Here is a 56738-nt window from a genome sequence, read left to right as displayed (position 1 = left end):
CAGTGGTGCTGCCTTAGGCGTTGCGGTTGTCATCCTGCTTGCAGCGCTCTCGATCTTCCGTGCGCTGTGTTCAATCTCAGGCAAAGATGTGCAGGGACGAACCGTATCGAAGGGTCGCCGTGGTCTCATCACGGGGCGGGCTACCGCGCTGTCTGGCGCCGTCACCCTCGCGATCGGTGTCCTGTTCGCAATTCTCCCGAATGACCTACCCCGATGGGTCCTGGTGACGCTTCTTGCGGCGGGCGCCTCCACGTGGGCGTTCGCCTCCCTGGTTTTCCGCACCATTAAGGAGCCTGAAGAGGAACCCTCGGAGGCCTCCAGCAAGGGGTGGGCACGCCAAACGTGGGACCTGATTAAGGACGACAGGAACCTGCAGAAGTTCCTCATCGTTCGCTCCCTCATGCTGGTCACCGCCTTATCGACGCCATTTATTGTCGTGCTGGCCCAGCAACAGGGCACGAACCTTTCCTCACTCGGCGGCTTCATCCTGGCGTCGGGTGGCGCCGCACTCGTTGGTGGAAAGGTCTCCGGTATGTGGGCGGATAAGTCGTCGAAAAACGCGATGGCGTGGGCTGCTGGCACCGCATCCGTCGTGCTCGTGCTCTTGGTGATGTCTGGGCACTGGCTTGCTCCCGAGGTCAACCGCTGGATCATGCCAATCGGGTTTTTCCTGGTCAACTTGGCGCACACGACGGTGCGCGTGGGCCGAAAGACCTATCTCGTGGACATGGCGGAGGGTGATCGACGCACGATGATCACCGGCGCCGCGAACACAGCGATGGGGATCGTCCTGCTGATCGTCGGTGCGATTTCATCGGCGGTTTCGACCCTTGGACCTGAGGCAACGCTGCTGTTCCTGGCCGCAGTCGGCGCGGTGGGTGTGTGGCGCGCGGCAGGTTTGAAGGATGTGTCTGCAAACTCGCGCGCGTAGCGCGTTATGCTGTTGTGCAGTTGGTTTTATACCTCATTCACCGATGAATTAAGGAGTACCCGTTCAGTGGTAAATCATCCTGAATGCGCCGTCGTAGTCCTCGCCGCAGGTGCGGGCACGCGCATGAAGTCCAGCATCCAGAAAACACTGCACGAGATCGGCGGACGCAGTCTGCTCGCGCACTCGCTGCACGCAGCCAACGCGGTAGGCCCGCAGGAGCTCGTCGCGGTTGTCGGCCACCAGCGCGACCAGGTCTCCCCCGCCGTCGATGCCATCGCCGAGGAGATGGGGCGCAGCATCAAGCAGGCAGTGCAGGAGGAGCAAAACGGCACGGGCCACGCGGTGCAGTGCGGGCTTGAGGTCATCCCAGACTTCGAGGGCACTGTCGTTGTTACGAACGGTGATGTGCCGCTGTTGCAGCCATCAACTATCACCGAGCTTATCGACGCCCACAAGGCCACCAGCGCCGCCGTCACCGTGCTGTCGCTCGAGTTCGACAACCCAACTGGCTACGGCCGCATCATCCGCGACGCTTCCGGCAACGTGTTGGAAATCGTGGAGGAAAAGGACGCTAACGAGGAGCAAAAGAAGGTCCGTGAGGTCAACTCCGGCGTGTTCGCCTTCGATGCCGCGGTCCTGCGCGATGCGCTGACCCGCATCGACGCCAACAACGCGCAAGGTGAGCTCTACATCACCGACGTACTCGGCATCGCGCGCGGCGACGGCAAGGCCGTCAGCGCCTACGTGGCGAAGGACCCTCGCGAGTTGGCCGGCGTGAACGACCGCGTGCAGCTCGCCGAGGCCGGCAAGGAACTCAACCGTCGCCTGGTCGAGCGCGCCATGCGCGCCGGCGCCACTGTCGTCGACCCTGCTACGACATGGATCGGCGTGGATGTTGAGATCGGCCAGGACGTCATCATTCAGCCAAACACACAGCTGTGGGGCTCAACCGTGATTGGCAACGGCGCGACCATCGGCCCAGATACCACCTTGACGGACATGGAGGTCGGCGAGGGTGCACAGGTTGTCCGCACGCAGGGCTCCCTCTCCGTCATCGGCGCGAATGCGAACGTCGGCCCATTCACGTTCATCCGCCCAGGCACCGAACTTGGCGCGAATGGCAAGCTCGGCGGATTCGTCGAAGCCAAGAACGCAAAGATTGGTGAAGGCTCAAAGGTGCCACACCTGACCTACATTGGCGACGCCACCGTTGGCCGCGAGTCCAACATCGGCGCATCGTCTGTGTTCGCCAACTACGACGGCGTCCAGAAGCACCACACCACGATCGGTGACTACTGCCGAACTGGCTCGGACACGATGTTCGTAGCGCCAGTAACCGTAGGCGATGGCGCGTACACTGGCGCAGGTACGGTGGTAACAAAGGATGTGCCGGCGGGTGCGCTGGCCATCAAGGAAGGCCATCAGCGCAACATCGAAGGTTGGGTTGAGGCCAACCGCCCGGGTACGGACGCAGCGAATGCTGCAAAGAAAGCACGCGAGAACTAAAGGATCACCATGACTGGATATTCCACGGAAAGCCAAAAAGACCTCAAGCTATTTACTGGACGCGCCCACCCTGAGCTTGCGGAGGCCGTCGCAAAGTGTCTGAACATCGAGTTGGTACCGACCACCGCGCGCGATTTTGCGAATGGTGAAATCTTTGTCCGCTTCGAAGAGTCCGTGCGTGGCTCGGACTGCTTTGTGATGCAGTCGCACGCGCAGCCGCTGAATAAGTGGCTGATGGAGCAGCTCATCATGATTGATGCACTCAAGCGTGGTTCCGCAAAGCGCATCACCGCGATTCTGCCGTTCTACCCGTACGCCCGCCAGGACAAGAAGCACCGCGGCCGCGAGCCTATCTCCGCCCGCCTGGTTGCTGACCTGCTCACCGCTGCCGGCGCAGACCGCATCGTGTCCGTGGATCTGCACACGGATCAGATCCAGGGCTTCTTCGATGGCCCGGTCGACCACATGCACGCTCAGCCAATCCTGGTGGACTACATCAAGTCCAAGTACCCGATGGACAACCTCGTGGTGGTCTCCCCTGACGCTGGCCGCGTGAAGTCGGCTGAGAAGTGGGCCAATATGTTGGGTGATGCCCCGATGGCGTTCGTGCACAAGACTCGAGACATCGACGCCGCGAACAAGGTCGTCTCCAACCGCGTTGTCGGCGACGTCGACGGCAAAGACTGCATCCTGATGGACGACATGATTGATACCGGTGGCACCATCGCAGGTGCGGTCGGCGTGCTGAAGAAGGCCGGCGCGAAGTCGGTCGTCATCGCGTGTACCCACGGTGTCTTCTCTGACCCGGCACGTGAACGTCTGAGCGACTGTGGCGCGGAGGAAGTGATCACGACCGACACGCTTCCGCAGAGCACCGAAGGCTGGAAGAACCTCACCGTGCTTTCCATCGCTCCGCTGCTGGCAAAGACCATTCACGAGATTTTCGAAAATGGCTCGGTAACAACCCTCTTCGAGGGACAGGCATAGCCTTACGCCTCACTTTCGGGATCTCCCCCTTGCGCGCTTCCCCGCGAAGCGGCGTCAAGGGGGTTCTTTGTGCACACCCAACGGTTGTCTGACACACGCAATTGATTAATGTGTGAGGAAGCCTCCGGCTATCCGGCAATCTTTATCGCAAGGAGTACGCCAATGAGCGGCGATGAACAACACCAAGTCACCAGCGATGGTGGCCTGCAGCGCAAGGTGAAAAACCGCCAGCTGCAGATGATCGCATTCGGTTCCTGTATCGGAACTGGCCTGTTTCTTGGTTCTGCGGAATCCATTAGCTATGCGGGCCCAGCGGTCCTGCTCACATTTTTAATTGTCGGGTTCATCGTCTATCTGCTGATGCGCATGCTCGGCGAGATGGCAGTAGCGCATCCTGTCTCAGGCTCGTTCGCGGCCTATGCTCGTGAGTTTATCGGCCCGCGCGCCGGGTTTATCACGGGATGGAACTGGTGGTTTACCACCATCGTGGTGGGCATGATTGAGCTCACCGCGATGGGCACCTTCCTCGACTTCTGGTTCCCTGACATTCCACACTGGCTCACTGCGCTTGTCACGCTTGTCGTTGTGATGCTTGTGAACGCAGCACGCGTGAGCGTGTTCGCAGAGGCCGAGTACTGGCTCTCACTGTTTAAGGTCATTGCGCTGATCCTGATGATCATTCTGGGCGTTGTGCTGGTGCTTGGTCTTGGTCCGGAGCCAGCAGTCGGTTTTGGCAACCTCTTTGTCCACGGCGGATTCTTCCCGAATGGCGCATCTGGTGTGCTGTTCTCCCTGGTAGCGGTGACCTTTACATTCGGTGGCATCATGTCGATCGGTACCGCTGCTGGCGAGACGGAGCACCCGGAGAAGACGATCCCACGCGCAGTGAACTCTGTTATTTGGCGCATTCTGGTCTTCTACATCGGTGGCATGAGCGTCATCTTGCTGCTCGCGCCGTGGGACGAACAGGATATTTCCGCCAGCCCGTTCGTCAGGGTGCTCTCCTCCGTGGGAATCGACGGCGCCGCGCACTTGCTCAACCTTGTCATTTTGGTAGCGGTTGCGTCAGTGTGTAACACAATGACGTACTCAGGAAGCCGCATGCTGCGCGATCTCGCGCGCAATGGCCAGGCGTCTTCATTTTTCGCCGCAACGACCAAAAAGGGGTTGCCGCTTCGAGCTCTGCTGTTCAACGGTTCGCTGATGGGCATTGTGGTCTTCATGAACTACTTCTTTGAGGGTCGTGTGTTCGCCATCCTGCTTGCCATCATCGTCGGCTCCGAGCTGATTACTTGGGCTGCTGTGTGCTTCGCGCACCTGAACTTCCGGAAGACGCACCCCGATGTGTCGTTCCGCGCTCCGTGGTACCCAGTGGCAAACTGGATCTGTGCAGGGTTTTTCATCCTGGTCCTGGTCCTGATGGCGTTTCTGCCTGATTACCGCACCGGCCTGTTCGCTCTGATCGGCTGGGTGATCGCGCTTTCAATCATTTGGGCGTTGAAGCCGAAGTCGCGCGCCTAAAATTTTCTATTCTCTACTCAAGGAGCATCCGAGTTGATTCGCAAAGATCTCGATAGCCTTCCGTCCTACGTCCCCGGCCAGAGGAACGAGCGTGCGGTGAAGCTTTCCTCCAATGAGATTGCTGAAGGCCCACTGCCCGCAGTAGAGGAGGCGATGGCACAGTCACTGCGGTCGGTGAACCGCTACCCGGACATGGGTGCGATGCAACTGCGCGAGGCGATTGCTGCCTTGCTCGGCGTGCGGTCGGAGCAGGTCGCTGTCGGCACCGGGTCTTCAGCGCTGTGCCAGCAGCTGGTTACCATGACCTCGCAGCCGGGCAACGAGGTCGTCTTCCCATGGCGGTCGTTCGAGGCGTACCCGATTTTCGCTCAGATCGCGGGAGCTACGCCGGTTGCAGTGCCATTGACGGCTGACCACCGGATGGATTTGCCAGCGATGGCGGATGCAATTACCCCACGAACTTCCCTGGTGTTTGTGTGCAACCCGAATAACCCGACGGGCACCACGATCACGGAGCGCGAGTGGGCTGACTTCATGGCCCGCGTCCCTCAAGACGTTATCGTCGCGCTGGACGAGGCCTACTTCGAATACAACGCAGCTACCGACTCCCCGCGCGGTGTCGATGAAATTCAGGTGTATCCCAACGTTGTGTGCCTTAGGACCTTTTCCAAGGCGTATGGGCTGGCCGGAGCGCGCGTTGGCTACGCGTTCGGCCAGGAGGAGACGATCGATGCGCTGAATAAGGTCGCCGTTCCGTTTAGTGTGAGCTCGGTGGCACAGGTCGGTGCGCTTGCTTCCTTGTCTTCACAAGACGAGCTCCACGACCGCGTCGCCCGGACGCGCGCGCAGCGTGAGCGGCTGCAGGAGTTCTTCGCTGCATACGGTACTCCCCACTCCGAGGCGAATTTCGTGTGGGTTCCGGCAGAGAGTTTGAACGAATCACCACAGGATCTGGCGGCGCAGCTTGCTTCGCACGGGGTGCTTGTTCGCGCCTTTGATGAAGGCATCCGTATTACGGTGACAAACGAGGAAGAAACCAATGCGTGCACTGCCGCCTGGCGGGCGCTTGACAATGGTGGGCGTCGAAACCTAAGCTAGCTGGGTCTCGGCGAGGGCTGATTTTGGCCGTTATCGACGCGATATGTATCTCAGACTTTGGCCTGTGATCACTCGACGAGCAATTTGTCCGTTCAGTGGTCACAGGTTTTTTGTGGCCCAATTACAAAAGGAGTCACAAACATGGCTATTACCCCAGTTGTTGTCCCAGGTCAGAAGCGCGAAGAGTTCGGCAAGGGCGCTGCACGTCGCCTGCGTCGCGACGGCCGTATCCCGGGCGTTCTCTACGAAGCTGGCATCGACAACATCCACTTCTCTGTCGACCGCATCGAGATGACCTCCATCGTGCGCAACGAGGGCGTCAACGCCATTGTTGAGCTGGAGCTCGACGGTGAGAAGCTGCTCGCGATGGTCAAGCACATCGACCAGAACGTGATCACCCTCGATATCGACCACATCGACCTGCTCGGCATTAAGCGCGGCGAGAAAGTTGTCGTCGAGGTCCCTGTTGTCACTGTCGGCGAGGCTCACCCAGACGCAGTCGTCCTGGTCGAGTCCGACCTGATCGAGATCGAGATCGACGCTCTGAACATCCCGGACGAGATCGAGGTCAACATCGATGGCAAGGAGATCGGCGACCTCATCACCGCTGCCGACGTCACGCTGCCTGAGGGCGCTGAGCTGGTGTCCGCTCCGGATCACCTGCTGGTGAACTTCACCTACGAGCAGGTTGACGAGGATCTCGAGGCTGCAGCTGAGGAAGCTGAAGAGGGCGGCGCTGAAGCTGGCGCAGAGTCCACTGAGGAAGCTGAGTAATCCTCCCGCTGCGTTTCACAACGTTTCGACGCCCCGTTCCACATGCGAACGGGGCGTTTTGCTGTCTTTGCCTATGATGTGGGAATGACTGCTTCACCAATCATCGTCGTAGGCCTTGGAAACCCTGGCCCGAAATACGAAGGAACGCGCCATAACGTAGGCGTGTCTGTTATTGAGGAGCTCGCGGGCCGAGCGACGATATCGCGGGCGACACTGGCGCTGCACAAGCGCACCAACACCCAGGTGGCCGAGCTTACCGCGGGGAGACTCCTCCCCGACCGGCGGGTGGTCCTGGCACGCACGCAGAGCTACATGAACGTGTCCGGCGGCCCGGTCAAGGCGCTGCTTGACTACTTCGACGCCTCCCCCGCGGACCTGTACGTGGTCCACGACGAGCTTGACCTTCCGTTGGGAGAGGTGAAGCTGCGCACCGGCGGAGGCGACCACGGGCATAACGGGCTGAAGTCAGTGACCCAGTCGCTGTCGAAGCTGAAAAACGGCAAGAACTACAACAAGCTTGCGGTCGGGATTGGGCGCCCGCCGGGCAAGATGCCGCCGGCGGACTTTGTGCTGCGCCAGTTCGCGGCGAAAGAGCAGATCGATGTCGCGATTGCTGTTGCCGATGCGGCCGACGCGTTCATCGCCCACGCGCAGGGTTAACGGAGTTTGCCGGTACCTGCCATCCACGCTTCCACGGCCGCCGCGGGCCCCGTAGGCAAAGTGCCTCGCCGAGCGCCGACCAGGCAGTAGTCATTCTCCGAGGTCATGGGGCGCAGGTAGGGGTAGAGCGGCGGCAGATCGGGGTGCGCGTCTGTGAACGCGCTCTGGATACCCCTGGCGACCCGTCCGCTGAACGCCCTGCTAGCAATCGTCGACCGATCGCTTTGGAGCAGCTCGCGGTTACGCAGGCTCGTTCCGGCTTCGTCCGTCATGAGGAATACGCTGCCGCAGGATACCGCCGTAGCGCCTGCTTCAATGAGACGGTCGACGTCGTAGGGCGTGCGCGCTCCCCCGGCCGCGATGATTGGCACTCCGATGCTTGTGAGCACGCGGACGAGCTCCAGGGTGTCACGTGGGTCCGGCATCTCGTTCGGCGACCACGTAGCACGGTGGCCTCCTGCAGAAATTCCTTGCACCACGAGTGCGTCAACGCCACGCGCGACGGCAACCTTCGCTTCTTCTTCGTTGGTGACGGTCGCCCAGGCCTGCGCGCCGGCGTTGTGTGCGCGTTGAATTTCGCGCTCGGAAAAACACCCGAACGTCGAGGAGACCACTGCAGGGCCAGCCTCGAGCGCAATCGCAAACTTATCCTCGAAGCCACAGCTCAAGTCAACATCCGGCACCTCCACCCCAAGTTCCGCGGCCAGCGCGCGGACGTCACGCTGATCGGGCGCAATCCGCTGTGGCATGAAGAAGTTCACGCCAAAGTTGCCGGTGACCTCCGCAAGTTCTTCGCGGGCCTGCGAGACGCTGCAGGTCCCAAACGCGAGGAACCCAAACGTCACGGCGTTGACAAGGGCCGGCGTGGAGGGTCCTCCCGCCATCGGAGCCGCAATAATCTTCGGTAGCTGCATACCCATACGCTAGCGGCTCCCATCGTGAGAATCGAGAGGTTCTGCCTTACACTAGCCTCCGTGTTGAACTTCTTCCGCCGCTTCAAGCGCGCCAACCCCGCCCCTGAGAACATCGACTGGCTCGTGGTTGGGCTGGGCAATCCTGGTACCGAGTACGAGCGGACGCGACACAACGTCGGCTACCTCGTTGTGGATGCGCTCGCGAAATCGCTTCCGGTCATCGCAGGTCGCGATTACTCGTTCGCGGTGAAGGACGGTGTGGCCTACGCCCGCGCGCACACCTACATGAACGAGTCCGGCAAGGCCATCGCTCCGCTCGCCGCGCGCTACAACCTTCCCCCGGAGCGAATCGTGATCGTCCACGACGAGCTGGACCTGCCTCCGGGCAAGGTTCGTTTGAAGCAGGGCGGCAACGAGAACGGCCACAACGGGTTGAAGTCGCTCACGCAGGAGCTTGGGACGCGCGACTACGTGCGGGTGCGCGTCGGCATCGGCAGGCCGCCGAAAGCAAGCGGCATCGCTATCCCCGATTGGGTGCTTGCGGAATTCACAACCACCCCCACTGACGCAATCGCGTTAGCTGCCGATGCCGTCCACGCAATCACCAGCACCGGGCTGGCGCAAGCGCAAAACGAGATCCACCCGCGCAGCTAACCCGGCTCTCCTACTGGGAAGCGTGATGGTGACGCAAGAACTGTTCCAGCGCATTCAGCATCTTCGTCAGGTCTGTGTTTTTCTGCGGGCGCGGGGTGAGGGTGCCGTTGGTGGCGTCGTCGAAAAGTGAAAGGGCAACTTGGTTGCGCACGTCGAACATCGAAAAGTTTGCGACGATCTGCCGCCAGTGCTCCACCGCGCGAATCGCGCCGTCGGCACTGTATCCAACGAATGCGACGGGCTTCATGGCCCACTCGCCGCTGAGGCTGTCGTAGGCGTTCTTCATCGCGCCAGGCACGGAGTGATTGTGCTCAGGGGTAACGAAGATGTAGCCGTCGCAACTATCGACTGCGCGAGACCATGCGGTAACACGCTCATCGGCGTACTGTTTGTTCGCGCCTCCAGGTAGCATCGCTGTGTCGAGCAGTGGGACTTGAAACTCCTGGAGATCAAGGATCTCGTAGGTGACGTCGGGGCTGTTCGCAGCAGCGTCAGCAACCCAGTGGGCAACTTGCTCGCCAAAGCGGCCTTGGCGAATGGATCCGAGCACGATTCCGACTTTCATCACAAACCTCACAGTGTTGCGTTACGTTGACCTAATTCTTTCCCAACCGCGGCGACTATAGCACCGCCCTCCTCACCCTACCTGCCTCCGGTTGTCTATCTCCCCCGCCTTGCGACTACGCTTGAGCACTTATGAGCACGTCTACTGGTACCCGCGCAGAGGCCCACCGTCGCCGCACGTTCGCAGTCATTGCCCACCCCGATGCTGGTAAGTCAACGCTGACGGAAGCGCTTGCGTTGCACGCGCACGTCATTTCGGAGGCAGGTGCGGTGCACGGCAAGGGCAACCGCAAGTCGACGGTCTCCGACTGGATGGACATGGAGAAGGAACGCGGAATCTCCGTAGCGTCCTCGGCGCTCCAGTTCGAGTACCTCCCCGAAGGCTCGGAGGCGACGACGCCCTACATGATCAACCTGGTTGATACGCCTGGTCACGCCGATTTCTCCGAAGATACCTACCGCGTGCTGTCCGCAGTCGATGCCGCTGTCATGCTTATCGACGCCGCCAAGGGCCTTGAGCCACAAACCCTCAAGCTCTTCCGCGTCTGCAAGGCGCGCGGCTTGCCGATCGTCACGGTGGTCAACAAGTGGGACCGCATCGGCCGCGAGCCGCTCGAGCTGGTGGACGAGATTGTCCAGGAGATCGACCTGCAGCCGACGCCGTTGTACTGGCCTGTCGGCGAAGCTGGCGACTTCCGCGGCCTCGCCCACATCAACGCCGACGGCGAAGCAGACAACTACATCCACTTCATCCGTACCGCCGGCGGGTCCACTATCGCGCCGGAAGAACACTACTCCCCTGATGAGGCAGCTAACCGCGAGGGCGAGACCTGGGAGACCGCCGTCGAGGAAGCTGAGCTGCTTGCCGCCGACGGCGCTGTGCACGACCAGACGCTGTTTGAGCAGTGCGTGACCTCCCCCATCATCTTCGCCTCCGCGATGCTGAACTTCGGTGTCCATCAAATCCTGGACACGCTGTGCGCGATCGCGCCAGCTCCTCAGGGCCGTGACGCCGACCCCAAGGCCGTCGAGACTTCCACCACCGCGATGGATACTCACCGTGACCTCGACGACGACTTTTCCGGTGTGGTGTTCAAAGTGCAGGCAGGCATGGACAAACACCACCGCGACACACTGGCGTTCATGCGCGTCATCTCGGGCGAATTCGACCGCGGTATGCAGGTCACGCACGCCCAAAGTGGCCGTACGTTCTCCACCAAGTACGCGCTGACGGTCTTCGGGCGTAACCGCGACACCGTGGAAACCGCCTACCCGGGCGACATCATCGGTTTGGTCAACGCCGGTTCGCTCGCGCCGGGCGACACCATCTACGCAGGCAAGAAGGTGCAATACCCGCCGATGCCGCAGTTCGCACCGGAACACTTCCAGACGCTGCGCGCTAAGTCTTTGGGCAAGTATAAGCAGTTCCGTAAGGCCCTCGACCAGCTGGATGCGGAAGGCGTTGTCCAGATCCTGCGCAACGACCTGCGCGGCGACGCTGCTCCGGTCATGGCGGCCGTCGGCCCGATGCAGTTCGAGGTCATGCAGGCCCGCATGGAGCTGGAGTACAACGTGGAAACAGTCACGGAACCAATCCCGTACTCGGTGGCACGTCGCACCGATGCCGAATCCGCGGAGGCGCTTGGACGCCAGCGCGGCGTCGAGATCTTTACGCGCTCCGACGGCGAGCTGATCGCGCTGTTCGGCGATAAGTGGCGCCTGGCCTTCATCCAGAAGGAGCACCCGAACCTGACGATGGAACCGCTCGTCGCGGACTAGGCCTCCGGCCCCTCCTCGACGTCGTCGTCTTCCCCCTGCTCTTTGAGCGCGGAGGCACTGCGGTCGATCCAGTGCTGCACTTTCAGCCGGAAATCGACCGCTTTCGTGCTTCTCGGCGGGACCTGAATGATTGTTTTTGCGTCATAGCCGACCTGCAGCTGTTTCACGCGCAGCACTTCCGCGTCGATCTTGACGCCTTCAAGTAGCACGACGTTCATCACCCACACCAGAACAAGCACGGCACCTGCCGTACCGAACGCCCCGTACGCGCTCGAAATCCCGATCGTGCCGATGAACCACGAAAAGCCAAGCCAAATAATGAAAATCGCCGTCAACGCCATCGAAGATCCGAGGGTGAGCAGGCGAAACTTCTCCGGCCGTACGTTGGGCGAAACGTAGTAGAGCACGGAGATCAACGCGATCGCAGTCACGATGATGACTGGGAAGCGGGCGTAATCCCAGACAGGCAGGAAGATCTTTGTCAGGTAATCAACGGTATCTGTCATCCCTAGAGGTTCTGCGATCGGCTGCAGCAGACCGTTCACAATTGACTCGCGCAAAAACGTGCCGACGATGATCACGATCACCCCAAGCACCATTATCAGCGTGGTGACCCACATGGTGAACCACGTGCGGACCAGGTTGCGCCCCTCTATGCGGCCGTACATGACGTTCGCGTTCCGGGAGAAGGACCGCACGTACGCGGATGCGGAAAGAAGCGAGACCACGATCGATACCACCAGCGCAATCGTGCTCTGCGCCGGGGTGCCAATCACCGTCAGGAGGAAGCGCAGGGCCTCATCCTCCAATGCTTCGGGTACATAGAGTGCAATGAAGTCGTCAATGATGTCATTGACGGCGGCCTCGTCACGTGGCAGCAGCAGCGTCGCGATCGAGTAGACCGCCAAAATCATCGGAGCGATAGACAACACGGCGTAATAGGTCAGCGCAGCCGCGCGGTCAAGCATCGCGTCAACGGAGAAGTCTGCAATGACACGCTTGGCCACGTATACCCAGCCCTGCGGCGTCACTCGGTTATCTTTTGTGAACACGTCAGGCCTGTCGCTGTGCTGCGGCACGTGCACGAGTTCGCCGGGACCATAGGGCACGACGTAGTCTGTCGCCGGAGGCGATTCGCTGTGTTCCATGGCGTTTACCCTAGTACAGGGTATCGTGTGCACCATGAGCGTGTTGGGTCAGATCAAGAAATGGTTCGGGGCGGGCGCTGCTCCTGCACTCGCAGAGTACCCGACGGAGTATGAGCGTGTGGAGCTCCCGGTGCTCAAGGTCACGACTGCGGCGCTCTCTCCAGGTTCGGACGAACGATTGGTCGTCGTGACCTCTACACCGGCGGCACTCGCGGAGCTCCAGCGTATCGACGGCCCGCTCCAAATGATCTGCCCCGGCGCGCGCACCGTGACTTGGGTGCCCGTCAAAAAGCCCGCTGTTCCTGTACTCGACCCCAATGCTGGATGGGTCATCCCGCTGACCGCTGAGGCGCGTCAGGAAATCGCTTCGCTGCCGGCGACCGAAGGCGAGCTCGAGCTGCAGACCATGCACCTCGCGTTCATTCTCGAGTCTGTACAGTAAGCCCCATGGATTCCGTTTCCCAGCTCTCCACCAGTACGCAGGACTATCTCAAGTCACTCTGGGCGCTCACCGAATGGTCAGACACGAAGGTGACCACCAAGGTGCTGGCGGATTACATGGGGCTTCGGCTCTCGAGCGTGTCGGACGCCGTCAAGAAGCTTGCTCAGCAAGGGTACGTACACCATAAGCCTTACGCGCCCATTACGCTGACGGAGGAAGGCCGCGCGCACGCCGTCGCGATGATTCGCCGTCACCGCCTCATCGAAACATTCCTCGTGGAAACGCTCGGATACTCGTGGGACCAGGTGCATGACGACGCCGAGGTCCTCGAGCACGCCGTTTCGGAATTCATGCTGCAGCGCCTCGACGCCCACCTCAACTACCCTTCCCGCGACCCACACGGCGACCCCATCCCCGCCGCCGACGGCACCGTGCCGCAATTCCACGCTGAGCCGCTGAGCACGATCGCCCCAGACAACGACGTCGTGGTCCAACGTGTCTCCGACGGTGACCCGAGTCTGCTGCAGTTCTTCGACACCTCCGGTATCACGGTGGGTACGCACTTGCGTACCCAGCAGGCAGCCCCGTTCTCTGACACCGTCGAAGTGCTTATCGACGGCCAGCAACCTCCACTTGCGCTCGGGAAACGCGCAGCGGACGCCGTGTGGGTGACCGCTGAGCCCGCCGTGCCCAGAGGGCGCAGCTGAGGAACTCGAGCCCGTAGATGACAGTCATCGTGGCGGAGGTGGGGGCGTCGAGAAGGTAGGCGACGCCGAAGCCTGCGACTGCCCCAACCGCAGCGAGCAGAACCGTCAGGGTCATCATGCGCGGTACCGTCGTGGCCAACTGTTTGGCTGCTGCCGCGGGGATGACCACCAGTGCAATGACCAGGATCGCCCCGACTGCGTTGAACGCTGCTGTGACGGTCAAGGACACCAGGAACATAAACGCGACGGACAGCATGCTCACTGGCACGCCGATGCTGCGTGCGAACTGGCCATCAAACGTGGACGCGAGCAGTTGCGGATACACAAGACCAATCGCGACCACGTTGAGCGCTAGCACCGCGAGCATGATGTAGAGATACACCGGTCCCAGCTGCGCCCCGCCAACAGTAAGCTGATTCCACGCAGCCAGGTTCAAGTCGCCGACGAGCACCGCGTGTGTATCCAGGTGGACGTTCGAGAAGTGGGAGGTAATCAGGATGACGCCCACGCTGAACAGTGCCGGGAAGATGAGGCCCTGCGGGGCGTCTCCAGTCACGAGTCCCGAATCCCCGAGCCACTGTGCGCCGAGGACCACCGCCACACCGGCCAGCGCCGCGCACACGATCACCACCGGTGAGTTCAGGTTGTTCGTAAACAAGTACCCCAGGGCAATGCCCGGCAAGATCGCATGCCCGATAGCATCTATGAGCATGGAGTGCTTCCGCAGCACAACGAATGCTCCCGGCACTGCGCATGCGCACGCCGTGACCACCGCGAGCAAAAGTGTTCCGACGATGAAACTCACGACGCTACCTCCGCCGAAACTGTTGTTTCCAGCCGGGCACGCAGCGCTGCCGTCGCTCGCCGCTGCGAACGGGCCCGGGCGATGACGCTTCGCTTCGGGGCGAAGATGAACGACACCAGAAACACCGCGAACAGGACAAGCACGATAACGGGGCCGGTCGGCACGTTGCCAAGCGCGATGGACAAGTAGGATCCAGCACCACTGCCGACGGCTCCAAACACGCCCGCGAGCACGACCATCGCTGGCACCGTTTGCACCCACTGGCGCGCCGCGGCAGGCGGAGTTACGACGAATGCCACCATCAACACCAACCCGACAGATTTGACGCCGATCACCGTCGCAAGCGCGATCGTCATGAACATCACCGTGTCGATGACCCTCGGGCGAAACCCAAGCATCGTGGACTGCACGGGGTCGAAGGAGCGCAGCTCGAACTCCTTAAACAACACGCACATCACGCAGACCGCGAGCAACCCGACGATGATGCTGATTCGCAGGTCCGCCCTGGTAATCACGGATGCGTTGCCGAACAGGTAGTCCTGAATACCACCTTTGCCTGGGAACGGATTGCTCGTGATCACGTCCAGCAACAGCATCCCGAACCCGAAGAAGAACGACAAGCTGATCGCCATCGCCGCGTCAATCGACGTCCGCGTCCGGGCAGTAATCGTGTTCGCCACCATCACCGCGCACGTACCAGTGACTACGGCTCCAACCAGCAGCGCAACCATGTTACGGCCGTCGACTCCCAGCCCGACGCACAGCAAAAACGCCAGCAACGTGCCTGGTAGTGCGGAGTGCGAAATCACATCACTGGTCAGCGACTGCTTGCGCAGGTACGCGAACGTCCCAAGCATCCCTGCCACTGCGCCAATGATGGTGGTCCCCCAAAACACCATGGCATAGGTGTGGTTCGCAAAGAACGCACCAAGGCTTATCGACGTCCCCATCACAGCACACCCAACAATCTCATCGAGTCCGCGCCTAACCCGTACGCCTGCGCAATCGTTTCCGGCGTAAACGTGGAGGAGACTGGCCCCGATGCAATCACTGTCTTATCCAGCAGCGTCACCGCATCGCAGTACGTCGGCACTGTCGAAAGGTCGTGGTGCACCATCACGATTGTTGTGCCATTCTCGCGCATGGTGCGGAGCACGTCGATAATTGTCGCCTCACTTTTCGCGTCAATGCCTTGAAACGGCTCGTCGAGGAAGAACAAGTCCGGGTCCTGTACTAGCCCGCGTGCGAGAAAGACGCGCTGGCGCTGCCCGCCTGAGAGTGCGCCGATCTGGCGGCCAGCGAAATCCTGCATCCCTACGCGTTCCAAGGCTTCGTATGCGGCGGCGCGTTCGCGCTTCCCCGCCCTGCGGAACCAGCCCAGCTTCCCGTACGTACCCATCGTCACCACGTCGAGCACCGTCGTAGGAAAGTCCCAGTCGACGCTCGCGTGTTGTGGCATGTACCCCACGCGGTGGCGCACTGCCTTGAGCGGCTGGCCGAAGAACTCGGTCTCCCCGGTCAGCGTCGGGATAAGCCCCAGCATCGCCTTGATCAGTGTTGACTTGCCGGCACCATTCGGCCCGACGATCCCCATGATGGCGCCCTCGGGGAACCGCACATTCACCTGTTCCAGGACCGGATCGAGGTGGTAGGCAACGGAAAGATTATGCGTCGCGCACGCAAACGTCTGCGTAGTCATGGGTTACTTGCCCCCGAGCGCTGCAGCAACTGCTTCAGCGTTATGCAGGAACGCCCCGATGTAGGTATCCGTTGGCGCGGTGGGGCCGAGGGTGTCGGCGAAGAGCTCCTCGTCAGAAATGGCGACATCCCACCCGCGGGCGTGCACAGCCTCCTGCAGGCTCTTAATCGCCTGCGGGTTCGCCTGATTGTCCTGGAAGATCGTCGGCACCTTGTTGTCCGCGATGAGATCCGCAAGGTCCGAAAGTTCCGACGCCGACAGCTTCGCCTCTGTGGAAACAAAGTCCGTCGCGTACACATCCAACCCGTAGGTCTTGCCGAAGTAGTTGAAGGCATCGTGGCCGGTGATCAAGATGCGTGGCCCAGTGATGTTCGCCAGCATGGTTGCAGCCTTTTCGTTCGCATCCGCGATTTCCGCCTGGTATTTCGCGGCGTTCTCGTGGTACTCATCGGACTTCGAAGGGTCGACCTCTGCAAGCTTGTTTGCGACCTCGCCGACAACCAGGCTCCACGCCTCTGGACTGTTCCATACGTGCGGGTCATGCAGAGGGTTGCCCTCAGCATCGGTTTCTGGCCAGTCAAGCAGCAGATTGTTCGGCAGCTTGTCTCCTACTGCCAGCTGGCGGTCCCCGAGGCTCTCCAGCTGCTTGATCATCTGAGCTTCGAGGTGCAGGCCGTTCCAGAACACCACATCGGAGGACTGAATCTTGTCGATGTCCTTCGTTGAGGGCTGGTAGGTGTGCGGGTCCCCGCCCGGGCCAACCATCGTGGTGACCTCCGCCTCAGGCGCAATGTTGGCGATGGCATCCGCGAGGTAACCCGTGGTTGCGTAGACCTGCAGCGCACCGTCGGCGTTGATGCCGTCCTGTGTCGCCTGGTTGTCCTCGGTAGACGAGCAGCCTGCGAGCCCTACGCCCAAGGCAAGCGCGCATGCAGTGAGGATCCTGGATGTGCGTGACATGAAGTGTTTCCTTTCAAACTAAGGTGTACCTCACCAACTCTAAAGTTCGCCCTACCGAACTTGCAACTTATTATGTGCAAACTCACACGAAGATATGGTTGAGCTGCACAAATAGAGAAAGGCCCCGCGGGAGAATTCCCACGGGGCCTTTGTAGAGAGAAGTTTAGAACTTCAGAAGACCTGATGCCCATGCCGCAGCGTAGACCGCCGCCAACACACCGCCGACTGCAGCGATAATGCCGACGATCATCCCCACGTTGTCGGACGCGGACGACTTGTCCGACTGGCCCGTGTTCACACCAGTATCGGTCGGTGGCGCCTGAGGCTTCGGCGTCTCAACGTCAATGCGGTCCGGCTCCTCCGGTGCCTGACGCCCAGCCTTCGGGTCCAGAATCCGGCGCGCAGATTCCTTCAGGCGGTCACTAGCGGTTGGATCCTTCTCGATCTCCTTGCGGATGCGCTCCATCTCTTCCGCCGTGTAGTCAAGAACGGAAACCTGGTACTCCTCCTTGAATACCTCGTCGCCTTCGGCGTTAACGATGCGGATCTCAAGCGGCATCGTCGAGTCCCGCAGCGAGGTTGCATTCTTGATCGGGATTTCAACACGTGCAGAAGGTTCCGCACCGCTGGCGTTAATCTGGCCAGGAACAGTGACTTCGATTGGCTCCGCACCCGTGATCGTCGGATACTTGGCGTACACCGTGAACTTGTGCACATCCAGACCGAGGTTGCGGATCTCACCAGTCAGTACGTCGGTTGAACGGTTCGTCACCACCGCCGCATCTTCACCGCCGGCCATTCGGAAACCGGCCTTACCCGGGTTCTGATCTGCAGCAATGATTTCTAGCTCGCGAGCAGAAATATTGTGGCTTGGCTCCGGAATGTCGTCGGTGCCAACGGTGCCTTCGCCCGAACCAATGTACTTGCCCTTGAGGTTCAGGTTGTCCCAGTCCGCTGGCACGGAGTACTTGCCCTCGTAGCAGACCACCCCGTCTTGCTCACACTTGTCTTTCGGGTACCTCTTGTCGGTCTTGGGGACCGATTCATAGGCCTGGTCGGAGTAGTCGAAGTGCGACCACTGGTAGAGGTAGTTCATGACCGACTTGTACGTCGGCAAATACGCCTCGGTATCCACCGGGTTCGTCGACAGTGCGCCATTGTGGGTCAGGCCTAGGTTGTGGCCGAACTCGTGCAGGATGGTGTTTCGCAGCTGCTCTTGGTTGGTCACGTTCTCGTGGTAAGACACGTAAAACGCAGAGTCGTTGACCAGGCCGGTACCCGTCGACCAGTCGCCTTTCTCCATCTGGTCGCCGATAATGCCGACGCGGAACACCGACTCACGAGTACCGAGCAGCTCCTGGCGCTTTTGCCCTAGCTTGTCTCGCTTCGACATACCATCCGCGAAGTACAGCGGGGTGAAGTCCTCCGTTGGGCCACCGTGCCTGTTCTCGTAGTTAGGGATGGAGGTGTAGAGGTCACCAGCATCGATATGGAGACGAATCCCGTGCGCAGCGAACTTATCCTCCAGCTCCATCAGGGACTCACGGGAGGGCCGGTACACGTTCGCGTTCGCCTCAGCGCACTTCGCAAACTTCTCAAAGTCTTGGATGTTCGCGCCGAACTTATTCACCTCGTTGCAGTTCAGCGTCTCCCACTCAGACTTCATCCAGTTCAACTGCAGGAACAGATCTTTCTGTCCTACTTTCGCCCCCCACCTGTCGAGTGGAAGCTGGGTCCCGTCAGCAGCGGTAAACCCCACCTTCTCCCACTCATCCGGCAGCCCATCCTGGTCAGTGTCTTTCGCCGTGGGCTGCGTCTGGATGAAGATGTTCGCGGTAACCGACGCCGTCCCCTGAACTGGTAGTTCCTTGTTCCACGCCGCGTACTGGTAGCCGGCGCCGTCTTCGGCAACTTCACCCACCCGGCTAGCTTCGCCAGACTCGATCGCGTGCCCCGCCGCCTTTGAGACGTCAGCACCACGGAAGTTCACCGAAACATCGTAGCCAGGTTTTTCGGCAGGACCGAAGTTAAACCTTCCGCCTCGGTAGGTACCTTGATACTGCGCATACTTTGGCACGGCAGAGAACATCTCAATGTCAATCTTGCGGTCACGCTTCGACTTGTTCGTAGCCTCGACCGTCACGTCCATCGAATTTGTGCCGATCTCAATCGTGCGCGTGATCTGGATTTCGGTGTTCGCATCGTAGTGCGTCAGGATGACCTTGTAACCGATCTCGTTTTCTTCAACGTCAGACTTCGTCTCAGTCGGGAGGAACGCCACCTGTCGCCCGTCGACGGTCAGGACAGTCTGCAGGCTGCTTTCGAGCAAACCGCCGACCGACTGCGGATTCTGGAACGTCGTGTTCAGCTTCGACCCGTACGCCAGGTTCGAAGTAGCAAAGCCTTCAGTCTTCGAATCATTCTCGATCCAGACGCCGCCGGGATTCTTTTGAACGCCAGCCTCAGCGATAGGCTGCACCCCACCGAAGGCAAGGCCTGCGCACAGCGCGATAGCAAGAGCTCGTTTCATCTTCACTTTTCTCGTCCTTTATCCCGAAACGTTAAATCCGGCGTTCTTCAACGCATGCGTCACCGCGTTAAACGGCGGAACATGCTTGTTACTGTCCCACAACCAGAAGAGTAAGACACCAAGGCCCTCAGCGGCGATCATGAACGGCACGATCCACCACACGCGCTCCCAGTTCAGCTCCTTTTGCGTCGCTGTTTGCTTAGGCACAACGTGTAGGTCGACCAGCTGCTGTGAGCCATCTTCCCACGTCACAACAACAGGAACGTTAATCTCTTTTGGCTTCTGACTACGTGGCACCGTAGCTCGCACCTCGCCCGTTTCCGGGTTGATATCGACGTTCGCGTCCTGGTTCTTGTAGCTCTTTGGCAGCCCATAGTGGACGCCAGAGAACTGATCTTTCGGCTTGGCAAAGCCCTCTTGCACAGCGTAGTCGACTGTGTTCTTCCTAGCTAACGAGTTAGCAGTTGCCTTCAACTCGATGATTTGGTGCCCACCGGGGAAGTCAACGCGCAGCTTCGAGGTGTAGGTGCTGTCTGCCTCGGTATCTGCCGGAATCTTTGCAGTGACGCGGCCTGTCGCGCGGTCAATGGTGATCGGAATGCCACCGTCGTTTTCGATGGAGAACACGCTGCCGTAGACAGGATCGCCCTCTGGTTCAGCGGTGAACGCCTTACCAGGGGTCACGATTTGCTGTGCATAGCGCAGCTTGTGCGCCTCGAGTTCCTCCGGGCTGAGTTGGTTCACGATGTGCACAGGCAGTGTTACGTACTCCCTTGACCCATCCGTATAGCTGGCCAGGATGTGTAAGTTGTACTCCTTGTCCTCGACGCTTTCGGGAACCACAGCCTCGACGACCCCCGTGGCACTGTCGACGGCGACGTTCCATCCGCGGAGGTCAGCGTTCTTTCTAGCGTCCCAACGGAACTCGGTGCCAACGGGCAGCGGTTCGCGGGAGTTGAGATCTGCAACGAACTTTCCACCTGGCGCCACGCGGGCGTCATCATAGGAGATGTCCGTTACTGTCTTGAGCAGCGGAGGGATCACCTCAAAAGCGGCGTCCGTCTTCAGCTGGCTGCCGTCGGGCATCGTCACGGTCACCGGAATTTTGACGGTCTCCCCGACCTTGGTGCCCCTCGAAGCGACGTACTTGACCTCGCCGGTGTTCTTATCGATCGTAGCTTCTGGGTATGAAGTCTCAAACATCGTCCCACGAGGCACCGGCTGGTTAATGAAGTCGTAGCCGTCTTTACGCAGCGTCAAGCTCGGTGTGATGCTTGAACCGACAGAACCGGGACGAACGTAGCTGGTTGGATACTTGAAGGCGTATCGATCAGCGCCACTAGCTGATTCCTGCAACTCAATCCTGACGGCAAAGTCAGGTGCGTTCGAAGCGCGAATCTTGACGGTGTACACACCGGCCTTCGTCGTTTCGAGTGGTGCAACCTCCACCGTGCCGTCACGGTAGACAGTCACCCATTCAGGAGTCCCACCGATCTTTTCAAACTCGGTACCGGTCTCATTCTCCTCGTTTGGCATGACCACTTTGTGCTCACCTGGCTTCAAGTCAATCTTCGGCCATGTATAGAAAATGGTTTGCTCAGCAGGCAGCTTCAGCGAGGTGATGATGAACGTGTCTTCTTTGACGGTGATCCAACCCGAAACAAAGCGCGGTTTCTCCGGGTCCTTTCCGCCATAGATTTGGTAGCGGTACGAACCTGGGTCGACGATGAACGCAACTGCACCATTCTCGTTGGTGCGCGCAACGTGCGAAGTCTTCCCGTCCTGGCTCACGAACCGTACCTCGGTGTCCTGCAGTGGTGAACCATCGGTATCGAGGAAGAGGTACGAGCGCTTCGCTTTCCCTTCCGGAAGTTCCTCAAACCCCAGCGAGTTTGAAGTATCGACGGCAACTTCGTCGATCACTCCCGGAGAATCTTGCTCGGCACGGGCATATGTTGGAGCACTACCTGCGGACGCAAGCATGATTGAAGTCGCCGTTGCGACCGCGAGCCCGGTTTTACACTTACCTCGACGCACTATTGCCTCTGCCTTACACTTCTTCGAATCACCCATACCGAAAGACGTACGCTTTTAACTTAGTGTATGAACGTCAATTTGCGAACTCCCAGCGCAAAAACGTACACCCCCCAATAACTCATCATGCCCCAGGAACTGCCCTGTGCAGCCTGGGGCATGAAAAGAAATGACTACTTCAGATCCTCCGGAACGGTCCGTGCGGGGTAAATGCGCGGGCGAACACCCGCGATCTCCTCAACAACTCGCACTACCTGGTGGGAGTAGCCATACTCATTGTCGTACCAGACGTAGAGCACGAGGTGCTTGCCGGCCGAAATCGTCGCTAACCCGTCAACGACACCAGCGTGCGTGGTACCGAGCAAATCTGTCGAGACAACCTCAGGCGATTGGATGTAGTCAATCTGCTGGCGCAGGTTAGAATCCGTCGAGACCTTACGGAGGAAGTTATTGACCTCATCCTTTGTCGTCTCGGTTTCGAGCTCGAGGTTGAGCACCGCCATGGAAACGTCAGGCGTTGGAACGCGGATCGCGTTGCCGGTCAGCTTGCCCTCGAACTCGGGAAGCGCCTTCGACACAGCCTTTGCAGCACCTGTTTCCGTCAGCACCATGTTGAGACCAGCAGCGCGACCGCGGCGGTCCCCCTTGTGGAAGTTGTCAGCCAGGTTCTGGTCGTTCGTGTAGGAGTGCACTGTCTCAACGTGGCCGTGCACCACACCGTAGCGATCGTTGATGACCTTCAGCACCGGCGTAATACCGTTCGTGGTGCACGAAGCCGCGGACAGGATCTGGTCGCCGTCCGCAATGTCAGCATGGTTGATGCCGTAGACGATGTTCTTAATATCGCCCTTACCTGGAGCGGTCAGCAGAACGCGGGAGACACCCTTGGATTTCAGGTGCTGGCTCAGCCCAGCCTCATCGCGCCAGACACCGGTGTTATCAACGACGATCGCATCGTTGATGCCGTACTCGGTGTAATCGATGGATGCCGGATCGTTCGCGTAGATCATCTGGATCGGCGTCCCGTTGGCCCAGATGACTTCCTTCTCGTGATCCACAGTGATAGTGCCGTCGAATGGGCCGTGCACCGAGTCGCGGCGAAGCAAAGATGCACGCTTGACGATGTCGTCGTCACCCTTCTTCCGCACGACGACGGCGCGCAGGCGCGCTCCCCCGTACATCGCCTCACGAGCAATCAGAATGCGGGCCAACAAGCGGCCGATGCGGCCGAAACCATACAGCACAACATCGCGTGGCTCGAGCTCCGAGTCCGTATCGACGACGTCGGCAAGCGCCTCGTTCAAGTAGGCTCGCAGATCGCTCGCGCCGGACTTCTTGTAGTCGCTGGCAAGACGGCCAAGGTCAATCGATGCCGTGCCGAGGTTCATCTGAACAAGCTCACGAAGCACCGGCAACGTGTCCTCGAGCGGAAGCTCCTTCTCCACAATGCGACGCGCGTACCGGTGCGCCTTAATAATGTCGATGTCCGTCACACCTACCAGCAGTCGGCCAAAAATCGAGGTGACAACGTTGTTTTCACGGTGAAGCTGGCTGATGAGCGGAAGCATTTCCTGGGCCAGGGTCAGCTTGTGATTCCAGTCCTGTTGGTGCGTTGTATTCGTAGGCGTAGACACAGTCATCCTCTTCATGCGGTAATTGAACAATTGGGAAACGTTTGCCTTGGGGGTACATGACACAGCTGCCGTACCCCCAATACAGGAATTATCGTAGCGTGTATTGGTCCATCTTTGTTACAAATACTCCAGCTAAACCAACCGCACCGCAAGATATGGTTACATCAGTCGCCTTAGGTGGGCTTTGTAGTGCAACGCCAAGTAAACCCGCACCCCACCCCCAAAACACACCCCCGGTGCTGGATGGCGGTATTTGTCCAACGTGGCGTCGACAAGCTGGCGCGAAACTACCTTCGGTACCCTGTGCACGTACATCAACGCATTGGAGGAAACGAATCTATGCCTTGCCCGAAGATCATCGCCCTCGACATGGACGGCACCCTGCTCGACGAACACGGGCGCATTCCCGACGCCTTCTGGGAGCTCCTTCGCCTTGCCGACGACCGCGAAGTCCTGGTCACGCCGGCATCGGGACGCCAGCTCGCGACGCTTCGTGACATGTTCACCACTCATCAGCCTCACACGTTCATCGCGGAGAACGGTTCCGTTGTCTTCCACGACGGCCGCATAATCGACGTGACTGCCATGCCGGAGCAGCCGGTGCGCGAGTTTCTACGCGCGTTTGAAACAGCGCCGTTTTCAGCGTCGGCGGTGCTGTGCACTCCCGAGCAGTCCTACTCGCTGCGCGGTGCATCTAAGGAAGTCGAGCAAGAGATTGCAAAGTACTATCACGCCAACACAAACGTGGATTCGCTTGTCGACGTCCCCTTCGAACAACCCGTGAAAGTCGCGCTCTACGTGGACGGTGATGCAGAGCGTGACGCGCTGGCGTGGGTGCAGGCGCACGCGCCTGGGCTGCACCACGTAGTTAGTGGCCAGCACTGGATCGACATCATGAGCCCAGAGGCAGACAAGGGCAAGGCGCTGCTGGCGATCGCGGACGCCTTGGGCGTGCCTCAGGAAGCAACTGCCGCGATCGGTGATTTCCTGAACGATTACACGATGCTCCAGGCGGCTGGAACAGCGGTTGCGATGGGCAACGCCCACCCGGACCTTAAGAAGGTCGCAGACGAGGTCATCGGAACCAACGCTGAGCATGCAGCAGTGCATCGACTTGCTGCATGGCTCAGTGAGCAATAGCGCTTACTTTGCGGACTTGCGCTCCGCAATAGCTCGCTCAAGCTCAGCTTGGCGCTCTTCGAACTCCTGGACTTTCGCCTTCATCTGCGCCATGAGTTCTTCGTGGTGCTTACGGCCGAGCTCGAGGCGTTCCTCAAGCTCGGCCAGTTCCTTCGCGCGTTGTGATTCATCTAGGGTCATGCCCCTATTGTGGCAAATTTTCCACGCCGAAGCGAAGCGCTACTTCCCTTTCGCTAGAAACGACTCCGCGTTCGCAGATTCCCAGTCCTCGCGCCAGTTCTCCGGGACGTCGCCGTCGACAAGCTGACCGCCGCGAAGCCACTCGTAGCGCTCGCGGTACGTCTGGGGTTTCCCGTAGTCGTCGTTGCAGCGAATCATCTCGGGACGCAGGTCCTTCGGATCTTGCACTCCCATCGCGGCCATGAGGCGCAGCGCTGACGAAACGGTGGCCTTCTGGTACCGCATCACGCGCATTGATTTGTCCTCGACATCCAGGCCACGCTCACGCCACGGGTCTTGCGTCGCGACACCAGCCGGGCACGTACCGAGGTGGCACTCCATTGCCTGCACGCAGCCGACGGCCATCATCATCGCGCGGGCGCTCAGCAGGAAGTCCGCGCCCTGCACCATGCGACGCACCAAGTCGTTGCCGGCGGCGATCTTGCCGGCAGCACCGATCTTGATCTTGTCGCGAAGGCCGCAGCCCACCAGCGCATTATTCACGAACGTCAGGCCCTCTGTGAGTGGCAGGCCCACGTGGTCCTCAAACTCCTTCGGCGCCGAGCCAGTACCGCCCTCGGAACCGTCGACCACGATGAAGTCAGGCAGAATGCCAGTCTCGAGCATGGCCTTGCACACCGAGAGGAATTCCCGACGAGAGCCTATGCACAGTTTGAATCCAACCGGCTTCCCCCCGGAGAGGGTACGCATCTGGTCGATGAAGTGCAGGAGGCCGATTGGGGTATCAAATTCAGAGTGCGCACCTGGGGACGTGAACGCCTTCCCCTCCTCGATCCCGCGAATTTCAGCAACTTCCTTCGTCGCCTTCGCGGCTGGCAGCTCACCGCCCAAACCAGGCTTCGCTCCCTGTGAGAGCTTGAGCAGCGTCATCTTCACCTGTGGCCGCTTTGCCTTCTCTGCGAAGGTATCTGCATCAAATCCCCCCATCGGAGTGCGTGCGCCGAAGTACCCGGTGCCGATTTCCCACACCAGGTCACCGCCGTACTTTTCGTGGTGCGGGGACAGACCGCCTTCACCGGTGTCCTGGTAGAACCCGCCCAACTTGGCTCCCTTGTTCATCGCTTCGACGGCGCGCCCAGACAACGAGCCGAAGCTCATAGCGGAGATGTTCAGCAATGCTGCACTGTACGGCTGGGAGCACTGCGGGCCTCCAATCAGCACGCGCGGCGGCTCCGCAGGCATATCTACGGGGCGCATCGAATGCACCAGGGAGCGGTGTCCCTGCTCGTAGACGTTTTCTTGCGTACCGAACGCAGTGGTCGAAGTCTGCCCTTTCGCGCGCGAGTAGATGAGACTACGAGTGCGGCGGTCGAATGGGCGGCCGTCCCAGTCACGCTCAATAAAGTACTGCTGAAGCTCCGGTCGAATCTTCTCGAGTGCCCACCGCGCACGCCCCAAGACTGGGTAAATTCTTCGAATGGAGTGTTTCTTCTGAGTCAGATCCACAGCTGCAACAGTTCCTACCCCCAACGCTGCCGCGATCGACGCTGTTGCTGCCCAGTTGCGCTTGCCTGCCATGATGCTCCTTAGACCAAGTGGCGTGTAGAAAAGCGTTCCTGTGTTCACCGTACGCAAAAAAATAACAAAACAAACTCCAGCCACACTTCATGTGATGTTTCCCCCTTTCGTTCAACCACCATTGGGGAACTCTCGTTAGGGTGGGGCCATGATTGACTTTTCCCGCCCCGCAAACATCGTCGCGCCCAAACTACTCGGGTGCACACTCACTCATGGCGGGGTCAGCATCGTATTGACCGAGGTCGAGGCATACCTCGGCGAGGAAGACGCCGCCGCGCACACCTATCGCGGCAAAACGGCACGAAACGCTGCGATGTTTGGCCCTCCCGGACGTTTCTACGTGTATCTTTCGTACGGCATTCACCACAACGTCAACATTGTGTGCGCACCGGAGGGCATCGGCCAGGGATGCCTACTGCGTGGAGGCAGGGTCATCGAAGGCCACGACATCGCCTATCGACGCCGCCAAAAACCCGACCGCCTTCCCATCGAAGAAGACAACCTGGCGCGTGGTCCCGGAAACCTGGGCGAAGCGTTGGGGTTTGAACTCACCGACAACCATAAATCCGTCTCTTTGACCGCACCTACCGCTCCCCCGGAGTGGGTTTGTGGCCCCCGTATTGGCATCTCGAAGAATGCTGATGCCCCCTGGCGATTCTGGATCCCCGGAGACAAAACTGTTTCCACGCCACGCGGTTATAAAACGAGCAATAAATACAAGGCATAAATCCTAAACTTTTGGGCGATTTTCTTTAGGTAAGCCTTGCCTTACTATTGGTGCGTCAGCTTGGAGCGCTCGCTCCCCACCTACACACGATCGGAGTCACCGATGACCCTCATCGCCCCTGCACAGATGCCACTGTCCGTCGCCCTGAAGGAGCAGACCACAGCCGCACACGCAAGTGCCGAGACCTCCCGCTTCATGTCTAACCTCAGCGGAGGTCAGCTCAGCGCAACAGCCGTCGCCGAGCTCACCGTGCAGTACTTCCACATCTATTCCGCACTCGAAGCCGCGGTGCGCCGCACAGCCACTCACCATGCCGTAGCCCAGATCGCCGACCCGAGACTTGAGCGGGTAGACGCAATCTCCGCCGACCTCACAGCGCTACTCGGCGCGGATTGGCAAAATCACCATCACCCACTCGAGGCAACGTCACGCTACGTTGCCGAACTCAACGCACTCACCCCCAACAACGGCCCCGAGGTGATAGCACACCACTACGTTCGCTACCTCGGCGACATCGCTGGTGGTCAGGCGCTTGCCCGGGTATTTCGCAGCGAATACAACCTCGGCGATAACGCCCTCAACTTCTACGACTTTTCCGCGATTGGGAAAATCCCGCCATATCGTGCGCAATACAAAGCATCCCTGGACGCCATGCAACTGAGCGACGACGAACGCGCCCAACTCATCGAGACAGCAAAGCACGTCTTCACGCTGAATGAAGCGGTGTTCCAGGAGCTCACATCACGACTCGACTAGCCCTCGACACTTGGCGTCACTGCTGTCGAGATACACAAGCACACCCCACACGGCACTTGCCGCCACAAAGGCGGCAAGCACGCCCCCGGTAAGGGTGTAGCTCTCAGGCACCGCAAACAACACCATCAGTGAGACTGCAATCACCCCAGCCCATACCACCCCAACGAGAAGGCCGGAGCGACGATCTCCGCGTGGTGCTGCCTGATAACTACGTCGCGACGGCAGCGCTGCTAGCGCAAGAACTAGCACAATTAACCCCAAGCAGGCCAAGGAGCTTACCCACACATTTCCGGCGCTCACGCCAAAGACCACAATCCCAGCAATCACAGCTGCCAGTGCACGCTCCCACGGCGCGAACCGCCCTCGAGGCACCTCTGAGACGACTGGTATGAGCTCGGTTACAGGCTCCTGATCCACTACCACAACAACACCCTTCCATAAGGCTACGCTTACCTAATTTTCATTAGGTAAGCTTACCCTCATTTATTCCGACGACGAAGAGTATTCCTCAAGAACTATGTCTATCCGCTATGTATGCGCGTTGGCCGCTTCTGCCAGCATGCTTGGCTTTGCAGCAACAGCGTTCAGCCCGCTCCTCATTACCCCTCCTTCTGCTCCGGCACAAGAACAAACCGCGTCACACCGCACTGTATCCACGGGAACAATGGATTGGGGTGTGCGGGAATCGTTCCGTAAGTACATCGAAACTGGCGTCGCCAAGGGGTCCATCTCCACAGATGAAGGGGCAACTCGCTCAGGGACGGCATTCCAATTCCCAGCCGAATCCTCCGCGATTACTGGCCCATCCTCCGGACAATTCAACTTCACCGGCTCAGTCCACTTCAGTGGCCACGATGGCTCTCTCGAGCTGACGCTCAGCAACCCGATCTTGGTGGTCAACGGCACTAACGCAGAACTCCGGGTGGACTACAGCACACGGAAGTATGTCGGCGCAGGAGCTGTGGGCCCTGTCGAAGAAGGACAAAAAGAAGTACTGGCCACCATCACCCTTGACGCCGCACCGGACTTCACCGCAAGCCAAGTGACAATAAGCGGCCACACCTCACTTACCGCTTCTGGGGAAACTATCTTCGCCGGATTCTACGAAGCAGGCGAGCCCCTCGACCCGATCAGTATCGATCTCTCACTCACGGAGGCTTCGGGTGCCGGACCAGTCCCGGACTTCACACTCGGGTCCCCATCAGGAGACAATAGCAACGCAGCTGCTCAGGGGCACAGTGGCGCCACACGTTCAAAGGCGACAAGCGGACCGGCTTTCTGGCTCGGACAGGTAAACGACACGCTCATCGAGGTCAACGGGCTGTTTACCAACGCCGACAAGGTCTTGCGAAGCGCAACGTCGTTACACGAGCGCGCTACATCGTCGCAACAGTCAGCCCGTCCCAACCGCTCTTCGACGGCGCCGGGGACGACTGCTTCGGCTGCCAACACGGCCCCGGCGCGCAACCAAGCATCAGCGCCGACTTCCCCATCGAGCAACGCATCGGCCCACAGCAATCGCGATGCCTCAGCCACAGCACCGTCAGGCGGTAATGCATCTTCAAATACCGTCTGTGATGCTGGCACCTCACACGGAGTCACCTCTGCTGAGGCACAGTGGGGAATCCGGCAGTCGTTCCGTACATACATCCGTGGCAATATCGCGAAAGGAAAGTGGGAGCTCCAAGGCGTTGGAGACAGCGGTAACACCTTTACTTTCAACGGCAATTCGGGAGCAGTTGATTCTGCGACGCGGTCGGGGTCCATCCTCTACCCCGGTTCGATCCGTTTTACCGGGCACGGGGGCGTATTGGACACTCGTTTTTCCAACATGGAAATCCAGTTCTCCGGCAATACCGGCCAGCTGATCCTCAACGCGACGTCGAACACCATGGAAGGCGACCCCCGCGACTACGGGCGCATCGCCATCGCAGACCTCACTTTCACGAACCTCGATGTGAGCGACTCTGCGGTAACCGGTACAGCAGAAGCAACGCTTACGAGCACAGGTTCGGAAGCGTTTGGGCAGTTCTACCCTCCTGGCGATCCGCTCGACACAATTCACTTCACCGCTCAACTCGGCGGATCGGCTAACTGCGCCGAAGGCCAGGGCTCCATCGGAGGGGCGTCCTCTCCATCCAACAATGCGGCGGGGGCCGACGCTCGAGCGAAACTTCGGAAGTCTACAACATCCTCGTCTACGCCTTCCCGCGGAAGCGTTCTCGACGAGCATTTGGGGGACGCAACTGTTTCGTCCTCTGATCAGCCAGAAGGCGGAAAGTTCCAGATTAAAAACACCGCGCCCAATTCGCGTACAGGGGCGGATGGTTGGGATGACGCGACCGTCGCGACGCTCTTGGTGCTCATTGCCTCGCTGCTTGGCGCAGGCGGTGCGCTCATCAGATTCGCGGTCATCGGATAGGGAGATATGACACTATGAAAATGCTGCAAACCACTCTTTCCTTGGTTACCGCGACTGCGATAACGCTGAGCCTCGGCGGGTGTGCGGAGTGGGACAACCCAACACAACACACCACCAACGAGCTCGCGGAGTCGCTGCAGACAAACGGGGACCCACACCAGGCGCAAGGGGTTTCGATGGTCTCTGAGATCTCCGAGGTCGAGCCAATCGATACGCCACGGGAACAAGCTCTGCCCGTCGAAGTGACCGATGCGGACGGTTACGACGTCACCATTACTGATACCTCCCGCATCCTTGCACTGGACCTATACGGCACATTCACCAAGACGCTTCGTGGTGTCGGCATGGCAGACAACATCGTCGGGCGGACCGTAAGTTCCTCGGAGCCGTCGCTTGCGCATCTGCCCGTAGTCACGGAAAACGGGCATTCGCTCAACGTCGAGGCCATTCTGAATCTTCGTCCCACCTTGGTGCTTGTCGACCGCTCAGTAGGACCAGTTGAGGCGATCGACCAGCTACGGGCAGCCGGTATCACCACTGTGATGCTGGAGCCGACGCGTTCGCTGGCCTCGATCGCGGAGGACATCACTAATGTGGCAACCCTCGTCGGTGAGCCTGAGGCAGGCCGCCTCCTCGCCGAACGCAGCGAGAAAGAAGTCCAGCAAGCGCTCGACGCAATCGCTGCGGTGGCACCTGAAGAACCACTGCGAATGTCGTTTTTGTATGCTCGCGGCACCGGTGGCGTCTTCTATCTACTCGGGCGTGAAGAAGGAACTGAAGAACTCATCACTGCTCTAGGTGGCAGGGACGTCAATTCCGAGCACGGCATCGGTCAGCCTTCGCCGGCAAGCCCTGAGGCGCTCGCCGAGGTAAACCCCGAAGTGTTCGTCATGATGAACGGTGGGCTCCAGTCCACAGGCGATATTGAAGGCCTCCTCCAACGTCCCGGCGTCGCACAAACCACCGCGGGGCAGCACCGGCGAGTCCTGGCGCTTCCCGACGGTGACTCACTTGCGTTCGGACCTCAAACTGGCGAACTGCTGCTGCGCGCGGCGCACGCTCTCTACGGAGAGCAGCTATGAGCGAGCACCACGGAGCAATCCATGCACGACGCATTGGAAGAATTGTGCTTTTCGCAGCCACCGCTTCCCTGCTAGTGCTCACGGCCATTGCCTCTCTCGTTGTAGGCCAGTTTGAGTTCTCCCCCGGCGAGCTCTGGCCGATCCTTACCGCAGGGCCAATGTCAGCGTCCACACTCGAAGCATCAGTATTGTGGCAAATCCGCATCCCGAGGCTCGTTCTAGGACTCTGCGTCGGCGCGGCACTGGGAACAGGCGGGGCGCTCATGCAGTCCGTATTTGCCAACCCCCTAGCAGAACCAAGCGTCGTTGGCGTCAGCACCGGGGCAGGTGTAGGCGCAGCAATCGCCACCGTATTCGGCATCACCACATTCGGAACGATGACCGTGCCGATCTTCGCGTTCGCAACGGGCATATTCGTCACCGTGGTGGTGTACCAGCTAGCGCGTTCAGGTGGCAGAGTCCGCGTCCTGAACCTGGTGCTAGTAGGCATCGCAGCGAACGCTATCTGCGGCGCATGCATTTCAGCACTCACATTCATCGCCCCCACCACGGCGCGGGAACAGATCGTTTTCTGGCAGATGGGCAGTCTCGCTGGGGCGAGTTGGGCGCAAACTGGGGTGGTAGCTGCCGTTGTCACCTTCGCATTGGCATGTGCCATGTGTTTTGTGCGCAAGCTCGACATCCTCGCTTTGGGCGACCAAGCTGCATTCCATGTAGGCATCAACGTCGCACGCCTGCGCATGTTGGCGATCGCACTATCGACATTGCTTACAGCCGCAGCAGTCTCCTTCGCTGGGTTGATCGGGTTCGTAGGACTCGTCGTCCCACATATCGTGCGCACTGCGGTCGGCCCGTCCAATACGGTGCTTGTCCCGGCTTCTGCACTCGGTGGCGCGCTTTTGATCGGTGCTGGCGATATCCTCTCCCGCACAATCATTCCATTCGCTGACCTGCCAATCGGTATTTTCACAGCGCTGATTGGCGGGCCGACCTTCTTCTTCCTGCTGCGGCAGATGATGCGAAAGGGCCATGCACAATGACAGTTACCGCTTCACATGTCACAGTCCATAAACAAGGGCGCGCAATACTCCACGATGTCAGCATGTCCGCGCAGAGTGGAGAGGTCACCGGTCTCATCGGCCCCAACGGAGCTGGCAAGTCAACATTGCTCGCTGCGCTCTCCGGCGATACATCCCTCTCGAGCGGAAGCGTCCAGCTTGTAGGTCAGGATGTATCTGGGTGCACCGCTCATCAACTCGCTCGGACGCGTGCCGTCATGCTTCAGGATGTCAGTGTCGCCTTTTCGTTCTTGGTGCGCGACGTCGTCGAGATGGGGCGCCATCCGTGGGGCACTCAGCCTGACGACGCCACCATCGTCAACCAAGCGCTCGCCGCGACGGGCATCACGCACCTCCAGGAACGAGAGATGTTCACGCTTTCCGGTGGTGAGCGCGCCCGTGTGGCCTTTGCCAGAGTCTTGGCACAGCGAACACCTGTGGTGTTTCTCGACGAACCAACTGCCGCGATGGACGTGCGCTTCCAAGAGCAGACGATGGGCGTCGCCCGCACCTTGGCACGTGATGGCGCGACCGTGATCGTCGTGCTCCACGATCTTCAGCTTGCTGCGCGGTACTGCGACCACGTGGTGTGCTTGAAGCAGGGGGCTGTTGCGGCAGCGGGGCCGGTGGCCGAGGTGTACCAGGACCACATTCTGAGCGAGATCTACGACTGGCCTATTACGGTCCTGCACGACGGAAATCGTGTTTTCATCGCGCCTCATGAGGCAAACTGCTCCCCTATGACAGGTGCGACCTAGCCCCATTACCCCCGGCCGTTGACCAAACCCCAACCAATATTTAAGGTTAGCCTAACCTCACCATTCGGTGTGGTTGCGATTACTCATGAAAGGACGTACATGTCTCGCTCCACCACTCTGGCAACCCTCACCGCTGCCTTCCTTGCTTCTACTGCCCTCGTCGCGCCGAGCGCATTCGCGGAAGCCCCAACGCTCGAGTCCGGGCACGCAAACTGGAACATCAAGGGATCATTCCTGAGCTACATCCAGAAGCCGTTTGCCGCAGCAACCATCACGGCGTCCGATGGGGCAGAAAAGGTACTTGACGCGAGCAAGCTGGTTGACTTCGCCTTGCCAGTAAATGCAAAGGAGTCCAAGCTCACGGCAACTGGCGAAGGGGTCATAGACCTCGACGGCGCTATCAGTATCAACGCACACCACGGTGCGATGGATATCCAGCTGTCTGATTTCAAGGTCGTCATCGAAGGGGCTAAAGGGTTCCTCCAGGCAGACTATGTCCGCAAGGGCGCTATGCCCGGTGCAGAGACCACCACGTTGACCGGCGACGATAAGCGCATCGTCGAGTTCGACGTCCAACAGCCGCTGAAGGCTAACAAGAACAACCAATTCGCTGCGACCTTCACCCCGACCAAACTGACAGAGGACGGCTCCGCGATCTTCGATAAGCAGTACAAGGCCGGTGAGCCTTTCGCGGATTCCAAGGTAGCCCTTGCACTGAAATTCAAGGATGCTCCCGCACAGACGACGCCCACTCCCACGCCGGAAGGATCAAGCCTTGGAACCGGCGCGATCGTCGGAATCGTGCTTGCCGCAATCGCGGCCCTCGGTGGCCTTGCATTTGCAGCGAGCCAGCCAGGTTTCCAGGCGATGCTCGGGAAGCTCGTATGAGCGCCGTCGATAACGTCGGCGGACACATCACCACGGTGATCACTTCACTCATGGCGATCGCTGGCGTCGTAATGACCGTCGCCGCACTCGCCCAGGGCGCAGGGACGATTCTCGGGATCCAGCTACCAACGATTCCTTGATATACAGAGATATACAGACCGCAAAACAAGAAACCCAGCCACCTCATGGTATGGCTGGGTTTCTCCATTTGGGCAACACACCAAACTAGGAGTTCTTCTTGCCCTTCTTCTTTTTCTTGCTGCTCACCTTGGAGAGTTCCAGCTTTGCAGCAGCATCGGGCACGTAACGGAACTCGTCGCGCGGAGGTCGCTCGTAGTCAATAATCTCTGGGCGTTCAGGGATCTCTGGCAGATCAGGGTCAATGTGCTCGTAGGGGATCGTCGACAAGAGGTGAGAAATCACATTGATGCGCGAGCGCTTCTTATCCTCCGACTCAACCGTGTACCACGGCGCCGCAGGAATATCCGTGTGGATAAACATCTCATCCTTGGCTCGGGAGTAGTCCTCCCACTTTGTAATGGACTCGAGGTCCATTGGCGAGAGCTTCCACTGGCGCAGCGGGTCTTCCCGGCGGGATTGGAATCGCTTGTACTGCTCTTCATCCGATACAGAGAACCAGTACTTACGCAGCATGATGCCGTCCTCAACGAGGAGGCGTTCAAAGATCGGTGTCTGGTGTAGGAACCGACGGTATTCCTCCGTGGTGCAGAACCCCATCACGCGCTCAACGCCGGCGCGGTTGTACCAGGACCTGTCGAAGATGACGATCTCGCCTGCGGCGGGGAGCTTTTCGACGTAGCGCTGGAAGTACCACTGCGTCTGCTCGCGCTCAGTTGGCTTCGGCAGCGCCTCAATACGGCAGGTGCGCGGGTTCAGGTACTGGGTGATGCGCTTAATTGCGGAGCCTTTGCCTGCCGCGTCGCGCCCCTCCATCACGATGACAACACGCGCTCCGGTCTTGACGACCCACTGCTGCATTGCCACCAACTCAGCTTGAAGGCGTACGAGTTCTTTCTCGTACGCCTTCTTGGAAAGTTTCGGGGGCTTGGTGGAATTCTTCTCTTCACTCATAGGTACTAACCGTACCCATAAAGCGGGGAGAAATTAAGCCGATTCGGCTAGTCCACCTTGAATTCAGCCATGGTATCCCACTCGGTCTTACCCTCGATCAGGGTATTGATGATGGTCGGGGTTTCCTTCAGAATCTTCGGGAACAGCTCCTGGGCGGCGCGGAAATGATCGGAGTTCACGTGCGCTTCCGCGGCATCGTCGTGGAATGCCTCGATGAGCAGGTATTCGTTCTTATCCTCTTCACTGCGGTACCAGTCAAAGAAGATGCAGCCCGGCTCTGCGCGGGTTGCGTTGGTGAATTCCTCTACCTCTTGACGAAATGTCTCGACGTATTCTGGCAGTGGCTTGTAACGAACGTTGATCAAAATCATGCCACCACCCTACGCATATCTCGCATTGTTGTCAGCCGACGCTTTTGGCTACGAAGCTGCTCAGTTAATTGTTCAACAATAGATGCGTTATACTCGTAACAGTTGTCGGCCGATGGTTCTATTTACCATTGCTGACTAGCTTAAATAAATAGTTCTACACTTACGGATGCCATGCTTGCTCAAAACGTTGCCTCTGAGGTCCGCCGCGCGATTTCGCGTGGTGAGTTCTCCCCAGGCCAGAAGCTCAACGAGGTTGCCCTCGCTGAGCGTTTCGAGGTATCCAGAAATACCCTCCGCGAAGCATTTGCAATGCTTACGTCAGAAGGTCTTTGTGAGCGCATTCCGAACCGTGGCGTATTCCTCGCCACTCCTTCCCCGGACTTCGTCACTGACACCTACCGTGCGCGCGCCGCAATCGAGCCTGCGGCTCTCCTTTGGGGCGAAGAGCTCGATGTTGACCGTCTCGAAAAACTCAACACTGAAGCCCGCGAGGCAATCGCACAGGACGACGACGACCTGCTGACTGCTGTGAACCAGGCATTCCACCACGTGGTACTTTCCGCAATGGGTTCGAAGACCCTCGGTGACACCATGGACCAGCTTGACGCGTTCATGCGCTTGGCAACGCTTCCGATTATTCAGCAGCAGCCGTCGTTTAACCGCCAGTTCATCTCCGTCAACGAGCACATTGTGGAGCTGCTGCGCGAAGAAAAGCGCCACGAGGCGTCCGACTACCTGCAGGAAGCACTTCTCGAGCAGGGTCGTATTGTGAACGACCTGATCGAGAAGATCAATAACGGGTACCCAATTTAGTGCTCGAGCTGCTCCCCAAGCTCAAGCCACTCCATCTCTAGCTCATCGCGGCCATCGTTGGTGCGCTGCAATTCCTGCGTCTTCGCGCCGATCGCTTCGAAATCCGGCGCGTCTTCACCCGACATGTCGGCAATCTGCGCTTCCAACTCCTTGGCACGAGTTTCTGCCGTCGCGATCTTGCGCTCAAGCGCTTTCATCCGCTTCCGGATCTTACGTTCTTCCTGCGATGAAAGCCGTGGCTCCTCCACGGGAGCAGCTTTTTCGGCGTTCTCGGTCTTCTCCCCCAAATCGAGTGGACCCGTTTGGGTGTCCATGGCAGCTCGCTGCTCGAGGTATTGCGAAATCCCGCCCGGCAGGTTGCTGAGTGTTCCGTCGCCGAACAACGCGTACGTGGTGTCTGCAATACGCTCGATGAGGTAGCGGTCGTGCGAAATCACCACGAGCGTCCCTGGCCAACCATCAAGCAGGTCTTCCAACTCTTGCAATGTATCGATGTCGAGGTCGTTGGTGGGCTCGTCGAGGAGCAAAACGTTCGGCTCGCTCATCAGCACACGCGTCAGTTGGAGCCGACGACGCTCACCGCCGGAGAGGTCCCCAACAGGTGTGCGCTGGCGCTTCGGGCTGAACCCGAGGCGCTCCGCGAGCTGTGAGGCCGAAACCTCTTTCTTGCCCAACGTGATGTAGTGCGCGACATCCTCCACAGAGTCGAGCACCGTCCTCGTTGGGTCGAGGTCGTCGAGTTCCTGTCGCAGCCACCCAATCCGTGTGGTCAGGCCTTCGATGCGCTTGCCGGCAGCAAGCGGGTAGTCACCGGCAAGCGTCCGCAGCAACGTCGTCTTTCCGGAACCGTTGACACCAACAAGGCCGATGCGCTCGCCCGGCGCGAGCCGCCACGTGAGGTGGTCGACGAGCGTGCGCCCGTCAGGAGCGTCGATACGGGCGTCCTCAAACTCGATGACGACGTTGCCCTGGCGTTGCTTGGAAAACGCCATCAGCTCGACCTTGTCGCGTGGTGGCGGGACATTCGCGATGAGAGCTTCGGCTGCTTCGATGCGGTAGCGCGGTTTTGACGTGCGTGCGGGGGCGCCTCGGCGCAGCCACGCGAGCTCTTTGCGCGCCAAGTTCTGACGACGCTGCTCGATGGCGTCGGCCTGGCGGGCACGCTCGGCGCGGGCGAACGTCCAGTCATTGTAGCCACCCTCGTAGACGTCGACGGTGCCGTCGTGGACCTCCCAGGTCAGCGTAGCGACGGTATCGAGGAACCAGCGGTCGTGCGTAACCACCACGACTGCGAGTTTGCGCTGCATGAGGTGGGATGCCAGCCACTGCACACCCTCGACATCAAGGTGGTTCGTCGGCTCGTCAAGCACGACGAGATCTAAGTCCTGCACAAGGGCCGCGGCGAGGCTCACGCGGCGCCGCTCACCACCAGAAAGCTCCCCGACCGGGGTGTCCAGCCCGAGGGCAGCCACGCCTGTTCCTTGGAGAACCTCTCGCACCTTGCTATTCGACGCCCACTCGTACGTCTCGAGACCCAAGGGTTTGACGACGACGTCGCCGACGGTGGCGTCGTCGTGAATTTCGAAGCGTTGTGTCACCACCGCCATGCGTAGGTCAGAGTTGTGCGACACGCGCCCGCTGTCCGGGGCTTCGATGCCGGTGAGCACCTCAAGCAACGTTGTTTTCCCGCCGCCGTTGACGCCCACGATGCCGATGCGATCGCCGGTCTGGATTCCGAGGGAGACACCGTCGAGCAGTGTTTTTAAGCCCCAGGTTTTGGATACGTTTTCGAGGTTGATCAGGTTCGCCATAGCAAACCCATCGTAGCCTACGCCTCGAGTTGCGCCCCCGCAGACGGGCCGGAAGTACAGAACACCTCGACGCCCTCGACGCTGTCACGCAGCACCGTTTCGAGGGTCCGCGCGGCTTCTTCGTCGAAGCACAGTGCGGCGATCGTCGGCCCGGACCCGGAAACGATCGCTCGGGCTACAAGTTCAGTTTCGGATTCGATGCGTGTGATCAGGGCTGCGATGCGTGGGCGCATCGCCACCGCTGCAGCTTCCAAATCGTTGTGCAGGTGCTTCGCTAGCTCGCGCGGGTCGCCCGTCACGAGTGCCTGCGACAGCGCGGCCGTGTCCAAATGCGGTACGAGCGCCGGGTTGTCGTGGCGCAGATCATCGAGCGTTTCGAAGGCCTTGCCCGTCGAAATCCCAATCTTCGGGTTGCAAAACACCCACCAGTACGTGCCACGTCCGAGGACCTCAACGAGGGCGTCGCCACGCCCGGTGCCAAGCGCTGTGTGGCCGTGGAGTGCGAACGGCACGTCCGCTCCCAGCCCGGCTGCAAGGTCGTAGAGATCTTCTTCGCTGAGCCGCTCACCGCAGTACCGCTCCACGTAGGCGTTCGCCGCGACGAGCCCAGCCGCGGCATCTGCGGAACCGCCCGCCATCCCGCCTGCCACAAACACATGCTTGTCGACGACCAGCTTCGCCTTCGGCAACGACAATCCTTGCACGCCACTGCGGGCCCGGACGGCGTCGACGACGGCATCAACCGCACGCCACGTCAGGTTTCGAGGCGTATCGATATCCTCGTCTGGTACGTCCACGTGGAAGTGCGTCTGCATCCCAACGACCACGGAGCCAGATTCGACGCATGCCGACTCATCCTCGACGACGATGCGAACTCGCTCGCGGCGCTCGACGGCCTGGAAAACCGTTACCAACTCGTGGTAGCCGTCGGCACGCGCGTTGCCGACGCCGAGGTGTAGGTTCACTTTGCCGGGCGCTGATGCAACAAACTCCCGCGTGTTGCCGCTCATCGGGCCTCCCCTAGCCTGACAAAGTCCTCCACTCCAAGCTTCTCGCCACGCAGTCCAGGATCGATGCCGACCTCACGCAGGGCTGCCTCGGCCTCCACGGGGGAACCGTACACCGATGCGAGCGTTGAACGCAGCGTCTTGCGGCGTTGGGCGAAGGCGGCGTCGATAAGTGGGAAAACCTTGTCGCGCACGCTGCGGTCGCGCCCCGGATCGACGTCGATGCGAACAAGCCCGGACTCGATATTCGGAGCCGGCCAGAAGACGTGCTTGCCGATGGTCCCTGCCTGCGAGACCTCGCCATAGAACGCTGCTTTTACGCTAGGAACGCCGTAAATCTTCGTGCCTGGCTTCGCTGCGAGACGATCTGCCACCTCCTTCTGCACCATCACGAGCACGCGGCGAATGGAGGGGAACTCCGCAAGCAGGTGCAACAACACCGGCACAGAAACGTTGTACGGCAGGTTCGCAACGAGGGCCGTTGGCTCCCCGGGAACATCACGCTGCGTAGTCTTCAGTGCATCCATGTGCACGATATCCAGCTTGCTCGCGGCCGAAGGTGCGCGAAGCTCCACGGTTTTACCCAGCTGCTGTGCCAGCCTGTCATCGATCTCAAGCGCTGTCACGTGCGCTGCCTCATCGAGCAGGCCAAGCGTCAGTGACCCGAGACCAGGACCGACCTCGACCACGCGGTCGTCTGGGGAAAGCTCCGCTGCGGCAACGATACGCCGCACGGTATTCGGGTCGTGCACGAAGTTCTGCCCCAGCCGTTTCGTTGGGGTGACACCTAGTGCAGCCGCAAGCTCACGGATTTCTACCGGGCCAAGCAGTTGGGTTTCGCTCATACCTGACGAGGTTAGCGCAACCCCATCCGTGCGGTACATGCAGGCCACGCACCCCACCCCTGGGATGCCTGCGTTTTCTGGGCGATTGCGATCTGCTGCTCGCGGGTCGCCTGGTCAGCGGTCGGCGCGTACTGGGTGCCGCCGTACGCTGCCCACGTCGACGCAGAAAATTGCAAGCCGCCGTGGTAGCCATTACCCGTGTTGATGGACCAGTTGCCGCCAGACTCACACTGCGCCAACGTGTCCCATACCGAACCAGCTGCTACTGCGGGAGCATTCGCCGACTCCTTGGTACCGCGTCGCACCTTCGCCGCCTTCGGCGCACGAACCTCGCGCTCACCTGCAATGCCCTCGGATTCAACCTTGCCATTGACCAGAACGGTCTCGTGGAGAATTTCCTTCTCCCCGTCCTTGCCTTCCTCCAGCACCTCTTCGTTGCCGGTTTCCAGCTCTTCATCATCGACGTACTCAACCGGTGCCTCGATTGGCAGGACCTCAGCACGCTTCACCACGTTGACGCGGTCGAGCACGATCTCCATGTTCGGGTACACCGCGGCATCAAGCGGGTGGTTCAAACGATCATCGGAGTCGAAGGTGATGCCACGGTCCGCGAGGAGCTCGCCTACGGTTTTCTTCGCAACCGACGCGTAGGTCACGTTCCCGCCGTCATTGATCGCGATGATCTTCGGGGTGGTCACGTCGACATTGAGGCCGTCGACAAGCTTGGTGTCCTTGTCCAGGTCCGACGAGGAAGCCGGGGACACACCCACCTCGTCCATGACTTCCCCAACAGTCAGCGCTGTCGAGGTGATTTCCTTTGCCACCCCGTCGACGACGACGGCGACTGGCTTCGCAGTACGAACGGTCACGGTATCGCCGTTCGACAGCTTCTCAGCAGGCGCCGGGTACACAACGTCACTGTCCTTGACCTCAACGCCCGCAGCCTGCAACGCACCCGCGACGTCACCCGAGAAGGTCTTCAGCGAGGTCGCCTCACCGTTGACGTCCACTGTGACGTCCTTCTGCGCGGCGAGCGCCGTGGTGGTACCGGCTGCAATGACAACACCTGCGAGTGCCCCGACGGCGATTCGCTTCGTTGCGGTGTTGTTGTGCTGGATACGCGAGCCCATAAAGCGTCATTCCCCTTCGTCACGAAATAATACTTCGATAACAATACGGTAACTTCTACCGTTTTACCAGCACATGTTTGCACACCATGGTGGACACGTTCACTCGCGCCACGCGATTCACACCACTCACAGCCGACCTGGGACAACGCTTACTTGCGCCCAGTGTGTTCCCGGACACGTGCACAGCATCATCCCAGACCATAGACGCGATCGAAGGTAGCGGATACCTCGCTCGCCAGCGTCTCGACGTCCACTCCCCGAGCTTGCGCAACCACGTGTGCCGTATGCCCAATCAGCGATGGCTCATTGCGCGAACCTCGAAACGGCTCCGGGGTCATATACGGCGCATCGGTTTCGATGAGCAGCTGGCCCACCGGCGCCAGAGCCGCCGCCTCCCGCAGCTCCTCATTGCGCTTAAACGTAACGTTGCCGGCAAAGGAGAGCACATAGCCACGCTCAATCGCCTCCCGCGCCACGTCAAGGGGCGAGGAGAAGCAGTGCAAAATCACATGCTCCGGTTTCGGCGTATCCGCGAGAATCCGCATCATGTCCGCATCCCCCTCACGGTTATGGATCATCAATGCCTTGCCGGAGTCCACGGCGAGCTGAATGTGCCAACGAAACGCCTCTTCTTGCGTGGCAAGGTCAGCGGTGTTCTCGGCGTCGTGGCGGATCCAATACGTATCGATGCCTGTCTCCCCCACCGCAACACACCGAGCGTCCGAGGCCATCTGCGTGAGCCGTTCCCGCGTCGCGTCGTCGAGCTCGGCGGCTCGCGTCGGATGGATCGCGCACGCTGCGAACACGCCCTCATGCATGTGCGCGGCAGCAAGCGCCTGCTCTGCTTCCGCGAGCCCATCGCCCACGGTGCATACCCGCTCCACACCGGCGCTCAACGCACGCTCCATAATCGCATCGATATCCGCCTGCGTGGTGGCTCCGGTAGAGGCCAGGTGGGTGTGGGCGTCGATAAGCCCTGGTATAGGGGCTGCTGGTACTGGTGTCGGGCGAGGTTTCTTTTTGCTCATACGATAGAGCCTATGACATTCCACGCGATTGACGCACAGACCCAAACCAGCATCGACAACGCACTCGCCGAGGCAGCGGCGCAGGGGCTCAATGGCCCTGCACGAGTAATCATCGAGCGGTTCGAAGGGTTACTCGAGGATTTCCTTGCACTTCCCCGCGACGCACAACGCAGCTACCCGCGCGGCGACACAGCCCGTATCGTCGGCACCGCCCTCGGCGACGCATTCGTCCGCGACTACGGATTTACCTGGAAACTCCTGAAAGATGACTACGGCACGGACCTCGTCGTCGTCCGCGATGCCGACACCAACTCCCCCAAATACACCGCCCCCATCATGGTTGTCGACGCCCGCTTCGACGACGACGCAACCGGCAAACTCACCACGTTCCTGGAGCAGTTCCTCAGCGGCTTGCAACACTAAGCTCGTCGTCAATAACGACGTGACGCGCCGCCACGATGCCAACAGCCCCCATGACCAACGCCATGATGACTAACGCGATCAGGATCGGCTGGAACTCCCCGATCCGCCCATAGGCCACGCCAATGAGCAGCGGCCCCGTTGCCGCGAGCACGTACCCGACCGGCTGCACAAAACCCGACAGCCGTGCAGTGACTAGCGGGTCGCGTGTGCGCGCCGGGATCAGTGCGATTGCTAGCGGGAAGCAGCACCCGCCGAAGCCCAGGAGGAAGCTCCAGCCCAGCGGTGATGCTGCCGGTGCGAAGTACAAACCGAGATACCCAGTGGCCGTCGAGAGCGCAAACAGCACCACCAGCGGCGTCAGCGTCCGCGCGCGAGAGATGACCGTCGGCAGCACAAGCCCACCAACCATGCCTACCGCGCCAAGCAGCCCCAGTCCCGTGGCTGCGGTGGAAGGGGCAACCCCGGCGTCAATGAAAATGGCGGGCAACCACCCCATCTGGATATACGCGCTGGTTGACTGCAACCCGAAGAAGAGCATCAAGGCCACCGCAGTGAGCGACTTCCACACCGGCGCTTCTGGCGTAGCAACCGCGCCGTCCTGCGGGGTCGAAGCCTTGCTCCCGGGGATGTCCCTCCCGAATTTGAAGAGCACAAATACCCAAACCGCCAGCTGCACGACAGCCGTCACCGCCCACAGGCCGAGTGCCGACTGCCACGAGGGTGTCACCAACGCGCTGAGCGGGCCAGCCGCCGACGATAAGCCCAGGGTTACGGAGTACACCGTAGTCAGGGCGACGATGTAGCGCCCACCGTGCTGCTTGATCCACGCAGGCAGCAACACGTTCATAAGTGCGATGGCGCCGGCCGCGCCCACCGTCGCGAGTAAGAACATCGCGATATCGGGTGCGAAGGGGCGCAAGCCCAAGCCCGCGGTCAGCAACCCCGCAGCGCCCAGAATGACGGGGGTGAGGCCAAACCGCCGCGCAATCGGTACCGCACAGATACCGACCAGGAAGAAGAGCGTGCCGGGGATCGCCGTGATGACGCCACCGACCCATGCCGGGGCGTCATAGTATGCGATGACCTGGTCAAGTACAGACCCGACGGAGGCAATGCCCGCACGCAAATTCAGTGAGGCACTAATGACAGCGACGAAAAGTACAAGAGCAAACACTCGAAGCACTCTAGCGCTGCCGCAGCGTTACTGCACAGGCGCCCACTCCGGGCCGGTCTCCCCGAGCTCCGGATCGAGCTTCGCCACCAGTGGCTTCGGCTTCGACAGTGCCACGCCGGGCTCCATTGGCACGCGCTTCCATGTCGCCTGCTGCTCGGAGTAGTCGCCGGTGATGGTGAGGTAGGTCTGGCCGCGCTCCGGCAGGCCGACGCCGACGAGATCGTAGTCAGCGTCATCGCGAACCTCAACGATGGACGGCTCTGCCGCCCACACACCAGTCCGGCCGAGGGTCTCGTGTACCTTCTGCGCCGTGTGCGGCAGGAACGGGGTCAGCATCGCATTGCAGTCGCTGACCACCTGCAGTGCGGTCCACAGGACCGTCGCCAGACGAGTGCGCTGTTCCGGATCCTTCGCGAGCTTCCACGGCTCCTGGTCCGCGATGTACGCGTTGGTCTCCCCGACCACGTGCATGATCTTGGTGATCGCGCTCTTAAAGTGAGCCTCGGCCAAGTCCTTGCCTGCGGAAACAAACGTGGATTCCGCCAATTCAAGGATTTTCTCGTCCACTTCGGCGAGCTCTCCTGGTTCTGGAACCTCGCCGAAGTTCTTGTGCGCCATCGACACAGTGCGGTTGACCAGGTTGCCCCAGCCATTCGCCAGCTCGTTGTTCACGCGACGCACGAACTCGTCCCAGGTGAAGTCCGTGTCGTTGTTCTCCGGTCCGGCCACCGCAATGAAGTAGCGCAACGGGTCCGCACCGAACTCTTTCAGGAAGTCCTTGACATAGATGACTACGCCCTTCGAAGACGAGAACTTCGAACCGGACATGGTCAGGAACTCCGAGGACACAACCTCAGTCGGAAGATTCAGGGTGCCCAGCTCGTGTTCTTGCCCACCATGCGAGCCCTTGCCCGCGTAGCCGAGCAGCTCCGCTGGCCAGATCTGTGAGTGGAACGTGATGTTGTCCTTGCCCATGAAGTAGTAGCTCGCCGTTTCTGGGTCCTGCCAGAACGTCTTCCACGCATCCGGGTTGCCGCTTCGCTCCGCCCACTCAATCGAGGCAGACAAGTAGCCGACCACCGCGTCAAACCAAACATAGAGCTTCTTCGACGGGTTGTCCTGCCAGTCCTCGACCGGGATAGGGATGCCCCAGTCGATGTCACGCGTCATTGCGCGCGGACGCATGTCCTCCAAGAGGTTCAACGAGAACTTCAGCACGTTCGGGCGCCACTTCTCACGGGTGCTCAGCCACGTCTTCAACGCGTCGTGCAGCGCCGGGAGATCCAGCATGAAGTGCTCGGTCTCAACAAACTTCGGCGTCTCGCCGTTGATCTTGGAGACAGGGTTGATCAGGTCTGCTGGGTCGAGCTGGTTACCGCAGGTATCGCACTGGTCACCACGAGCGTCAGTCGCGCCGCAGATTGGGCAGGTGCCCTCAATGTAGCGGTCCGGCAGCGTACGGCCATTCGAAGGAGAGATCGCGCCCTGCGTCGTCTCCTTGATCATGTAACCGTTGGCGTACAGTCCCTTAAACAGCTGCTGCACCACGGCATAGTGGTTACGAGTCGACGTGCGAGTAAACAGGTCGTAGGACAGACCCAAACCGGCCAAGTCGTGCACGATCTGTTCGTTGTAGCGGTCTGCGAGCTCCTTGACGCTCACGCCTTCCTTGTCCGCCTGCACCAACAGCGGGGTCCCGTGTTCGTCGGTGCCGGAGACCATCAGGACGTTGTTGCCAGCCATACGCTGATAGCGCGCAAACACGTCAGAAGGTACCCCGAAACCAGCTACGTGGCCGATGTGGCGGGGGCCGTTCGCATATGGCCACGCAACGCACACAAGGATATTTTTTTGAGTCTTCGCAGAAGTCATGCCCTTAAGCATAAGTTATGGCCCCGACACAACCCATGTTTCGGGTCATATCGGGGCCATGAGCGGTATTCACCGCAGGATGTCAGAGCTTAGTTACGCGGACGCAACATGCGCTTGACCTGCTCCTTCTTCCTATCAAGCTCGAGCTGGTCGCGGTGCATACGGCGTTCAATAGCCAACTGGCGGTTGAAGCGATCCTGTTCCTTCTTGTCCAGGTAAATAGTGTCGTTGGACACGTCCTTCACAATCGCGAACATCAGCAAGATCAGGATGAGCAAGAACGGGGTTGCCGCAACAATCGTCACAGACTGCAGCGCGCCCAGTGCGTCAGAGCCGCCAGCGATCAGCAGCGTCAGGCCAACGAACGCGGTGCCAAGGCCCCAGACAGCTGCGATCCATGGGTTCGCATCCGATTTACCGTTCTGCGACATAGACGCCATCACGGTCGAAGCCGAGTCAGCCGAGGTGATGAAGAACGTACCCAGCAGGATCACCGCGAAAATACCAATGTAGAAGCCACCAGGCAGCTGGTGCAGCAGGTTGAAGAGCTGCTCTTCCGAGGTACCCTCGCCGTAAATGGAACGACCGTCCTGCTCGAACTTGATCGCAGTGCCGCCAAAGATGGCGAACCAGACGGTGGACAGGCCTGCTGGAATCAGCATGACGCCAAGGCAGAACTCGCGAATCGTGCGGCCACGGGAAATTCGTGCCAGGAAGGTGCCAACGAATGGTGACCAGGAGATCCACCATGCCCAGTAGAAGATGGTCCAACCGGACAGGAAGTCTCCTGCTTCACCGTTCTGGTTCTCAGCGGTACGGCCAGCCATCTCAAAAAACTGGGACAGGTATGCGCCGACGCCCGTCGGCAAGAAGTTCAGGGTGCTGACGGTTGGGCCGAAGACGAACACGAAAATAGCCAGCAACGCAGCAATCGCCATATTGAAGTTCGACAGCCACTGGATTCCCTTGCCGACGCCCGACATCGCGGACAGCAGGAATGCAAGAGTCAGGACGGACACGATGCCGACCGTCAGCTTCGTCGACGGCGAATCCACAAAGCCGGAAGCGTTCAGGCCCGAGCTAATCTGCATCGCGCCCAAGCCCAGCGAACATGCGGTACCGAAAATCGTTGCAAAAATTGCAAAACCATCAATGAGCTTGCCCCAGAAACCGTTCACGCCCTTTTCACCAATCAGCGGGATGAAGGCGCTAGAGAGCAGTTGCTTGCGGCCGAGGCGGAACGTCGAGTACGCGATCGCAAGGCCCAAGATCGCGTAAATCGCCCATGGGTGCAGGCTCCAGTGGAACATTGTCTGCGCGAGCGCAGTGCCCACTTCGTGTGGCTGGTGGCCAGGGACACCATCGCGGTACATCGCCAGCGGCTCAGACGCACCGTAGAACATCAGACCAATGCCCATGCCTGCCGCGAACATCATCGCAATCCATGACGACGTTCTAAACTCCGGTTGTTCGTCCGACTTGCCCAGGCGGATCGTACCGAAGTTCGAAAACGCGATTACCAAGACAAAGAACACAAAAATCGTGCCGAAGAGCACGAACGCCCAGCCAAGGTTGTTAATCACCCAGCTGAAGGACGTATCAGCAAAGCTCGAGAAACTATCTGTTGCTAACAGGCCCCAAGCGACGACGGCCGCCACCACGACGAGAAGCGGAACAACGATGCTCCAGTCAATCTTCGCGTTCTCGTCCTCCGCAGCAAGCTCAACCTGCTCCTCTGCGTCGACCGATTCTTTACGCTCCCCGCGCCGCTCTGCAACGATGAGCTCGGCAAGCTCGCTCGTCGCAGACGGTGCGGCAATTTCGGTTTCATCGGAATTTATCTGTTCAGTACTCCGAGTTTCTGCATCAGGATCATGCGGATCCTGGGTCAGGTCTCCCTGAGACATGAAAAATTCTCCTCAATTCCATAGAAAATAAGAAAGCTTTAGCAGGTTAACTGAATTCGGCTGCTATATCTAATCCAATTCGTCCACGTAGTGCCCATTTTCAGCCAAAAAGTCTGACTATTCCGCGCTGCGAGCTTCCTGAGCGAGGTCATATAATTCGCCCGATTTCACCCCGTGCTGCTTCGCGATAGTCTTCACTGCATCCTTCATCCGCATACCCCCGCTTACCAGCTCTAAGACGAGTTCCACGAGGTCTTCGGGCTCCGCTGTTGCGGCATCACCGCCCTCGATGACAACGGTGACTTCTCCCCTCACTCCGTCCTTGGCCCACTCGGCGAGTTCACCAAGGGTTGCGCGCTTCACTTCTTCGTACGTTTTTGTCAGTTCGCGGCACACCGCTGCACGTCGATCGCGGCCGAGGACCGAAGCGGCGTCGGCAAGCGTCTGTGCCAGTCGGTGCGGTGATTCGAAGAAGCACACGGCGCGCGGTTGGTGCACAAGCTCCTTGAGCCAGGCTTCCCGCGCGCCTGCCTTGCGTGGAGCAAAGCCATCGAAGATGAAGTGCCCTACATGCAGGCCCGAGAGCGCAAGCGCCGTCGTGACAGCAGAGGGACCAGGCAGGCAAGTCACGGGGACGCCGGCATCGTGTGCCGCTGCAACGAGTGAAAGGCCGGGGTCGGACACAATCGGCATGCCGGCGTCCGTCACCACGAGCACAACGCCATTGCGAGCAGCCACGAGCAACTCGTCCCGCCGCTGCTCTTCGTTGTGGTCAAAATTCGAGATGATCTTCCCACGCGGTTCCACCCCCAAGGCTGCCGCTAGCGCGCGGGTGCGCCGCGTATCCTCCGCCGCAATCACGTCTGCGTTCGCGAGTGCGTGCTGAAGCCGCTGCGAGGCGTCATCAATATTGCCGAGCGGCGTAGCGGCCAGCACTACCCCACGTGTTGGAAACTGGTGTTGCAACGTCGCTTGAGTGTCTGCACTATCCATGCAATAGATACTAGGTGCAGCTACAGATAATGCGGCGAACACAGTAGTATCCATTCACGTGAATACCAATGCGCCCATCGATACCGTCCAGAGTGAAGCGTCGCCAACGCCCGCGTTGATGAAGCCTGGCAGGCCCCAGCCGGGAGCACCAGTCAGTGTGCCATGGCATCGCAGGGACACCGTGACGCTGGCGGTACTGACGGTCCTCGCGCTGTTCACGCGCTTCCTCGGGCTGGTGCAGCCGACGTCTTCTGGCACCCCGGTCTTCGACGAGAAGCACTACGTGCCGCAGGGCTGGGACATGGTGCGCAGCTCCTTTAACCCAGTGCTGGGCGGCATCGAGTCCAACCCCGGCTATGGACTGGTGGTGCACCCGCCGCTGGGCAAACAGCTCCTCGCGCTTGGTGAAACCGTCTTCGGTTACACCCCGATGGGTTGGCGCATCATGACAGCGCTCTTTGGTACCGCAGTAATCGTGTTCACGTTCCTGCTCGCCCGACGCGTGAGCCAGTCAACGTCGATCGCAGCCATCGCAGGCGTCATCGCGCTTTTCGACGGCGTGCTGCTGGTCGCAGCCAAATTTGGCATGCTAGACATCTTCCAGGTGCTGTTCATCGTCGCCGCCGCGTGGACGCTCGCAGGTGACATGCGCCAGGTACACCAGCGTTGGCACGACGCCTGGCTATCAGGTGCTGTGCAGTCCTCGGGTCCGTACGGGCCGCGCCTCGGGTTCCGCTGGTGGCGTTTCGCAACCGGTGTGTTGCTCGGACTGGCACTCGGTGTGAAGTGGTCGGGGCTGTACTACATCGCGTTCTACGGCCTAATGTCTGCGTTTTGGGATCTGTGGCTGCGAAAGCGTTATGGCGTCGAGAAGCCACTGGCTGGCGCACTGGTGCGCGACGTGCCCTCTGCACTCGCCTCGATCGTGCTGTTGCCCGCACTCCTCTATATCTGGTCGTGGCGCGCATGGTTCGCCTCTGAGACTTCTGTGTACCGCCACTCCCTGGCGGACGGCACGATCGCAGGATCCGACTGGCCATGGCTGGCCAACCTGCCGGATGCCGCTGCTGGATGGCTGTACTACCACTTCTCCGTGCTTGAGTTCCACGGCTCCCTCACGAGCTCTAGCGGGCACTCGCACCCATGGGACTCCAAGCCGTGGGCGTGGCTCGTCGCAGCACGCCCGATCCTCTACTACTCCTCCACCGACATCGAGTGCGGCGACGGCAACACCTGCCGCGAAATGATTTCGCTGTTCGGCACCCCGGCGATCTGGTGGCTCACCATCCCCGCGTTGCTGTGGGCAGCGTGGGTCTGGATTACCCGACGCGACTTCCGCGTCATCGTGCCAGTCATCGGCTTCGCCGCAGGCTTCCTGCCGTGGCTTGCGGCGTTCGACCGCCAGATGTACTTCTTCTACGCCACCGCGCTCATTCCGTTTACCGCAGTGCTGCTCGCGCTGGCGCTCGGAAACATCGCGAAGAAAGGCACGCTACGGGAACCTAAGTGGCTGGTGAAGCTGACCGGCGCCCCGATTCGCACCGGCCAAATCATCGTGATTGTCTACCTCGCCGTTGTGGCGGCAAGCTTCGTCTACTGGGGTCCGATCCTGTACGGCCTTCGAGTCACCGACGGCTACTACGAGTCCCTCATGTGGTTCCCGAGCTGGAAATAGTTCGCTAGAGGCCGGTCGGGTCTGCGTTGAGCAAGTGCCACGCGCGGCGCATGGCCACGCCTTTGTCCGCGATCCACGTCCAGGCGAGCGCCAACAACGCGATTCCCGGAGCGATGACCGTCATCGGTGCCACTGCTCCGATACGCTGCACAGCATCAAGCACCGCAAACCCAAGGGTAAACGTGAACATCGTCCCCACGATCAACACGATGCCGGGGATCTGGGCAGGCTTCCAGGACGCGAGCCCCAACGACAGGCCCACGCCGAAGCGGACCGCAACCCCCATCAGCGTGGCTGCGGCGACCTCAGGAGTCTGCGCCAACGCCTCGCCCACACCGACGACCCCAACGATGGCCCACACAATCCAGCACACCGCGATCGCACACAGCGCGGCCCTGCCAATCATCACGTTGACTTGTCGGCGCTGCATCATCGCGTGCCACGGGTCGTTGACCCCAGCGAGGATCGCGTCAGCGAGGTCGCTCGGAGGAGCCACATTGCCGTCAACCTCTGCAAAGCGCACCGTCTGCGACAAGGAAAGCGCCTGCTCCCAAAACGCGGCGCACTCCTCGCACTGCGCCAGGTGGGCGTCCACGATGGCGTCGTCAAGCGATGGTTGCTCCCCGTCGAGCCGCGCGGACAGGCAGGCCTGAATCTCGTCATGGCTAATCACGTGTGAGCACCCCGTCCAAGCTTGCGCGCCCCGGCCCAAACACGATGACCACGAACAACGCCGCGGCGAGCACCATCGTGTACTCAATACCGCCATCGGCAATGAAGAAACCGTTGCTCAAATGCACGAAGTAGGTTGCCGCCACCGCCAATAATGCAAGTACCGACGCGACGATCGTAGTCAGCAGACCAATGACGAGGAACGCACCCCCAACCAGCTCAACGAATCCCGCCAGGTACGCCGACAGCGTCGGCTGAGGCACCCCAATCGCCGCAAAGTCCTCCGCAGTGCGCCGCATTCCCAGCTCAAACCAGCGCTGGTACCCACGCGCAACAAACACGATCCCGAGCACCGCGCGGATGACTAAGAGCGCAAAATCTCGAACTGCTGGCCTGTTCATGCACACTAGAGTACTCAAGGAACCGAACTAGACAGAAAAACGTCAAACTACGTATGGATAAAGAAACGAAGCAACAATTCCCAATCACCGGCGACGACGGACTCAGCCGCCCACCCTGGGCCGCACACGATCCGCTCCTACGCCACTACTACGACACCGAATGGGGCATGCCCATCCGCGACGAGGCCGGAATGTTCGAGCGCCTCTGCCTCGAGGGGTTCCAAGTCGGATTGTCGTGGAAGCTCATTCTGCAAAAGCGCGACGCCCTACGCGAAGCCTTCTACGGATTCGACCCCGACGTCCTCGCACGGATGGACTCAATCGAGCACCTTCTTGACGACGCCTCCCTGATTCGCAATCGGCGCAAACTCCAGGCGGTGCTCACCAACGCGGCCGCCACCCGCGAGTTGCGGGAATCCGGCACGGATCTTGCAACCTCTATCTGGTCCTACCAGCCAGAAACCACACCTACACCCCGCACGATGGAGGAGGTTCCAACCCAGTCTGAGGAGTCACGCCGCCTCGCGCGCGACCTGAAGAAGCGTGGCTTCACCTTCGTCGGCCCCGTCACGATGTACGCGCTCATGGAATCGACCGGCATCATCGACACGAATCTGATCGGCACGCACCGGCGAGGAGCCTCCGGGGTGTGGAGCTAGTCGTCATCCATCTCTGCGAAGGCTTCCTCCACCGAGTCGTACTCCTCGCGGGACGCCTCCCAGACTTCCTTCGCAGCTGAGAAGTTCACCGCTGCGATGATGGCGCCAACGATGATGTCGAACCAGGCAGTGGACCACACGAACGTCAGCAACCCGGCCGCAATGATGAGCAGGTTCGCCAGTGCGTCGTTGCGCGCCGCCAGCCACGCCCCCGTCGCCAACGACGACCCCTGGTCCCGCAGCCTCAGCAGAATCACCGCGCACACGACATTCACCACGAGCGCACCAACCGCGACCCCCGTAAGGCCCTCCGGCGATGGCGGCTCCGGGTCCAGCACCTTCGCAACAACGGTCACCACCGCCGCGACCGCAGGAATCAGAATCAACGCCGCCAACACACTGCCCGCCGTACGACGCCGCGATGCCGGCCAAGCGACCGCGAAGAACACCAGGAAGTTAATCGCTGTATCCTCCAGGAAGTCCGCCGAGTCCGCAAACAACGACGCCGACCCAATCGAGACAGCCGCCACAAACTCAACGAAGAAGTACGCCAAGTTCAGCAGCGCAACCACCAGTACTGCTCGGCGGATCCGTTCTGTAGCCACGAGGTTCTCCTTTTCTTCGGCTGTCTTGCGTGTAGCACTCCTGTAGCACTCTAGCGACGTTGGTTGCTCTGTTCTAAACGTTCCTGAACGTTGGCTGGGCACCGCAATCCACTAGCCCAATCATGCGACCTGGGCTTTTGCCAGCCCGCTTGCCGAAAAACCCGGAATTTGGAGCCAGCACAAACACAACAAAACCCCAGGCCACCAACGACCTGGGGTTTTACGGAACTGTGGAGCTAAGGGGAATCGAACCCCTGACCTTCGCATTGCGAACGCGACGCTCTACCAACTGAGCTATAGCCCCTCGCTGGAGAAGACGTTACTCCTCTTCTCCGCTGATGCTAAATCGTCCGGTTACCCAGGCGATTTAGCTCGCTCGTGGGGCACGGTTGTCATCCTCGCCGTATGGGTAGTGGGGGGAATCCGTGTGGTCCTCGAAGATTGCGGAGGATGCTTCGGGGAGGTCGGTGAAGTCGGGGTGGGCGTCGTCAAGGTCGAGGGCTACAGATTCTCCGTATCGACGCGGCCACTCCTGCCTGGGGTGCGTCGAATCTGCAGTGGCGACGCCGAGGCGCGCGCGGCGCAGCTGGCGCATGCGGCGGCGATGCAGCGCACGCTCCTGACGGACGACGCTGCGCAGCACAACCATGAACCAGGTGGTCAGGGCGACGGAGGCCGCAGGCAGGATCCATGTCCAGCCGCCTGCGACGAACGCGATCACAAACGTGACCACGCAGGCGATGATGAGGCCCAGGAAGGTGCGCTGACGGCGCATAAAGCGGTCTTCGCGTGCCCGGCGTGCACGGTCTGGGTCCCAGCCGCCACGGCCGCGGCGGGCCTCTGCAAACGCGAGATCTTCGTCGGTGACTGCGACCTCTTCATCTGGAGCGTCCTGGTCGTCCTCGGTTTCCTCGGCAGTGAGCTCTTCGGCGTCCATCTCTGCCGTCACGCCAGTGTCGTATCCGAAGTCAGCTGCGGAGTAGTACGAGTCGGGGATGCTTTCGGCTTCTGCTACCGAGGCCTCCGGATCCTCCGCAGTCTCGAGTGTTACCGCATCGGCGTCGTCTGAAGAATCGTCTGAAGCCTCATCCACTTCATCGGCGGACTCAGTCTCAGCCTCAGCGGACTCCGCTTCGATGACCTCTCCCTCAATAACGTTTGAGTCGGTATCTTCTTCGGAGACAGCGTCTTCCTGGTTCTTCGAGAAGAAGTTTCGGATGACCGCACTGTCGTCGATGAGTACTTCGCTGGCAGCTGGCTCGTGTTCGACGGCTTCGACGAGTTCCACGTCCGCAGCGTCTTCGTCGTGCAGGTGCACGTCCGCAGCGGTCACGCGTGGGCGGCGACGAACCTCCATGGGTTCCGTACCACCGGTGTGCAGGACCCTCGTCTCGTCGTACCCTTCGCCGGAGCGGCGAATTGGTTTGTTGTTGCCAAATACGAGTGGTGCCAGCACGATGACCCACACGACGATCATCAAGATAATGATCAAGCTCGGGCTACCCATACAGCGAAGCCACCTTCCTAAAACTACCCTCGAAACTGACCTTTAACGGTAGCGAGCAATCCGCTCTTCCGGCCCGAGCCACGCCGGGGCCGCGTCATCGAATTCGGCCGGAACGCCGCAGCCTGTCTACGGCCGTGGTCGGGTAGTCATCTTCGGTCATTGCGACGAAGTAGTGGTCGCGCCAGCGGCCGTCGATATGAATGGTTCCCCGCATGAATCCTTCTTCGCGGAAACCCACGGTCTGCAGGACGTGGCCGCTGGCCGGGTTGTCTGGAAGGTACGTCGCAGTCACGCGGTGCAGGCCCACCTGCGCAAAGGCGTGGTCAACGCCCAAGGCGCACGCGGCCGTCGCGACGCCGCGCCCTTGATACTGTCTGTGCACCCAGTAGCCGATCCAGCACTCGTCGACGGTTCCGCGCTGAATGCCGCCGAGGGTCAGTTGGCCGGCAAAGTGGCCGTCGACCTCTATCACCATCGGTACGACGGTGCCATCTGCAGCCATTTCTTTGAGCATCGTCCACTGCCCCGCCCAAGCGCTCTTGGTGTGAGCAGCTTCCCATGTGGAATGGATCGTTGGTTCTACCGGCTGCAACCACTGCTGGTCGAGCAGGCGGGTACGGCACCATTCCCCGCCATCCTGCAAGCGCAGGGGCCGCAGCGTGACGGTTTCCCCGCTCGGAAGTCTGACGAACGGGGTGCGCTCGGGCCAACCAGGTGTGGGTCCGTGCAGCCAAGTTTCAATCCTTCGCAGCAGGCCCAACGTCTATCCCCGCTGCTGGAGGAATTCGACGTCCACCACGTCGCCTGGGCGGATCTCCACGGTGGACTCCGGCAGGCGAATCATGGCGTTGGCTTCCGCGAAGCCTGCGAAGAGGTGGGAGGTTTCACCACCAGCGCCGCCGAGCCCTTCAACCAGGTAGTCGCCGGTCTCCGTGTCCCGCATGAGGCGCGCGCGAATGTAACCACGCCGCCCCGGCTGCGAGGTAATTGCCCGCATCGAGCGTGCGCGAACGACTGGGCGCTGCCAAGACTGCTTGCCCAGCGCTTGACGGATCGCAGGGCGGACGAGGGTTTCGGCGATCACGAGCGCCGCCGTCGGATTGGACGGCAGCAGGAAGACCGGCACATGTTCCTCACCCAGCGTGCCGAAGCCCTGGACGGACCCGGGGTGCATGGCCACTCGAGTGGTGTCGATTTCCCCGAGGTCATGCAGCACTTCTTGGAGTGTCTGCGCGCCTGAACCACCAACCGCGCCGGTGATCACTATCATCTCGCTGCGCCCAATGTAGCCAGCCAGGGTTTCCCGCATTTTCCTCGGTTCAGCGTTCATGATGCCGACACGGTGTACATCTGCACCCGCTTCCTCGGCGGCAGCAGAAACGACGTAGGAGGCGACGTCGATAACTTGGCCCAAGCCTGGCTCTCGTTCGATGTCAACGAGTTCCATGCCGAAACTCAGCACGGTGACCCTCGGCCGGGGATACACCAGTACTTTTGTGCGCCCAGCAGCGGCTAGCAGCCCAATTTGTGCAGGTCCGAGGACCGTGCGGGGGCGCACTGCGATGTCGCCTGGCTGGATATCAGCCCCCGGCTTGCGTACGAACTCGCCACTTGCAACTGGGCGTTGCGGCGTAACCCGCTTGGTGCCCCGGTCGCTCCATTCCAGTGGCAACACGGCGTCGGCAAGTGTGGGAAGCGGGGCACCTGTTGCAACCCGCACCGCTTGGCGTGGCTGCAGGCGCAACGGCTTCTGGGAACCGGCGGGAACCTCCCCCACCACGGGTAGAGCACGATCGGCGTTGGTGCGTGGGCGCGAATCGCGCTCCGGCTCGCCGTCTTCTTCCGCCTGGCGCGGCTTCACCCGCAGGCCTGCGGATCCTCCGACGTCGACCGCGCGGACGGCGTAGCCGTCGATGGCTGCTTGCGAAAAGCCGGGCAGCGCGCGTGTCGCTACGACTTCCTCGGCGCACATCAGCCCCAGCGCGTCGTCGATCCCCACTCGGATCGGCTCGGGGGTCCGGATTGCGTCGCCAATTATGGCAAGCTGCTCATCAACACCGCGCATCAGCCACGCCTCTTTCTACGCCTTCGTTAGCGTTGTTCATCACCCGTGAGTTCGGGGTGTTCGGCCTCAAAGTCGTTCATGATCTGCTTGAGTGCCGTGTACAGTGCAGGTCCGTACTTCGGGTCGTGCAAACCAAAGTCCACATTAGCGGGAATGTAGCCGCCCGGGTTGCCCAAATCGTGGCGCTTGCCGTGGTGCACCACGATGTGCACTGGATGACCTTCCTGGATCATCAGCTCGATCGCATCGGTCAGTTGCAGCTCCCCGCCCTTGCCCGGCGTGATGCGACGCAGCGCATCAAAAATTGCCCGGTCAAGCAGGTAGCGTCCGGTGGCCACGAGCGTCGACGGCGCGTCTTCCACGGCCGGCTTTTCCACCATGCCCTTCACGCGCTTGACCTCGACGCCCTCAATAGTCTCGTCGACGTCTTCGACATCAAACACGCCGTAGTTAAAGACTTCCTCCGGCGTCACGTTGAACGCACACAGCACGGAGCCGCCGAGCTTCTCGCGGGTGCGCACCATTTTCTCCATCACGCCGGTGGGAAGCACAAGGTCATCTGGCAGCATGACGGCGACAACGTCCTCGTTTTCGTCGAGGGCAGATTCCGCGCAACTCACCGCGTGGCCAAGGCCCAACGGCTTCTCCTGCGTCACGGCGACTGCATTAATAAGGTCCGCGGCGCGGGCGACCTTCTTCACTTGGTCGTCTTTCCCGCGCGCCGCGAGGGTCTCGCGCAGCAGTTCGAACTC

54 protein-coding genes and 1 tRNA gene (2 of these 55 only partly in view) are annotated in these 56738 nt (G+C 60.3%); 24 read left to right on the top strand and 31 right to left on the bottom strand.

Annotated features, from left to right (window positions below; all coding sequences use genetic code 11):
- The 7 genes from QP802_RS02830 to pth (QP802_RS02800) form a co-directional block, all read left to right on the top strand.
- On the top strand, positions 1-931 hold the 3' portion of the coding sequence (locus QP802_RS02830) for an MFS transporter (RefSeq protein ID WP_071573300.1). 296 nt of this gene lie to the left of the window's left edge; only the last 931 of its 1227 coding nucleotides appear in the window; its start codon lies beyond the left edge, outside the window; it ends in the stop codon at positions 929-931.
- Positions 932-997: 66 nt separating this feature from the next.
- Positions 998-2437, top strand: coding sequence for a bifunctional UDP-N-acetylglucosamine diphosphorylase/glucosamine-1-phosphate N-acetyltransferase GlmU (glmU, locus tag QP802_RS02825; protein ID WP_071573299.1), 1440 nt, complete (start codon positions 998-1000; stop codon positions 2435-2437).
- Positions 2438-2446: 9 nt separating this feature from the next.
- Positions 2447-3424 (top strand): ribose-phosphate diphosphokinase, encoded by a 978-nt coding sequence (locus QP802_RS02820; protein WP_070362775.1) that lies wholly within the window; start codon positions 2447-2449, stop codon positions 3422-3424.
- Positions 3425-3586: 162 nt separating this feature from the next.
- Positions 3587-4945 (top strand): amino acid permease, encoded by a 1359-nt coding sequence (locus tag QP802_RS02815; RefSeq protein ID WP_256000384.1) that lies wholly within the window; start codon positions 3587-3589, stop codon positions 4943-4945.
- Between the two features lie 33 nt (positions 4946-4978).
- Positions 4979-6043 (top strand): histidinol-phosphate transaminase, encoded by a 1065-nt coding sequence (gene hisC, locus QP802_RS02810; protein WP_070362777.1) that lies wholly within the window; start codon positions 4979-4981, stop codon positions 6041-6043.
- A 141-nt stretch (positions 6044-6184) separates the two neighbouring features.
- Entirely contained in the window at positions 6185-6817 is a 633-nt protein-coding gene (locus QP802_RS02805; protein WP_070362778.1) for a 50S ribosomal protein L25/general stress protein Ctc, read from the top strand.
- Positions 6818-6901: 84 nt separating this feature from the next.
- On the top strand, positions 6902-7477 hold the full coding sequence (gene pth / locus QP802_RS02800; RefSeq protein ID WP_284817549.1) for an aminoacyl-tRNA hydrolase: 576 nt from the start codon (positions 6902-6904) through the stop codon (positions 7475-7477).
- On the opposite strand, the gene QP802_RS02795 is transcribed toward pth (QP802_RS02800), so the two are convergent.
- Positions 7474-8397 (bottom strand): nitronate monooxygenase, encoded by a 924-nt coding sequence (locus QP802_RS02795; RefSeq protein ID WP_407933401.1) that lies wholly within the window; start codon positions 8395-8397, stop codon positions 7474-7476. The two genes, pth (QP802_RS02800) and QP802_RS02795, sit on opposite strands and share 4 nt — an antisense overlap.
- 54 nt (positions 8398-8451) lie before the next feature.
- Here QP802_RS02795 and pth (QP802_RS02790) point away from each other — a divergent pair, with 54 nt between their 5' ends.
- Positions 8452-9045 carry an aminoacyl-tRNA hydrolase gene (pth, locus tag QP802_RS02790; RefSeq protein ID WP_284817547.1) on the top strand — a complete coding sequence of 198 codons (594 nt, stop codon included), beginning with the start codon at positions 8452-8454 and terminating at the stop codon, positions 9043-9045.
- A gap of 10 nt (positions 9046-9055) precedes the next feature.
- Here pth (QP802_RS02790) and QP802_RS02785 read toward each other — a convergent pair whose 3' ends face one another.
- Entirely contained in the window at positions 9056-9610 is a 555-nt protein-coding gene (locus QP802_RS02785; protein ID WP_284817633.1) for an NADPH-dependent FMN reductase, read from the bottom strand.
- 131 nt (positions 9611-9741) lie between these two features.
- On the opposite strand from QP802_RS02785, the gene QP802_RS02780 reads away from it, so the two are divergent.
- A complete protein-coding gene (locus QP802_RS02780; protein ID WP_071573296.1) occupies positions 9742-11388 on the top strand; it encodes a peptide chain release factor 3 in 1647 nt (548 codons plus the stop codon).
- Here QP802_RS02780 and QP802_RS02775 read toward each other — a convergent pair.
- Positions 11385-12536 (bottom strand): YihY/virulence factor BrkB family protein, encoded by a 1152-nt coding sequence (locus QP802_RS02775; protein WP_071573295.1) that lies wholly within the window; start codon positions 12534-12536, stop codon positions 11385-11387. The genes QP802_RS02780 and QP802_RS02775 overlap by 4 nt on opposite strands.
- Here QP802_RS02775 and QP802_RS02770 point away from each other — a divergent pair.
- Both QP802_RS02770 and QP802_RS02765 read left to right on the top strand, forming a co-directional pair.
- Positions 12535-12978, top strand: a complete 444-nt coding sequence (locus tag QP802_RS02770) for a hypothetical protein (RefSeq protein ID WP_070479302.1) — start codon at positions 12535-12537, stop codon at positions 12976-12978. The two genes, QP802_RS02775 and QP802_RS02770, sit on opposite strands and share 2 nt — an antisense overlap.
- 5 nt (positions 12979-12983) lie before the next feature.
- Positions 12984-13685 carry a metal-dependent transcriptional regulator gene (locus tag QP802_RS02765; protein WP_070362786.1) on the top strand — a complete coding sequence of 234 codons (702 nt, stop codon included), beginning with the start codon at positions 12984-12986 and terminating at the stop codon, positions 13683-13685.
- Here QP802_RS02765 and QP802_RS02760 read toward each other — a convergent pair.
- The 7 genes from QP802_RS02760 to QP802_RS02730 all read right to left on the bottom strand — a co-directional run bounded on the left by QP802_RS02760 (position 13588) and on the right by QP802_RS02730 (position 23347).
- Entirely contained in the window at positions 13588-14490 is a 903-nt protein-coding gene (locus tag QP802_RS02760) for a metal ABC transporter permease (protein WP_070362787.1), read from the bottom strand. The genes QP802_RS02765 and QP802_RS02760 overlap by 98 nt on opposite strands.
- Positions 14487-15389: a metal ABC transporter permease gene (locus QP802_RS02755; protein ID WP_240492728.1), complete on the bottom strand. Its 903-nt coding sequence runs from the start codon at positions 15387-15389 to the stop codon at positions 14487-14489. The genes QP802_RS02760 and QP802_RS02755 overlap by 4 nt, the downstream gene beginning before the upstream one ends.
- A gap of 50 nt (positions 15390-15439) precedes the next feature.
- Positions 15440-16189, bottom strand: a complete 750-nt coding sequence (locus QP802_RS02750; protein ID WP_070362789.1) for a metal ABC transporter ATP-binding protein — start codon at positions 16187-16189, stop codon at positions 15440-15442.
- Positions 16190-16192: 3 nt separating this feature from the next.
- On the bottom strand, positions 16193-17149 hold the full coding sequence (locus tag QP802_RS02745; RefSeq protein WP_070362790.1) for a metal ABC transporter substrate-binding protein: 957 nt from the start codon (positions 17147-17149) through the stop codon (positions 16193-16195).
- Positions 17150-17312: 163 nt separating this feature from the next.
- On the bottom strand, positions 17313-19679 hold the full coding sequence (locus tag QP802_RS02740) for a zinc metalloprotease (RefSeq protein WP_256006388.1): 2367 nt from the start codon (positions 19677-19679) through the stop codon (positions 17313-17315).
- 18 nt (positions 19680-19697) lie between these two features.
- Positions 19698-21716: a Rib/alpha-like domain-containing protein gene (locus QP802_RS02735; RefSeq protein ID WP_284817545.1), complete on the bottom strand. Its 2019-nt coding sequence runs from the start codon at positions 21714-21716 to the stop codon at positions 19698-19700.
- A 170-nt stretch (positions 21717-21886) separates the two neighbouring features.
- Complete coding sequence (locus QP802_RS02730; protein ID WP_256007874.1) at positions 21887-23347, bottom strand: glyceraldehyde-3-phosphate dehydrogenase; 1461 nt, start codon at positions 23345-23347, stop codon at positions 21887-21889.
- 339 nt (positions 23348-23686) lie between these two features.
- On the opposite strand from QP802_RS02730, the gene QP802_RS02725 reads away from it, so the two are divergent.
- The gene (locus QP802_RS02725) at positions 23687-24487 is read left to right on the top strand and encodes an HAD family hydrolase (RefSeq protein WP_284817544.1); all 801 of its coding nucleotides are present in this window, start codon (positions 23687-23689) and stop codon (positions 24485-24487) included.
- Between the two features lie 3 nt (positions 24488-24490).
- Here QP802_RS02725 and QP802_RS02720 read toward each other — a convergent pair whose 3' ends face one another.
- Together QP802_RS02720 and QP802_RS02715 are read right to left on the bottom strand one after the other, a co-directional pair.
- The gene (locus tag QP802_RS02720) at positions 24491-24667 is read right to left on the bottom strand and encodes a hypothetical protein (RefSeq protein WP_168156190.1); all 177 of its coding nucleotides are present in this window, start codon (positions 24665-24667) and stop codon (positions 24491-24493) included.
- Between the two features lie 39 nt (positions 24668-24706).
- Positions 24707-26245: an FMN-binding glutamate synthase family protein gene (locus tag QP802_RS02715; RefSeq protein WP_284817543.1), complete on the bottom strand. Its 1539-nt coding sequence runs from the start codon at positions 26243-26245 to the stop codon at positions 24707-24709.
- Between the two features lie 148 nt (positions 26246-26393).
- Between QP802_RS02715 and QP802_RS02710 the strand changes: the two genes are divergently transcribed.
- The 8 genes from QP802_RS02710 to QP802_RS02675 all read left to right on the top strand — a co-directional run bounded on the left by QP802_RS02710 (position 26394) and on the right by QP802_RS02675 (position 34076).
- Entirely contained in the window at positions 26394-26972 is a 579-nt protein-coding gene (locus QP802_RS02710; protein ID WP_070479291.1) for a DNA-3-methyladenine glycosylase, read from the top strand.
- Between the two features lie 102 nt (positions 26973-27074).
- On the top strand, positions 27075-27728 hold the full coding sequence (locus tag QP802_RS02705; RefSeq protein WP_070976152.1) for a biliverdin-producing heme oxygenase: 654 nt from the start codon (positions 27075-27077) through the stop codon (positions 27726-27728).
- A gap of 517 nt (positions 27729-28245) precedes the next feature.
- On the top strand, positions 28246-30150 hold the full coding sequence (locus QP802_RS02700) for an HtaA domain-containing protein (RefSeq protein WP_350338461.1): 1905 nt from the start codon (positions 28246-28248) through the stop codon (positions 30148-30150).
- 14 nt (positions 30151-30164) lie between these two features.
- Positions 30165-31232: a heme/hemin ABC transporter substrate-binding protein gene (locus QP802_RS02695; RefSeq protein ID WP_070362799.1), complete on the top strand. Its 1068-nt coding sequence runs from the start codon at positions 30165-30167 to the stop codon at positions 31230-31232.
- Complete coding sequence (locus tag QP802_RS02690; RefSeq protein ID WP_070479285.1) at positions 31229-32272, top strand: FecCD family ABC transporter permease; 1044 nt, start codon at positions 31229-31231, stop codon at positions 32270-32272. Before QP802_RS02695 ends, QP802_RS02690 begins: the two co-directional genes overlap by 4 nt.
- Entirely contained in the window at positions 32269-33048 is a 780-nt protein-coding gene (locus tag QP802_RS02685; protein WP_284817542.1) for a heme ABC transporter ATP-binding protein, read from the top strand. The genes QP802_RS02690 and QP802_RS02685 overlap by 4 nt, the downstream gene beginning before the upstream one ends.
- Positions 33049-33147: 99 nt before the next feature.
- Entirely contained in the window at positions 33148-33936 is a 789-nt protein-coding gene (locus QP802_RS02680; RefSeq protein WP_070362802.1) for an HtaA domain-containing protein, read from the top strand.
- Entirely contained in the window at positions 33933-34076 is a 144-nt protein-coding gene (locus QP802_RS02675; RefSeq protein WP_168156192.1) for a hypothetical protein, read from the top strand. Before QP802_RS02680 ends, QP802_RS02675 begins: the two co-directional genes overlap by 4 nt.
- 85 nt (positions 34077-34161) lie before the next feature.
- On the opposite strand, the gene ppk2 is transcribed toward QP802_RS02675, so the two are convergent.
- Complete coding sequence (gene ppk2, locus QP802_RS02670) at positions 34162-35028, bottom strand: polyphosphate kinase 2 (protein ID WP_070362803.1); 867 nt, start codon at positions 35026-35028, stop codon at positions 34162-34164.
- Positions 35029-35075: 47 nt separating this feature from the next.
- The gene (locus tag QP802_RS02665) at positions 35076-35399 is read right to left on the bottom strand and encodes a putative quinol monooxygenase (protein ID WP_070362804.1); all 324 of its coding nucleotides are present in this window, start codon (positions 35397-35399) and stop codon (positions 35076-35078) included.
- 171 nt (positions 35400-35570) lie between these two features.
- Here QP802_RS02665 and QP802_RS02660 point away from each other — a divergent pair, with 171 nt between their 5' ends.
- Positions 35571-36212, top strand: coding sequence for a GntR family transcriptional regulator (locus tag QP802_RS02660; RefSeq protein WP_070479279.1), 642 nt, complete (start codon positions 35571-35573; stop codon positions 36210-36212).
- Here the strand turns inward: QP802_RS02660 and QP802_RS02655 are convergent.
- From QP802_RS02655 to QP802_RS02635, 5 genes are all read right to left on the bottom strand, one after another.
- Positions 36209-38023: an ABC-F family ATP-binding cassette domain-containing protein gene (locus tag QP802_RS02655; RefSeq protein ID WP_070976142.1), complete on the bottom strand. Its 1815-nt coding sequence runs from the start codon at positions 38021-38023 to the stop codon at positions 36209-36211. The genes QP802_RS02660 and QP802_RS02655 overlap by 4 nt on opposite strands.
- 17 nt (positions 38024-38040) lie before the next feature.
- Complete coding sequence (locus QP802_RS02650; protein ID WP_070362807.1) at positions 38041-39033, bottom strand: 4-(cytidine 5'-diphospho)-2-C-methyl-D-erythritol kinase; 993 nt, start codon at positions 39031-39033, stop codon at positions 38041-38043.
- Positions 39030-39875, bottom strand: a complete 846-nt coding sequence (rsmA, locus tag QP802_RS02645; RefSeq protein ID WP_070363551.1) for a 16S rRNA (adenine(1518)-N(6)/adenine(1519)-N(6))-dimethyltransferase RsmA — start codon at positions 39873-39875, stop codon at positions 39030-39032. The genes QP802_RS02650 and rsmA overlap by 4 nt, the downstream gene beginning before the upstream one ends.
- 11 nt (positions 39876-39886) lie before the next feature.
- Entirely contained in the window at positions 39887-41005 is a 1119-nt protein-coding gene (locus tag QP802_RS02640) for a resuscitation-promoting factor (RefSeq protein WP_070362808.1), read from the bottom strand.
- A 188-nt stretch (positions 41006-41193) separates the two neighbouring features.
- Positions 41194-42033 (bottom strand): TatD family hydrolase, encoded by an 840-nt coding sequence (locus tag QP802_RS02635; RefSeq protein WP_070362809.1) that lies wholly within the window; start codon positions 42031-42033, stop codon positions 41194-41196.
- A 12-nt stretch (positions 42034-42045) separates the two neighbouring features.
- Here QP802_RS02635 and QP802_RS02630 point away from each other — a divergent pair, with 12 nt between their 5' ends.
- Entirely contained in the window at positions 42046-42456 is a 411-nt protein-coding gene (locus QP802_RS02630) for a DUF3806 domain-containing protein (RefSeq protein ID WP_070362810.1), read from the top strand.
- On the opposite strand, the gene QP802_RS02625 is transcribed toward QP802_RS02630, so the two are convergent.
- The 4 genes from QP802_RS02625 to rsmI all read right to left on the bottom strand — a co-directional run bounded on the left by QP802_RS02625 (position 42437) and on the right by rsmI (position 48402).
- Complete coding sequence (locus tag QP802_RS02625) at positions 42437-43630, bottom strand: MFS transporter (RefSeq protein WP_141742267.1); 1194 nt, start codon at positions 43628-43630, stop codon at positions 42437-42439. The genes QP802_RS02630 and QP802_RS02625 overlap by 20 nt on opposite strands.
- 27 nt (positions 43631-43657) lie before the next feature.
- Entirely contained in the window at positions 43658-45502 is a 1845-nt protein-coding gene (metG, locus tag QP802_RS02620; protein WP_070363552.1) for a methionine--tRNA ligase, read from the bottom strand.
- Positions 45503-45591: 89 nt separating this feature from the next.
- Positions 45592-47409: a BCCT family transporter gene (locus QP802_RS02615; RefSeq protein WP_084028600.1), complete on the bottom strand. Its 1818-nt coding sequence runs from the start codon at positions 47407-47409 to the stop codon at positions 45592-45594.
- A gap of 117 nt (positions 47410-47526) precedes the next feature.
- Positions 47527-48402, bottom strand: coding sequence for a 16S rRNA (cytidine(1402)-2'-O)-methyltransferase (rsmI, locus tag QP802_RS02610; protein ID WP_070479269.1), 876 nt, complete (start codon positions 48400-48402; stop codon positions 47527-47529).
- A gap of 118 nt (positions 48403-48520) precedes the next feature.
- On the opposite strand from rsmI, the gene QP802_RS02605 reads away from it, so the two are divergent.
- On the top strand, positions 48521-50077 hold the full coding sequence (locus QP802_RS02605; RefSeq protein ID WP_252931167.1) for a dolichyl-phosphate-mannose--protein mannosyltransferase: 1557 nt from the start codon (positions 48521-48523) through the stop codon (positions 50075-50077).
- Positions 50078-50081: 4 nt separating this feature from the next.
- On the opposite strand, the gene QP802_RS02600 is transcribed toward QP802_RS02605, so the two are convergent.
- Together QP802_RS02600 and QP802_RS02595 are read right to left on the bottom strand one after the other, a co-directional pair.
- Positions 50082-50750, bottom strand: a complete 669-nt coding sequence (locus QP802_RS02600) for a zf-HC2 domain-containing protein (RefSeq protein ID WP_070479267.1) — start codon at positions 50748-50750, stop codon at positions 50082-50084.
- Positions 50743-51150 (bottom strand): DoxX family protein, encoded by a 408-nt coding sequence (locus QP802_RS02595; RefSeq protein WP_070976133.1) that lies wholly within the window; start codon positions 51148-51150, stop codon positions 50743-50745. Before QP802_RS02595 ends, QP802_RS02600 begins: the two co-directional genes overlap by 8 nt.
- Before the next feature lie 53 nt (positions 51151-51203).
- Here QP802_RS02595 and QP802_RS02590 point away from each other — a divergent pair, with 53 nt between their 5' ends.
- Positions 51204-51809 carry a DNA-3-methyladenine glycosylase I gene (locus QP802_RS02590; RefSeq protein WP_284817540.1) on the top strand — a complete coding sequence of 202 codons (606 nt, stop codon included), beginning with the start codon at positions 51204-51206 and terminating at the stop codon, positions 51807-51809.
- On the opposite strand, the gene QP802_RS02585 is transcribed toward QP802_RS02590, so the two are convergent.
- From QP802_RS02585 to QP802_RS02560, 6 genes are all read right to left on the bottom strand, one after another.
- Positions 51806-52414, bottom strand: a complete 609-nt coding sequence (locus QP802_RS02585) for a cation efflux transmembrane domain-containing protein (RefSeq protein ID WP_070362816.1) — start codon at positions 52412-52414, stop codon at positions 51806-51808. The two genes, QP802_RS02590 and QP802_RS02585, sit on opposite strands and share 4 nt — an antisense overlap.
- A gap of 231 nt (positions 52415-52645) precedes the next feature.
- Positions 52646-52718: transfer RNA gene (locus QP802_RS02580), tRNA-Ala, on the bottom strand.
- Between the two features lie 63 nt (positions 52719-52781).
- Positions 52782-53921 carry a divisome protein SepX/GlpR gene (gene sepX, locus QP802_RS02575; protein ID WP_284817538.1) on the bottom strand — a complete coding sequence of 380 codons (1140 nt, stop codon included), beginning with the start codon at positions 53919-53921 and terminating at the stop codon, positions 52782-52784.
- A gap of 94 nt (positions 53922-54015) precedes the next feature.
- Entirely contained in the window at positions 54016-54681 is a 666-nt protein-coding gene (locus QP802_RS02570; RefSeq protein WP_350338460.1) for a GNAT family N-acetyltransferase, read from the bottom strand.
- Between the two features lie 3 nt (positions 54682-54684).
- Positions 54685-55986 (bottom strand): molybdotransferase-like divisome protein Glp, encoded by a 1302-nt coding sequence (gene glp, locus QP802_RS02565; RefSeq protein ID WP_284817537.1) that lies wholly within the window; start codon positions 55984-55986, stop codon positions 54685-54687.
- A 26-nt stretch (positions 55987-56012) separates the two neighbouring features.
- Positions 56013-56738: the 3' portion of a UTP--glucose-1-phosphate uridylyltransferase gene (locus QP802_RS02560; RefSeq protein WP_070362819.1), read on the bottom strand. The gene runs 246 nt beyond the window's last position; the window shows 726 of its 972 coding nt (coding positions 247-972); its start codon lies beyond the right edge, outside the window — the gene reads right to left on this strand; the stop codon is at positions 56013-56015.

Source organism: Corynebacterium sp. UMB10119B, assembly GCF_030228125.1.
In the GTDB taxonomy this organism is placed as follows: Bacteria; Actinomycetota; Actinomycetes; order Mycobacteriales; family Mycobacteriaceae; genus Corynebacterium; species Corynebacterium pseudogenitalium.
Note: the sequence above shows the minus strand (reverse complement) of the source record. Positions and strands in the feature narration are given on the sequence as shown.

Excerpts from the sequence above, each read along its gene's own strand:
- QP802_RS02820 (WP_070362775.1), top strand. The coding sequence starts at position 2,447 with ATGACTGGATATTCCACGGAAAGCCAAAAAGACCTCAAGCTATTTACT.
- QP802_RS02815 (WP_256000384.1), top strand. The coding sequence starts at position 3,587 with ATGAGCGGCGATGAACAACACCAAGTCACCAGCGATGGTGGCCTGCAG.
- QP802_RS02805 (WP_070362778.1), top strand. The coding sequence starts at position 6,185 with ATGGCTATTACCCCAGTTGTTGTCCCAGGTCAGAAGCGCGAAGAGTTC.
- pth (WP_284817549.1), top strand. The coding sequence starts at position 6,902 with ATGACTGCTTCACCAATCATCGTCGTAGGCCTTGGAAACCCTGGCCCG.
- QP802_RS02795 (WP_407933401.1), bottom strand. The coding sequence starts at position 8,397 with ATGGGTATGCAGCTACCGAAGATTATTGCGGCTCCGATGGCGGGAGGA.
- QP802_RS02785 (WP_284817633.1), bottom strand. The coding sequence starts at position 9,610 with ATGAAAGTCGGAATCGTGCTCGGATCCATTCGCCAAGGCCGCTTTGGC.
- QP802_RS02780 (WP_071573296.1), top strand. The coding sequence starts at position 9,742 with ATGAGCACGTCTACTGGTACCCGCGCAGAGGCCCACCGTCGCCGCACG.
- QP802_RS02770 (WP_070479302.1), top strand. The coding sequence starts at position 12,535 with ATGGCGTTTACCCTAGTACAGGGTATCGTGTGCACCATGAGCGTGTTG.
- QP802_RS02775 (WP_071573295.1), bottom strand. The coding sequence starts at position 12,536 with ATGGAACACAGCGAATCGCCTCCGGCGACAGACTACGTCGTGCCCTAT.
- QP802_RS02765 (WP_070362786.1), top strand. The coding sequence starts at position 12,984 with ATGGATTCCGTTTCCCAGCTCTCCACCAGTACGCAGGACTATCTCAAG.
- QP802_RS02755 (WP_240492728.1), bottom strand. The coding sequence starts at position 15,389 with ATGGTGTTTTGGGGGACCACCATCATTGGCGCAGTGGCAGGGATGCTT.
- QP802_RS02750 (WP_070362789.1), bottom strand. The coding sequence starts at position 16,189 with ATGACTACGCAGACGTTTGCGTGCGCGACGCATAATCTTTCCGTTGCC.
- QP802_RS02745 (WP_070362790.1), bottom strand. The coding sequence starts at position 17,149 with ATGTCACGCACATCCAGGATCCTCACTGCATGCGCGCTTGCCTTGGGC.
- QP802_RS02740 (WP_256006388.1), bottom strand. The coding sequence starts at position 19,679 with ATGAAACGAGCTCTTGCTATCGCGCTGTGCGCAGGCCTTGCCTTCGGT.
- QP802_RS02725 (WP_284817544.1), top strand. The coding sequence starts at position 23,687 with ATGCCTTGCCCGAAGATCATCGCCCTCGACATGGACGGCACCCTGCTC.
- QP802_RS02720 (WP_168156190.1), bottom strand. The coding sequence starts at position 24,667 with ATGACCCTAGATGAATCACAACGCGCGAAGGAACTGGCCGAGCTTGAG.
- QP802_RS02715 (WP_284817543.1), bottom strand. The coding sequence starts at position 26,245 with ATGGCAGGCAAGCGCAACTGGGCAGCAACAGCGTCGATCGCGGCAGCG.
- QP802_RS02710 (WP_070479291.1), top strand. The coding sequence starts at position 26,394 with ATGATTGACTTTTCCCGCCCCGCAAACATCGTCGCGCCCAAACTACTC.
- QP802_RS02705 (WP_070976152.1), top strand. The coding sequence starts at position 27,075 with ATGACCCTCATCGCCCCTGCACAGATGCCACTGTCCGTCGCCCTGAAG.
- QP802_RS02700 (WP_350338461.1), top strand. The coding sequence starts at position 28,246 with ATGTCTATCCGCTATGTATGCGCGTTGGCCGCTTCTGCCAGCATGCTT.
- QP802_RS02695 (WP_070362799.1), top strand. The coding sequence starts at position 30,165 with ATGAAAATGCTGCAAACCACTCTTTCCTTGGTTACCGCGACTGCGATA.
- QP802_RS02690 (WP_070479285.1), top strand. The coding sequence starts at position 31,229 with ATGAGCGAGCACCACGGAGCAATCCATGCACGACGCATTGGAAGAATT.
- QP802_RS02685 (WP_284817542.1), top strand. The coding sequence starts at position 32,269 with ATGACAGTTACCGCTTCACATGTCACAGTCCATAAACAAGGGCGCGCA.
- QP802_RS02680 (WP_070362802.1), top strand. The coding sequence starts at position 33,148 with ATGTCTCGCTCCACCACTCTGGCAACCCTCACCGCTGCCTTCCTTGCT.
- QP802_RS02675 (WP_168156192.1), top strand. The coding sequence starts at position 33,933 with ATGAGCGCCGTCGATAACGTCGGCGGACACATCACCACGGTGATCACT.
- ppk2 (WP_070362803.1), bottom strand. The coding sequence starts at position 35,028 with ATGAGTGAAGAGAAGAATTCCACCAAGCCCCCGAAACTTTCCAAGAAG.
- QP802_RS02665 (WP_070362804.1), bottom strand. The coding sequence starts at position 35,399 with ATGATTTTGATCAACGTTCGTTACAAGCCACTGCCAGAATACGTCGAG.
- QP802_RS02660 (WP_070479279.1), top strand. The coding sequence starts at position 35,571 with ATGCTTGCTCAAAACGTTGCCTCTGAGGTCCGCCGCGCGATTTCGCGT.
- QP802_RS02655 (WP_070976142.1), bottom strand. The coding sequence starts at position 38,023 with ATGGCGAACCTGATCAACCTCGAAAACGTATCCAAAACCTGGGGCTTA.
- QP802_RS02650 (WP_070362807.1), bottom strand. The coding sequence starts at position 39,033 with ATGAGCGGCAACACGCGGGAGTTTGTTGCATCAGCGCCCGGCAAAGTG.
- rsmA (WP_070363551.1), bottom strand. The coding sequence starts at position 39,875 with ATGAGCGAAACCCAACTGCTTGGCCCGGTAGAAATCCGTGAGCTTGCG.
- QP802_RS02640 (WP_070362808.1), bottom strand. The coding sequence starts at position 41,005 with ATGGGCTCGCGTATCCAGCACAACAACACCGCAACGAAGCGAATCGCC.
- QP802_RS02635 (WP_070362809.1), bottom strand. The coding sequence starts at position 42,033 with ATGAGCAAAAAGAAACCTCGCCCGACACCAGTACCAGCAGCCCCTATA.
- QP802_RS02630 (WP_070362810.1), top strand. The coding sequence starts at position 42,046 with ATGACATTCCACGCGATTGACGCACAGACCCAAACCAGCATCGACAAC.
- metG (WP_070363552.1), bottom strand. The coding sequence starts at position 45,502 with ATGACTTCTGCGAAGACTCAAAAAAATATCCTTGTGTGCGTTGCGTGG.
- QP802_RS02615 (WP_084028600.1), bottom strand. The coding sequence starts at position 47,409 with ATGTCTCAGGGAGACCTGACCCAGGATCCGCATGATCCTGATGCAGAA.
- rsmI (WP_070479269.1), bottom strand. The coding sequence starts at position 48,402 with ATGGATAGTGCAGACACTCAAGCGACGTTGCAACACCAGTTTCCAACA.
- QP802_RS02605 (WP_252931167.1), top strand. The coding sequence starts at position 48,521 with ATGAAGCCTGGCAGGCCCCAGCCGGGAGCACCAGTCAGTGTGCCATGG.
- QP802_RS02595 (WP_070976133.1), bottom strand. The coding sequence starts at position 51,150 with ATGAACAGGCCAGCAGTTCGAGATTTTGCGCTCTTAGTCATCCGCGCG.
- QP802_RS02590 (WP_284817540.1), top strand. The coding sequence starts at position 51,204 with ATGGATAAAGAAACGAAGCAACAATTCCCAATCACCGGCGACGACGGA.
- sepX (WP_284817538.1), bottom strand. The coding sequence starts at position 53,921 with ATGGGTAGCCCGAGCTTGATCATTATCTTGATGATCGTCGTGTGGGTC.
- glp (WP_284817537.1), bottom strand. The coding sequence starts at position 55,986 with ATGCGCGGTGTTGATGAGCAGCTTGCCATAATTGGCGACGCAATCCGG.